The following is a 50,204-nucleotide window of genomic DNA, read 5'->3' as shown; positions in this document are numbered from 1 at the left end:
GTCGCCGAAAGTCCAAGGGTTCCTGCGCAAGGTTAATCCACGCAGGGTGAGCCGGCCCCTAAGGCGAGGGCGAAAGCCGTAGTCGATGGGAACCAGTTGAATATTACTGGGCCTGCCAGAAGTGACGAATGCGATATGTTGTCTGGTCTTATTGGATTGACCAGGCTTTTGGAGCATTCCAGGAAATAGCTCTGGCGTATAGACCGTACCCGAAACCGACACAGGTGGACTGGTAGAGAATACCAAGGCGCTTGAGAGAACGATGCTGAAGGAACTAGGCAAATTGCTCGTGTAACTTCGGGATAAGCGAGACCCGTCCGTGGGCAACCATAGGCGGGTGGCACAGACCAGGGGGTAGCGACTGTTTAGTAAAAACACAGGGCTGTGCGAAGTCGAGAGACGACGTATACGGCCTGACGCCTGCCCGGTGCCGGAAGGTTAAGAGGAGATGTGCAAGCATTGAATTGAAGCCCCGGTAAACGGCGGCCGTAACTATAACGGTCCTAAGGTAGCGAAATTCCTTGTCGGGTAAGTTCCGACCTGCACGAATGGCGTAACGACTTCCCCACTGTCTCCAGCATCGACTCAGCGAAATTGAATTCCCCGTGAAGATGCGGGGTACCCGCGGTCAGACGGAAAGACCCTATGAACCTTTACTGCAGCTTTGCAGTGGCATCAGAGACATCCTGTGTAGGATAGGTGGGAGGCTACGAACCCGGGACGCCAGTACCGGTGGAGCCGTCCTTGAAATACCACCCTGAATTTTTCTGATGTCTAACCGAGACCAGTCTAGCCTGGTCCGGGACCCTGCATGGTGGGCAGTTTGACTGGGGCGGTCGCCTCCCAAAGTGTAACGGAGGCGCGCGATGGTGGGCTCAGGTCGGTCGGAAACCGACTGTCGAGTGCAATGGCATAAGCCCGCCTGACTGTGAGAGTGACAGCTCGAACAGAGACGAAAGTCGGCCATAGTGATCCGGTGGTCCCACGTGGACGGGCCATCGCTCAACGGATAAAAGGTACTCTAGGGATAACAGGCTGATCTCCCCCAAGAGTCCACATCGACGGGGAGGTTTGGCACCTCGATGTCGGCTCATCACATCCTGGGGCTGGAGCAGGTCCCAAGGGTTCGGCTGTTCGCCGATTAAAGTGGTACGTGAGCTGGGTTTAGAACGTCGTGAGACAGTTCGGTCCCTATCTGCCGTGGGTGTATGAGACTTGAGAGGATTTGTCCCTAGTACGAGAGGACCGGGATGAACATACCTCTGGTGTACCGGTTGTCGCGCCAGCGGCACAGCCGGGTAGCTAAGTATGGACGGGATAACCGCTGAAAGCATCTAAGCGGGAAACCCACCTCAAAACTAGGTCTCACAGGGCCGTGAAAGACCATCACGTCAATAGGCCGGGTGTGGAAGCGTGGTAACACGTGAAGCTAACCGGTCCTAATCGCCCATATCGCTCACACAACGCTCTCCAAAAGAGAGCATACACATGCATAGCAATCATCCACGCAATCACACTCATCATACACAAACACCAACCTCCACACCGACACACAGTTGTCGGGTGGATCAGAAGACCTGGTGGCTATGGCGGGAGACTTCCACCCGATCCCATCCCGAACTCGGCCGTGAAACGCCCCAGCGCCTATGATACTGCATCTCAAGATGCGGAAAAGTCGGTCGCCGCCAGGTCCCCTGATCCACCCCACAAAACACACCACCACCCCCGCGGGGTGGAGCAGCCCGGTAGCTCGTCAGGCTCATAACCTGAAGGCCGCAGGTTCAAATCCTGCCCCCGCAACCAAAATACCCACACAATACACAATCCAGGCACAGCGCAGCTCTCGCCCAGAAGAATACGCGTCTATACGCGCGCGCGTAGGGCTCGCTCAGATCGCAGCCCAGATAACCCCTGGATCCTGCGTCGAAAACATCCCCTGCCTCACACCAGGCACAAACACCGCCATCAGCGCAACCCACGCACAGAATAATCACATCCTCGGCAGGAATGGCCTCTGGTCGTTATGAATTCTCAAGGCGTAGCGGCCTCATGAAGGAGGATCGTTCTTGCTTGTAGACATCAGAGGGCTCTACGGCAGACCCTCTCCCGAGCAAGGGCTGTATGAACCATTTGCGGAACATATGCGAAATCCGAGATAAGTCCCTCTAGCATTCATAGACTCCAGCTGGAGCCCCTTATCTGTGCCTGATTTGAGAGATTATCAGGTTAGGCCTCAGAAGCCGCCATAGAGATAGAACGGAATCAGGGCGAAGATAAACCAGGCGATGAGAAAGACCAGTGGCGCCTGATGGGCGAACATGCGACCGCGGCGCGCACGGTGATTCATCGCGCGAGCATCCTCGTCGCTCCGGGCGAGAGTGAACTCTGAAAGGTTGGGGCATTGCTTATGCAGGTGTTGCTCCTTTTCGTTCCATTTGCTGATTGCTGCATAGCCAGCGCGAATACCCGGCAAAGCCATCAAGGTCAGCATGAACCCCAAAAGCGAAAGAAGCGGTGGGATAAGGATCGCCATGCGATCGCCCCATCGCGTCGTTGAACCTGTCATGGCTGTGGCATAGGCGATGACCAGAAAGGCTTGCGAACTCAGAAGCGCCTGCAGGCGGCCATTGACCGTCTCCGTCTCGAACCGGATTTCGGAGCGGTAATAGGCGAGCAGTTCATTGTCCGTCGGTTTGCCATGGGCAATGACCTCTTCGGCCTCTGGCGGTGGAAAAGCTGGAATGACCATGATGCGTCCTCTCCCTGAGTTATGCTTGACAGGACGCGTTCTTCTTATCGTTTGGCCCGGAAGGCGACCGCGCTGAGCGCATGATCGCCGGGCCTGCCGCGTGAAGGATCAAAGCGCACGAGGCGCTTATCGGTTCGTCTTGTTGTTGATCGCTCGGATATGTTGCCATGAGCTTGCTTGTCGGGAGGCAAGCGCTGGGAGGTATAGATATCGGTTCAGGCATAATGCTGGACCGTGCGCGCTTCAGATAGGAAGGAGGCGAGCTGATAACACCCGACGTCTTCATCTGGATGTCTCCACACGGTGCGGGCAGTGAACAGGCTCTAACGTCAGCCAACATGGCGGCCTGCAAATGGCAGCATTAGTGCTCGGAGCGCTGCCGCTTCGTGAGAGACCAGCGTGTCACGACGGCGAAAGGCCCCCGCTCACTCAGCGAGAGATGATTTCGCGTCCTGCGCCATAGATATGATAGAGTGAGCTTGCCGGCATGTAGTCGACCAGTGCGCCACTCCGCGCGTCGATATGGTCGACCCAGCCTCCGCCAAGCTGCGAGGGGGCAAAAATACGCAGGAAGGCAGCAGCATATGGCCCTGCGTCGTCGGTCTTGGGTGTCAGTCCCGGAGTGTAGAGCAGTCTCAACAGCTCGGTCTGCGCCCAGATCCGCGCCGAGTGCTCCTGGACCACATGCCTGTCGCTCATGCTGTCCAACACGACGCGGCGTTGATGATCACAGCCATGCGTAAAGCCAGCCTCGAAAAGTGAAGCGGCTGTCTGTTCGCGCCACTCAGCCCCGTTTTCAGCGTCAATTGCCAGACGACCGAAATCGCGCAACAGCCAGGACCATTCAAACAGATGCCCTGCCTGTACCTGATTGGCACCATACGGGGCGAGGGGTGACCAGTCCGGGGCGAAGAATTCTAGGAGCAGCCCCGACCGTGTGTCGATCAGATGGGTGCGGGCCAGGTCGACAAGGCTTCGTGCCTTGTCGAGGTAGAACGAATCGCCCGTTGCCTCGAAGACGACCAGATAGGCCTCAAGCAGATGCATGTGTGGGTTTTGGCTGCGTCGTGTCCCGTCATCAGGTATCGCGTCGAGATAGCCACCGTTGTCTGCCGAAAAGATCAGATCGATTTCATCAGCGATGCAGCGCGCCAAAGCCCGGTCTTTTGGGCGGTTTGCGTAACGTATGGCCCAGCCGCAGGCGAAAAGGATGAAGGCATGGGCGTAGAGATCGCGTTTCGTGCTGGCAGGGCGATTATCCGGGTCGATCGAGAATACCCAACCCGGCTGGGCATCGGTGCGGTGATAGAGCCTTTCGACCCGGTCCAGGCAATCGAGCGCCTGATCCCCCGCGGCATACACGCCATCCAGAGCAGCGCGGCAATAGGTCGCAATCTGCCGCGCCTGGACCATGAGTCTTGATGCATCGAGCCGGATGGGGCGCGCCTGCCAGTCAAGACGTTCGTGATACAGTACGCGTGACGGATCGAACCCGGCCTCGCTCCACAGGGGGAGGGCTTGCCCGACAAGCCAGTCGCGCCACTGATCCCGAATGGCGGGGGCCGTTTCTTGCTTGGCGTGGGTCATGTCACTCAGGTTTCAAACTCACTGGTTCCGGGCTCGTCGTCGTTGAAGGACCAGCCTTCATCTTGCGAACGATCGATGTTGTCGAACGCCCTGATACCAGATCGGCCAGAACGACGCGACCGCCCCAGGATTTCACCTCTTCGCCGCCCACAACCTGATCTTCAGTGTAATCAGCACCCTTGACCACAATATCCGGCCTGAGGGCGCAGATCGTCTCAAGGGGCGTGTCCTCGTCAAAGATGACGACCAGATCGACATCGCGCAGCGCACCCATGACGGTTGCGCGGGCCCGCTCGTCCTGCAATGGGCGCTCTGCTCCCTTGAGACGACGTACCGAGGCGTCACTGTTCAGCGCGACGATCAGCTTGTCGCCCTCCCTGGCCGCAGCATGAATCAGCGCGATATGCCCGGGGTGGAGCAGATCGAAACAGCCATTGGTAAAGACCACGCGCGCACCATGCCGACGCCAGGCTTCGATAATTCCCTGGGCCTGGGGCAAAGTGGCAATAACACCATCACGGTCGATCTTGGATTTGAGGGCGGCGCTGAGTTCCGCGCGTGAAACGGTCGCAGTGCCCAGCTTGCCCACCACGATTGCCGCCGCATTGGTGGCAATGACCATGGCCGTGCGCAGATCGGCCCCGGCCGACATCATAGCTGCTACCGTAGCCACAACCGTGTCGCCGGCCCCCGAGACATCGAATACCTCGGATTGCGGGACATGGGCATGCGTCATGCGGCCGTTGCGCTCAAGAAGGGTCATGCCCTCCTCCGAGCGTGTTACAAGAACATCGCCGCCGAACTGCTCCTGTGCGGCAAGGGCTGCAAAATGGATTTCGGTGTCGCTGTTGACCGGTAGCCCTGTGGCTGCTGCCAACTCCTTGCGATTGGGCGTGATAAGCTGCGCGCCTTTATAGACCGAAAGATCCCGGCGCTTGGGGTCGACCACAACAGGGATGCCGCGCTGATTGGCTGCCTGAATGATGGCCTGAAGCACCTCGTTGCTCAGCACGCCTTTGGCGTAGTCGGAGCAGATCACAACATCCGCCTGGTCCATGGCAGCGAGTGATGCGGCGATCAGACGCTCCTGAACCGGCGGAGGAACGAGCACCGAGGGTTCTTCATCGATCCGCACGATCTGCTGGCGGCCGCTCAGCACACGTGTCTTGGTGATGGTGACCCAGTCGGGATCCTCAACCAGATGGCCCAGATCGATGCCGGGTTCGCGCCCCACGGCCCGATGGAATTCCCTTGCCGAACCATCCTGTCCCACCAGCCCGACGAGCGTGACCGCACAGCCAAGCGCTGCGGCATTCATGGCCACGTTGGCAGCCCCTCCCGGCACGCTGCTGTGTTTGGCGCGCAGCAGCACCGGCACCGGTGCCTCGGGTGAGATACGATCGACCGAGCCGTGGATATAGCAGTCGAGCAGCAGGTCTCCGATGATCAGGACGCGCCCGAATATGAAGTCGCTAATCATCTGTAATCCTCGATAAAACCCGCCTCATGGCGCCACAGCATAGTCAATCTGTCGTCCTGCCAAAGGCGCGGGAGAATGACAATCCTGCTTCCCGTTCTGGAAGTGTCGGTCCCACACCTTCGGGTGATGGCGCCTTGTCGCGGGTAAAGATGCAAGAGAGATGGAATCATTTCATTTCTGCGCTATCGTGCCGCCATGACCCTGAATATTGCCCTGCCTGTGGTTTGTTGATGCGCAAAGCTCTCCTCCTTCTCGTTTTGGCCGGGTTTGGCATTGACAGGGCCTATGCCTTGCCGGCGTTCCTGGAAAAATTCCTGCCACACCCGCCGCCGCAGCCCAGCCATCCGGCTATTCCCGCTGTGCCCCCTGCCAGCGCGGTGAAGATTCCGGCCCAGGCGGCGGTACCGGACGGAACGCCTGCCTTGCCCCCCGTGCTGGTACAGTCGGGGCCACTCTCGTTTGCGCCGCTGGTGCAGCGTGTCATTCCGGCAGTCGTCAACATTGCCATCACACAGATAAGCTCGGAAGGCGGGGGCAAGGTGCCCGCCCAGATCAAGGGCACACCGCTCGAAAAGCGGTATCGCGAGAAAATGCAGCGCCATCAGGAGGAGATTCTTGGCGCTGGTTCAGGGTTTATCATTGATCCGTCCGGTATCATCGTGACGAATGATCACGTGGTCGGTGATGCCGATAACGTGACTGTCTCGCTTTCCAACGGGCAGGAACTGCCTGCCAAGCTCGTGGGGGTTGATGCCCTCACCGATATCGCAGTCATCAAGGTCGAATCACCCAAGCCTCTGCCCTATGTGACCTGGGGAGACAGCCACAAGGTGAATGTGGGTGACTGGATCCTGGTTGCGGGCAACCCGTTCGGGTTCGGCTCGTCTGTGAGTGCCGGTATCGTCTCGGCGCGCGGGCGTGATCTGGGGGCAGGTTCCCTCGATGATTTCCTTCAGCTCGATGCGCCGATCAATCCGGGAAATTCCGGTGGCCCTGCTTTCAATATGAGAGGCCAGGTCGTCGCCGTTAATGCGGCCATGGTTTCGCCTGCCGGGGGATCGGTCGGGATCGGCTTTGGTATTCCCTCGGAAATCGTGGCCCCTATCGTGGAAGAGATACGCCGCACAGGCCATGTCGATCATGGCTGGCTGGGTGTCACACTCGATGACGGTGACGGTTCGGTCGTGCTCGTGGATGTCGATCGCAATGGTCCGGCGCAGAAGGGCGGCCTGATGAAGGGCGATAAGATTACCGCCATCAATAACGCTCCAGTCGAAAACGGTCGTGCATTGCTGCGTATCGTCGCCGCAGGAAAGCCGGGAAATGCCGTGACTTTCACGGTAATACGCAAGGGCAAGACCGTGACAGTGACACTTCCAATCGGGAAACGCCCGGCAGATGCCGATGAATGAGCGGACATTGCGTTCTTCGCCCTTTCTTCTGGCGCGTAACTGAAAGATAATAAGGTCACTGCAAAGTGAGGGGCGGGCGATCCTGCCCGTCACGGCCCCCGCCAAAGCCAAGGACTGATCATGCGTATTCTGCTTGTCGAGGATGATCCTACCGTCAGGAGCTTCATCGTGAAGGGACTGAAGGAAACCGGGCATCTCGTCGAGGAGGCCGATAACGGCAAGGACGGTCTCTTTCTGGCGGTCAGTGAGAATTTCGATATCGTTATTCTCGACCGGATGCTGCCCGGAGGCATTGACGGTCTGCGTATCCTGGAAACGCTTCGTGCCCAGAATAACGCAACGCCCGTGCTGCTTCTCTCGGCACTCGCCGATGTGGATGAGCGCGTTGCCGGCCTGAAGGCTGGTGGTGACGACTACATGACCAAGCCGTTCGCCTTTTCTGAGCTTCTGGCTCGCGTCGAGGCCCTGGCCCGTCGCGGAAGTGCCGAACAGGCACCGCAGACCAAACTTGTTGTGGCCGATCTGGAAATGGATCTTCTTTCGCGCACCGTTAAGCGCGGTGAAGAGAAGATCGATCTGCAGCCGCGTGAATTCCGTCTGCTCGAATTCCTGATGCGTCATGCCGGTCAGGTCGTAACACGCACCATGCTGCTCGAGCGCGTGTGGGACTATCACTTCGACCCGCAGACGAACGTGATCGACGTGCATGTGTCACGCCTGCGCCAGAAAGTTGACAAGCCTTTTGAAACCGCGCTGATCCATACGATCCGCAATGCAGGTTACATCCTGCGCGCCAATTAAGCAGGATGATATAGCTCCATGAGGTTCAGCCTGTCGCGCTTTCCCCTGCTTCGCGTCTGGTGGAAGCGCGCCTGGCGGTTTCGTTCAGCCGGGCTGGGCTTCTCATTGGGCTATGGGCTGGTTTTTGCCCTTTCCGCCACACTCTTCCTGACCTTTCTGTGGTGGCACACCATCGGCGCGCTCGAGCGCGAGGTGGGACAGGCAGTCGATGCCGACGCGCATGGTCTGGCAGAACGCTGGATGCAGGGGGGTCTTTCCAGCCTGCAACGGGCCATTCAGGACAGGCTCGATCAGGATGTCGAGGATCAGGATCTCTATCTGCTGATCACACCGGGTGGCCAGAGGCTGGCTGGCAACATGCCCTCATGGCCCGAAGCGGTACAACGGGCCGACCGCTTTTATACGCTCAAGATCAGTCGGGCCGGCAACACGACTTCAGCCGCCATGCATGCCTATGTCCTGCCGGGTGGCCTGCAATTGCTGGTGGGGCGCGATATCAGGGGGCGGGATATCCTCCGCCGGGTGCTGACAGAAACCTTCCTGTGGTCATGGCTCATGGTGACTGCGCTTGCCATTGGTGGTGCCTGGGTTGTGCGCGGTATCTTCAGCCGCATCCTGAGCTCCATAGCCCGTACCACCACGGCGCTCGCCAATGGTGACATGCGTCAGCGCATGCCTCTGGTGGGTAACGATGTCGATCTCGTTGCCCATTCCATCAATCGTATGCTCGACCGCATTTCCAAGCTCATGGAAGGCGTGAAGCAGGTTTCCAACTCCATCGCTCATGATCTGCGCACGCCGATCACGCGTGCACGTAATCGTCTGGAAGATGCTGCCCTTCATGCGCGCTCGACCGAAGAGATGCACGACGCCATCTATCGCGCCGTGGCTGATCTGGATCATGTCACGGCGGTCTTTGATGCGCTGATGCGCATTGCCCAGATCGAGGCTGGTGCACGCCGCGCGGCTTTCGAGACGACCGATCTCATCAGGCCGCTGCAGGATATTGCCGAGCTCTATGAGGCGACAGCCGAGGATGCCGGGCTGCAGATTGCGTGCGATCTGCCGCCGCGCCTGCTCTTTCATGGTGACGCCCGCCTGATCCAGCAGGCCGTGGCCAATATGATCGACAATGCCATAAAGTTTTCGCCTGCCGAAACGACGGTCACGCTACGGGCCAGCGTCTCCGGTAATCTGGTCCGTATCAGCGTGACTGATGAAGGCCCGGGCATGTCTGCAGAAGATCTGCTGCGCGCCTCCGAGCGGTTTTTCCGTGCCGATCAGGCGCGCAATACACCGGGTGCCGGTCTGGGTCTGTCGCTGGTGCAGGCTGTCGCGCAGCTACACGGCGGCGCATTGGCGCTCGAGCCCCTGCAGCGGGGGCTTCGTGTCGTGCTCAGCCTGCCAGTAGAGGAAAACGGGCTGGGCTGAAAGGCCGACAGAGCGGGCGTTGTGGGCTGTTTTGACACGCCGGGTCCAAAAACTGACTACATAAACAAGTCTTCATTCGCAGCCCATGAGAGCGCAATACGGACTGAATTAGTGCCGGTTCTATGACCCACACAGCCTTTGCGCTTTTTTGCCTGACCTGCGCGGTCGGGTTGCCTGGCGCTGCCAGAGCCGATGCCATACCGGGCGCCAGCACGGCGCCCGTGCATGAGGCCGTGCCTATGGCTGTCACCAGCGATACGCTGGATTATTGCCGTACTTTGGCCCGCAAGGTGCATCGCACGCTGCGGCAGACTGCGGCGGCTTCGGCGCCGATCATCAATCAGGCGATGTATCTGGAGCATGAAGGCGAGGCGCTCTGTGCTCACGGGCATCTGCGCTCAGGGATCGCGCAGGAAAGGCGGGCGCTGGTGGTTCTGACACGGTCCTGAGCAGGGCGTCATCGGTGGCGGGTCCGTTCTGGCAGCCATCGGTGATGAAGGTAGCGTCACTATCGTTCCAAGGTGGTTCAGGCTAATCCAGTGCCAGCGCGTGCCCTCGTGATGGATGACCGGCCATGACCATGATTGCTGTTCTCGACAAGACCCCAGGCAATGCGGCGGATCATGCCGCTTTCCTCACGGCACTGCGTCAGCAGGGATTCGAGGGCGAGATCGGCACGACGCATGACACGCGTCTGGTCCACGCGACCGATAATTCCATCTATCAGCGTCACCCCGAGGCCGTGGTCTTTCCGAGGCACAGGCAGGATCTGATCGTACTGGCCCGGCTTGCGGGCGAGCCCGTCTGGCGCGGTATCACCATTGCACCGCGTGGCGGCGGAACGGGCACGAATGGCCAATCCCTCACCGATGGCATCGTGGTCGACCTGTCCCGACACATGAACGCTATCCTCGAAATCAATGTCGAGGAGAAATGGGTGAGGGTGCAGCCCGGCGTGGTGAAGGACCAGCTCAATGCGGCCATTGCCCGTCATGGGCTGTTCTTCGCCCCCGAACTCTCGACATCCAACCGTGCCACGATCGGCGGCATGATCAGTACCGATGCCAGTGGGCAGGGAAGCTGCACCTATGGCAAGACACGCGACCATGTGCTCGGTGTTACGGCCGTGCTCGTGGGTGGCGACGTGCTTGATACCTCACCGCTTGATGAGAGCGAACTGGCGGTCCGCCGTCAGGGTCGTTCCCGCGTGGCGCAGATCCATGATTGCGTGGCGTCGATCCATGATCGTGAGCGCGACACGATCGAGGAGATGTTCCCCAAACTCAACCGCTGTCTGACCGGCTATGATCTGCGTCATCTGCGCAATGAAGCCGGACAGTTCGATCTGACCAGCCTGCTCTGTGGATCGGAAGGGACACTCGGATTTCTGGCCGAGGCGAAACTCAATCTGCTGGCCATTCCGCCGTATAGTATCCTGGTCAATATCCGCTACGACAGTTTCATGGATGCACTGCGCGACGCGCGCGCGCTGATCGGGCTCAAGCCGCTCTCGATCGAGACCATCGATTCAAAAGTGCTTGGCCTTGCCATGCAGGATTTCGTCTGGAGCTCGGTCGAGAGCTATTTCCCGCAGGATGAGGCCGGCCCTGCGAAGGGGCTCAATCTGGTCGAGTTTGCCGGTCATGATGAGGCCGAACTCGAATGGCAGGTCGAGGGCTTTCTGGAGCATCTGCGGCAGGATCAGACGGTACGTCGCCGTGGCCATACGCTGGCCGTAGGCCGCGCGGCAGTTTCGCAGGTCTATGCCATGCGCAAGCGCGCTGTGGGTTTGCTCGGCAATGTGCAGGGGGAGGCGCGGCCCCAGCCCTTCGTTGAGGATACCGCTGTGCCGCCGGAAAAACTGGCGGATTTCATTGCCGAGTTCCGGGCGCTTCTCGATGGGCATGGGCTGGATTACGGCATGTTCGGCCATGTGGATGCCGGCGTGCTGCATGTCCGCCCCCTGCTCGACATGCGCAACCCCGATGATGCTGCGCTGATTCGCCCCCTGAGTGACGCCGTGCATCGTCTGACACGCCGTTATGGCGGGTTGCTGTGGGGAGAGCATGGCAAGGGGGTGCGGTCGGAATATGTGCCGGATGTGTTCGGCCCGCTTTATCCCTGCCTTGAACAGATCAAGGGAGTGTTCGACCCGCATAACCAGCTCAATCCCGGCAAGATCGCAGCCCCTCCGGGCGCTTCAGCACCGCTTTTGCGTGTTGATGACGTGCCGATGCGCGGGGCGCAGGATCGACAGATTCCCGATCCGGTCTGGCAGGGTTATGGCACGGCGCTGCACTGCAACGGCAATGGCGCATGCTTCAATTACGATCAGGACGATCCGATGTGCCCGTCCTGGAAGGCAACGCGTGACCGGCGTTTCTCCCCCAAGGGGCGCGCCTCGCTCATGCGCGAGTGGCTACGCCTGCAGGCTGGCGCGGGTGTGGATACGGCGGCGCTGGAGGCGCATACGCCAAGTCTGCTCAGTCGCGTCTCGGCGCAGTTCCGACGCAGGCAGAACACACCGGTCGATTTTTCGCATCAGCTCTATGACAGTCTCGCCACCTGTCTGGCCTGCAAATCCTGCACCAGCCAGTGCCCGGTCAAGGTCGATGTGCCTGATTTCCGCTCCCGCTTTCTCAATCTGTACCACCAGCGCTATGCCCGCCCGCTGCGCGATTATGTCGTGGGGCTGATCGAATATACCCTGCCACTCATGGCGCGTATGAGGCGTCTCTATAATGCCGTGGTCAGCCTGAAGCCGATGGCCGCGCTGGGTAAAACCCTGCTTGGCCTTGTCGATATGCCGTCTCTGTCACGCAGCGGACTGGCAGAAACCTGCCGTCGCTGGCACGTGCAGCCTGCCACACCAGAGCGCCTGGTGGCCCTGACCGAGGCAGAGAGGGCAGGGTCTGTCATTCTGATGCCGGACCTGTTCACCCGTCATTTCGAGGCCCACCTTGTCGAGGCGTTTATCGAGCTGGCGGCGCGCTGCGGTTACAGGGTCTATCTTGCCGAGAGCCTGGCCTGCGGCAAGCCGCTGCATGTGCATGGCTTTCTTGGGTTGTTTGCCCGACAGGCGCGTCGCAATGCCGCATGGCTGCGCATACTGGCCTCGTTCGGGGTGCCGATTGTCGGGCTCGATCCTGCCATGACGCTGATCTACCGGCAGGAATACCGCAAGATTGCCGGGCTTGAGGCTCTGCCTGAGGTGCAACTGCCTCAGGAGTTTCTGTTGCATGCCTTGCCCCGGATGCAGGACGCTCCGCAAGCAGCGGCCAGTTTCGTGTTTCTTGGGCACTGCACGGAAAAGACAGCCCTGACGGGTTCGGGAGCAGACTGGCAGGCCCTGTTTGCGCGGCTTGGCCTTGGTTTGCAGCTGGAAAAGACGGGGTGCTGCGGTATGTCCGGCACCTTCGGTCATGAAGCGCGCAATGTGGAAACGTCCCGCGTGATTTTCGAGCAGTCCTGGGGGCCGCATCTGGACAGACAGGGTGAGAAAATTGTGCTGGCCAGCGGTTATTCGTGCCGTAGTCAGGTCAAGCGCTTCCGCGGGGCACGGCTCGATCATCCGCTCGTAGCCCTGCTGGATCGTCTGCGTGACATTGCACCGGAGTCCACGCGTCCGGTCTGATTGCGTGAGGCGCCAGAATGTGAAACGCGCCGTCATCACGGAGCCGGATCATGCGGCCGTCTCATGGCGAGATGCGTCAGGCCTTTCCATGACCAATGGGATAGGCAACGCCGCTTAGTCAAAGGCAGCCAGTTCCCCGCTCAACCCGCTCGTAGCGAAGGCTGGATACACAGACATGGACACGAACTGAGGTCGAAACGTGTCGTGACGGCCACAAGGGCGGTTGGACCCTGATCGCCTTGATTGACAGGCAGGCTAGCGGTTTCTAAGGGAACCTCAATGCAAATGAGAAACGTTCTCATTTGTTCCCCTGTTTGTCTGTTTCGGTAGATTGATGTCCGTTTCCCTGCGTGCCGCCTTGTGTCTGTCCTCACTCCTTTCGGCGGCAATGGTGCCGGGTGCGCTCGCTCAGGAACGCCAAACCCTGCCGGAGAAGGCGTCGCCCCTTCATGAAGGGGCGGGGCAGAACAGGATCACACTTGCACAGCCAGCCGCGCCATCTCGGGCAGGAAAAGCTCAGTCCGCTAAAGGAGCTCATGAGGGAGATCATCAGGGCGTTCACGAGACCATTCGTGTGGCGGGCACGCGCGGGGGCTTTCTTCCCGCTGCCGCAAGCAGCGCCACAAAGACTTCAACGCCGCTGGAGCTGACGCCACAGAATATCACGGTCATCACACAGGAACGTATGAGCGTGCTCAACGCCCGCAGCCTGTCCGAGGCTGTGCGCTACGCAGCAGGCGTTTCGGATTACGGGTCGAAGGACGACCCGCGCGGCTATTTTGGCACGATCCGCGGGTTCACGCCCGATATCTATCTCGATGGCACACGTGCCCCTGATGCCAGCACATCGCAGAGTTTCAGCATCGAGCCCTGGGGGCTTGAGGAGATGGATGTCTTGCGCGGGGCATCTTCGGCCCTCTACGGGTCGGGGCAGCTTGGGGGTATCATCAATGCTGTCAGCAAGCGTCCGCATCCGGATCAGGTCAATGAGATCGACTTCCAGACCGGTTCCTACGGGCGTGTTCAGGGTGCGGTCGATGTCGGCGGCGCGCTCAATGCCCGCAAGACCCTGCTCTGGCGATTCAACGGGCTGATACGCAAGTCGGACACCTACGCACGCAATATCAAGAACAACGAGATATATGTGGCGCCCTCACTGAGCTGGCGCCCTGATGAGAAAACCACGCTCACCCTGCTCACAAGTTTCGAGCAGCTCGATGCCGGGTCGACGGCGCAATTCCTGCCGGCTGTCGGGACCGTTCTGCCCTCGCGCTGGGGCCAGATCGCCCGCAACTTCCTGAGCAGCGATGCGGACTATGATGTCTACTCAAAGCGTCAGGTGGCGGTTGGCTATAATTTTGTCCGGCACATCCTGCCCAACTGGACCATCACGCAAAACATGCGTTACGCGCATCTCGACGTGCTCTACCGTTTCGTGACCACCTCGTCACTTTCAGCGGATAAACAGAGCATCAATCGCACCGCGCTCAACCAGCAGGGCAATTACAACAACGTCACCCTCGATACGCGGTCGGCAGTGACCTTCCATACGGGGGGCATTCATCATGAAATCCTGACAGGCGTTGATTTCCGTAGTGATTTTCTGGCCAATCGCCGCGGCCAGCGCGCAGCCCCCGCGCTTAATCTCTACAAGCCGGTTTATCGCGCCATCACCTGGCCAGGCTATGGCACCACCACGAGCACAAACGAGACGGAAACAGATACCGGGATCTATGCGCAGGAGCAGGCCAACTGGCAGCGCTGGTATCTTACCCTGTCGGGCCGCGGTGATTTCACCCAGAGCATGACGGTCAATAATCTCAATGGCGGGCGGACACCGCAAAACAACAACGCTTTCACGGGGCGGGTCGGGCTGGTCTATCAGTCTTCCATAGGGCTCAACCCCTATGTTTCCTACGCGACGTCATTCCAGCCCCAGGTCGGGACGACATTCGGTGGTTCGGCCTTCGTGCCGACCACGGGCAAGCAGATCGAGGCGGGTGTCAAATACAAGCCGGTCAAACCCCTGCGTGGTGTGGACAATTTCATGCTCACGGCTGATTTCTTCAATCTGGTGCAGGATAATGTCCTGACAGCCGATCCGGCCAATTCGTCTTTCAGCGTGCAGACCGGGCGGCAGAGAACACGCGGCTTCGAGTTCGAGGGCGTGGGCCGTCTGCCCTACAGGATCGATTTCATCGCAAGCTTCACCTATCAGGATCCGCGTGTGATGCGCTCGACAGTGGCAGCGCAGGTTGGGCAGCGGCCTGTGGCAATTCCCTCCCATATGGCGTCGCTGTTTCTCAAGCGTGACGTTGCCTTTTCGGCGCTCTGGCAGGCCGGTCTGGGGGCGGGCATGCGCTACACGGGTAATACCGCGGGCTCCATTCCCCTCACGTTTTCCGTGCCTTCGCAGCTCGTATGGGATTTGCAGGCCCATATCGACCGGGGGCGCACGCGTGTGCAGTTCAACGGCACCAATATCGCCAATCGCAAATATGTAGCCATGTGCACCCGCGATGTTGCCTGCGCCTGGGCGCCCGGGCGCGCGGTATTCGTGACCCTGTCGCAGCGCTGGTAAGGCGGCGCGACGGTAACATCCCGACGGGTCGCCTTCGTACCTCTCGCTCAGTGGGTCGTCTTTTGTGAGAGGAAGTCACCCTCATTCAGACTGCGTTCAATGGCTTCAAGCGAGCGGCCCTTTGTTTCGGGAATACGGCGCTCGATGAAGATCCAGGCCAGAGTGGTCAGGGCTGCGAAGAGAAGGAAGGTGCCCGATACGCTGATCATCGAGATAATGGACAGGGTCACCATCGAGATCAGCAGATCGAAAGACCAGTGCGAGACGGTGACAAGGCCCATGCCCTTGCCGCGCACGGCGAGCGGAAAGACCTCGGCACCTACCAGCCAGAGCGAGGCATTGATGCTCCCCAGCGTGCAAAGCACATACAGGATCAGGCCAGCCACCGCGAAAAACCGCCCCATACCCTGCGGGTCGCCGCCGAAGAACACGACGGCCAGAACGATCAGGGCGAGGATCGATCCGGGCAGCACGCGCAGCATGAGGCGACGACGCCCCCAGTGATCCACGGCCCAGAACCCGAACACCGTCGCAACGGTGATGGCCACGCCAATGGCCAGCGAAATGAGCAAGGCAGAATTGCGGTCGAACCCCGCGCCGGAAAGGATGGTCGGGGCATAGGTCAGGACGGCATTTGTGCCGGTTACCTGACTGAACATGGCCAGGCCGGTCCCGGCAATCAGGGCCGGGCGGAGCCGGGGCGAGAAAAGCAGGCGCCAGCTCCCCTGTTCCTGCGCAGCACCCTCAATGTCACGCATTTCGGCCTCGGGGTCCTCACCGGGACCCCGGAGGCTGCGCAAAATCGCAATGGCCTCGTCCCGTCGGCCCTTAGCGGCAAGAAAGCGCGGGCTTTCGGGCAGGAAAACCAGCCCGACAAGCAGCATCAGCGCGGGAATGGCACCGATGAGCACCATCATGCGCCAGTCTCCTCCCCGGTCGAGCAGTCGGATGAGCAAGGGGCTGCCGCTCAGCCACCAGCCGATCAGCGAACTGATAAGGACGCCGCTAACGATGGCCAGCTGAAACAGCAGGACGAGCCGCCCCCGTCGTGAAGCTGGCGCCAGTTCAGCGATATAGACGGGCACGATCTGGCTGGCGGCACCGACGGCCAGACCAAGCAGCAGCCGCATCAGCGTCAGTTCCGTAGGGGACATGGCCATTGCCGAGCCGATAGAGCCAAGCAGGAACAGCGCCCCCGATAGCCCGACCACCATGCGACGTCCCAGTCGGTCCGACAGAGGCCCTGCGGCCATGCATCCCAGCAAGGCGCCGGCAACCATGCCTGCGGCAATAGCCTGTTTGCCCAGCGTGCCGAGAGTGAAGCTGTCCCCCAGTGTCAGGAGTGCCGCGGAGATGATGCCCTGATCATAGCCGAAGAGAATACCCGCCAGACCTGCCACGCAGGACGCGATGAACACGCGTCGGTGCCCCGCCTGCCCTGAGTGGGTGTTGTTTTCAAGGGCTGTGCCGGACGTGCCTGCCGGGTAAGTCGAACGCATGATGGCCTCTCAGACGCGGATCATCCAGGCGATCCGTGCCCAAGTGGTGTGAGAGATATTTTCGATGCGAAAGACAAGATTTCGTTACGAAAGGGTCTCGACGTGTGATTTCAACCGGCCCGGTGCGGATAAATTTCAGGATTCGTCAGGTGGATCGGGTATCACAGCGTCACGCGTAACATTTTCGTGGTTCGATAGTCACGTTCTGTGTGACGAATCGCGTGAGGCGGTCAGGTGTCGCGTCGACGTCTGGGCGGGGGCGGGCTGGCTGTCGCGGGGTTTTCCGGCCAGTCATGTTTCGGGTAACGGCCGCGCATGTCGCGTCGCATGTCGGCCCAGCCCGTGGTCCAGAAGGCGGCGATATCGGCAGTGATGGCCTGCGGGCGACCGGCAGGTGACAACAGGGCAAATTGCAGCTTGATGCGCCCATTGGCGATGCGTGGTGTCTCCTTCAGCCCGTAGAAAGCCTGAGCACGGGCCGAGATCGTGGGTGTGGCATCGCGATAATCGATAGCGGGTTGTGCCCCGGGCAGGATGAGGCTCGTCGGTAAAGCCTGATCGAGCTGTTTGAGCTGGGTGTAGTCGAGGCGTTGCCGCAGGAGGGGCAGCAGGTCCAGCGCCTGTATCTGGCTGAGTTTCGTCATGCCATCGATATAGGGGAGCAGCCACTCATCGAGAGTGGCGGCAAGGGTTTCGTCATCGGCGGCAGGCAGGGTCTCATCGAGATGGGCCCGCGCCAGGGCGAGCCGGGCACGAAATTGCTGGCATGACTCGGACCAGGCGAGGCTGCCAGCCAGATCGGCGCGTATGCGTGACAGCAACAGCGCCTGCACCTCCTCCGGCTTTGCCGGGGCAGAACGGTCGCGCAGCACCAGATTGCCAAGGCGAAGCCTTCTGCGGGCAATGACATTGCCGGTTGTCGTATCAAGCGCGGTCTCGACCTGGTCTTCCGTACGGGCCAGCAAGGTTGCAGGCAGGTTATCGAGATCGAGCGGGGCGGCGAGGCAGATTTCGGTTGCCGTACGCACATGAAGGGCAGGGGCTACGATCAGGGTTTCGCGCGCCAGCGGGTCGATGGCGCTCAGCCGGGCCGATCCTCCTCCCGACAGGCGATATCGTCCCGTTTCGCCCGCGGCCATGGCTACGCGATCCGGAAAGCCTGCGGCAAGCAGGGCCGCCGCGCTGGCGGGGTCGGGCGCAAGACGCTGGCTCAGCCCGAGGCGCTTCTGATAGCGCTGGGCGGATTGCCGGATGCGGGCAAGGCTCGCCCGGTCGGCATGGGGGTGATGCTCGGCGCCCTCGATCAGGCCAAGACGCGTCTGGATATCGGCGGGTACCGAGGGGCTGCGCTGACCGGGGACGATACGCGGGCGCAGCGGGTCGCGTTCCTCCAGAAGGGCGGCGAGGGCGGCGGCGGTGGCCTTTTCGGGTGGGGTACGGGCTGCGCACATCATTGCAGCCAGACGGGGCTGTGCGCCGAGCCGTGCCATAGCGGCGCCTAGCGGCGTGATCTTTTCTGCCTCATCCAATGCCCCGAGCGCCGTAAGCAGGGCGCAGCCGGCCTGAAAGGCACCGGCAGGCGGTGTATCGAGCAAAGGCACAGCGGCTGGGGGCGTGCCCATGACTTCGTGCCATGCAGCAAGGTCAAGGCAATGGCCGGTCAGGTCGCTGGTCTGGATTTCGGGCAGATCATGGGCAATCAGGGCGCGGCCAGTGGCTTCTGTCCACAGACGTACCGCAATGCCTGGCGCCTCGCGTCCGGCGCGCCCGGCACGCTGTGTCGCCGTGGCCCGCGAGATGCGCATGGTCTCGAGCCGTGACAGGCCGGACCCGGCATCGAGACGCGGCGCACGGGCAAATCCGCCATCCACCACGATACGGACGCCGGGTACGGTGAGCGAGGTTTCTGCAATCGAGGTGGACAGCACCACCTTGCGCCTTTCGGCAGGTTTGAGGGCCAGATCCTGCTCGCGGGTATCGAGTTCACCATAGAGGGGGACGATCAGTGCCGGGGCATCAGCCAGTGCTGCGGCACAGCGCCTGATTTCGCCGACACCGGGCAGGAAGGCCAGAATATCGCCTTCCTCCTCAGCCAGCAGGCTGCGTATGGTGCGCGCCATGACATCGGGCAGTTCGCGCAGGGCTGCGATGTCCCGTCTGGCGTGACGTATGTCCAGCGCAAAGGCGCGGCCTTCGCTCTCGACCAGGACGCCATCGAGCAGAGAGGTAAAGGCTCGCCCATCCGTTGTGGCCGACATGGCCACGAGACGGAGTTCGGGGCGCATGGTGCGTTGCAGATCGAGCGCGAAACCAAGCGCTGTATCGAGATCGAGCGAGCGTTCATGCACCTCGTCGAACAGAATGGCCGACACGCCCTCGAGCAGCGGGTCGGTCAGCAGGCGTCGCAGCAGCAGCCCTTCTGTCACCACCTCGATTCTGGTGGCCGCGCTCACAGCCGAATCCGTGCGCGTGCGATAACCGACTGTCTGGCCTGTGGCTTCGCCCAGCAGGGCGGCCATGCGATGGGCGGCCCCACGCACGGCAACACGCCGGGGCTCGACGACGATCAGGCGTCCTTCCTCGCGCCAGGGGGCTTGTAAAAGATGAAGCGGCACCAAAGTGGTCTTGCCTGCGCCGGGCGGCGCAACCAGTACGGCATTGCGTCCGGCATCGAGCACGGCCTGAAGCTCGGGCAGGGCAGCACAGACAGGAAGAACGGGAAGCGAAATGAGATTGGCGGGCAATAGGGGACCGGTCATAATGACTTCTATGGCGCGTCCGCGGGGCGGTCGGCAATTCTCTTCCTTCACAGCGATTGGTCTCATGCTGCGCAAGCTGTCTCCTCTTGTCCTCACCCTGCTCGCTTTCGGTTCTACTCCTGCCTTTGCCGCCGAGAGTGCCCCCGTCACCTCGGCCCATGACACTGCCACCCTGGTGACTGACCGCGACAGCGTCACGGCCGGGGGGGATCTGCATGTCGGGCTGCGTCTTCAGCTCAAGCCGGGATGGCATACCTACTGGCTCAATGCCGGTGATGCGGGCGAACCCCCGACGCTGAAAACCACGGCCAGCGGAGCCATGACCGGCCAGAGCGAGTCGATCAGCTTTCCCACCCCAGTACGCATCAGCGAAGGGGGGCTGATGTCCTACGCCTATACGGGTGACGTGCTTTTGCCCCAGACCCTGAAGCTGGAGGGCAAGGCGGGTGAGGTGACACTCAAGGCCCATGCGGAATGGCTGGTATGCGCAGCAACCTGTGTGCCTGAATCGGGTGACTTCAGCCTGACCCTGCCTTCAGGCAATGCCGCGCCCAACAGTGCCGCCGAGGGGCCGCTATTCGTCAAGGCGGCGCAGGCAAGCCCCATGCCGTCACCTTTTGCAGCGACAACGACATCAGACGCCACGTTGACCCTGAGTGGTCAGGGGCTGTCGGGCGAGAGCGTCAGCCGGGCCTGGTTCATGCCTTCCGTTACCGGCGTGATCGATCAGGTTGCTCCGCAGAAGCTGGAAGTCAGTCAGGGCAAGGTGTCGCTTGGCCTTCACTGGATCGACGCAGCGCATAAACCCGCGACGCTTGATGGTATCGTGGTGCTTCAGGATCAGGCGGGGCAGCAGACAGCTCTGTGGGTCAGCACCAGCCCCGGCACAGAGGCGGCCGGACAACGTGCGGGTGCGGGTGTGACCCTTCCCGTCGCGGGAGTGGCCTCGTCTGCGACGGCTCCCTCGCATACGGCGCTTTGGCAACTGGTGATCTTTGCCTTTCTGGGTGGGCTGATTCTCAATCTGATGCCGTGCGTCTTCCCGGTTCTGGCCATGAAGGCGTTCTCGCTTGCCCGTCTGGGCGGGTCGCATCGCCATGAGCAGATCAGCAGTGCGCTTGCGTATATGACCGGCGTGATGGGCAGTTTTGCCGCGCTGGGTGTCGCCATGATCGTGCTGCGCAGCGTGGGCTCGGCGGCAGGGTGGGGCTTTCAGTTCCAGTCGCCCGTTTTTGTGCTCGGTGTAGCCTGGCTGCTTGTCATGATGGCCCTGAACCTGCTGGGTGTTTTCGAGGTAACGGCAGGACGTCTCGGTCAGGATGTTACGCCACGCCACGGCATATGGGGCGACATGCTGACGGGGCTGCTGGCTGTGGTCGTGGCCACGCCCTGCACGGCGCCGTTCATGGGGGCTGCCATTGCGGCGGCTCTGGGTGGACCGGCATGGGCAGGACTCATGCTGTTCCTCGCCATGGGGTTCGGTCTGGCATCGCCCTATGTCGCGATTGCCACCATTCCGTTCCTGGCCCGGCATATGCCAAAGCCCGGTGCCTGGATGGCCATTCTCAAGCAGGTTCTTGCCTTCCCGCTTCTGGGAACGGCAGTCTGGCTTTTCTGGGTTGCCTGTGTGCAGCGTGGCGCCATGATCCTGCCAGTCGGGCTGGGCGGCGCGGTTGCGCTGGGGCTGGCAGCCTGGCTGTTCGGCCTGACGCAACGCGAGGCGATGATCAGGGGTGCAACCCCCTGGGTCGTTATCGGTCGGGCTGTGGCCGTTGTTGTCGTGCTGCTGGCAGGCGCCAGTCTTGTGCGCGTTGCCGATAGCGAGGCAGCTTCGCCCAGCTTTGTCGCCCATAGCGAAAATGGCGTCGTGGCCTATTCACCCGATCGGCTCGCCTCGCTGCGCGATGCTGGCAAGCCTGTCTTTATCGACATGACGGCGGCGTGGTGCATCACCTGCATGGTCAATGAGCGCGTTGCCCTGCAGGCGGCGCCCGTGCAGAAGGCCTTCGCTGCGCGGGGCGTAACATACATGAAGGGGGACTGGACCAATCGTGACGAGACCATAAGCGCCTATCTTCGTGCGCATGAGCGCGATGGCGTGCCGCTCTATGTCTATTATGCCCCCCACAAGGAGGGTGTGATCCTGCCGCAGATCCTGACTGTTTCCGAGGTGCTGGACGTTCTCAAATAGGATCGCCAGCCCGGGTCATCCATGCGTCAGGGCGTGGAAGCACCAAAGCCCGAGCCCATATACATGTGACCATGCGGACCATGGCCGGATGGTCCCTTCATGCTGACGGATGTACCGCCTGACCCGGTTCCCGTCCCCGTCACTGGACGCAGGAGCCCGGCGCGGGTGTCGTCCTCTGGTGGGTGGGGATGGGTGCAGCAGGCCAGCAGCAGCATGGCAGCGAGCAGGGGAAGAATTCTCATGAGACACCTTGGCTGTTCTCGTGTCGCACCGTGGGACTGTCAGGGCCCCTGCGCGATCTTGCCGATTCTAGGGGCTGAGCCGATAACGGCAAGCCCGCAAGCGGTTTACACCCAGACAGCCTCATTCAGCTCCCGATATCGCTCGATGCCGATGGCGCGTATGCGCGACACATCCTGATGGGGTGGCATACCGAAAATCGACCGGTATTCGCGGGTGAACTGCGAGGGGCTTTCATAGCCCACAGCAAAACCGGCATCGGCAGCAAGGCGGTTTTCATACAGCATCAGGCGTCGTGCTTCCTGGAGGCGCAGGCGCTTGCGATATTGCACGGGCGATAGCCCCGTTACCTCCTGAAACTTGCGATAGAACGTTGATCGCCCCATCCCTGCAAGACCGGGAAGGGTCGAGGCCTCGGTCTCTTCCATGAAATGGGCGCGCATATGGGCGAGCGCCCGGTTGATGCGTGATGCATCGCTTTTCTGGTCGGCAATCTCGTGCAGGACGTGGCGTTGATCACCCTGCAGGGCGCGATAGATGATCTCCCGCTTGAGCATGGGTGCCAGAAAGGTAAGGTCGTCATCATTGCCGAGGGCGATGAGCAGACGGCGCAGGGCGTCGAGCAGATCGGGGGTCACGGCACTCAGGCCAAGACTGGTGTGCAGGGGGGATCTGAGGCCCGGGTCAGCCCGTGTTTCGGCAATCACGCTGGCGATTTCCTCAGGCGTGAAGGCGATACAGGCGGCGAGATAAGGCGCCTCGGGCGTAGCGCGTGTGATGTGCCCTGAAAGAGGCAGATCCACCGTCGCAACGAGATAATGGTTCTGGTCGTAGTCGAAGCTGCTCTTGTGAATCCTGATCCTTTTTGCCCCCTGAATGATGATGTACAGGCGCGGCTCATAGACGACCAGCAGAGGGTCGGTCGTGGTTTCCGAGCGATACAGCGTCAGGAAATCGACAGCCGTGCGGGTGCTTTTGCGCGGACAATGGGCGCGCACGAGGGACTGCACGTCGCCCAGCATGGTTGCGTCAGCTTGTTGGCTCATCACGTCAGTATAGGACTTCGAGACGATAAGGCAAGTTTTGCGGATTCGAGAGATAACGGTTCTGCGGTGTGGACGCGCATGGTCTGCCTGTTCCGCAAGGACGGGAGTTTCACTGCATCAGGAGCCTGCCATGCCAGATCACGCCATGTCACCCGCAAAGGGGCTCATGACCATCCGCGCCCAGTCACGGCAGATGAGGCAATTATATCGTGTCTGGCGGGAGCAGATCAGAAAGCTCGAGCGACGCAGGATCTGTCTCTCGGCTGGGCAGAAACGCCTTATTCTGCGTGACCTATGCCGGCATTACAGGACGCTCGAACGCTCCTGCCGATTGCTCCAGGCCTGAAAGATGATGGATCTCATCTTCGTTGCGGACGCCCTCAGATATGTCGGCCTGAATGTCTATCTGGCCTTTTTTCAAAATGGGAGAACTGATCAATGACGGCAAAACTTGCTTTGGTGACAGGCGCAAGCCGTGGAATTGGTGCCGGAATTGCCTGCCAGCTTGCAGGCGAAGGCTATGACATCGCCTTTTCCTATCCCGGTGAAATGGCCGGGGCGCAGGAGACAATCAGGCAGGTCGAGGCGCTGGGTCGCAGGGCGCTGGCTATTCAGGCCGATGGCAGCACCGTTGCCGGCAATGAAAAAGTCGTGGCTGAAGCTGTGCGTGTTTTCGGCCGCCTGGATGTGCTGGTGTGCAATGCGGGCATGTACCCCAAAGGGACGATTGACGAGATCACGACCGGCGATATCGAGAAGGTGCTCAACCTCAATGTCCGTGGCCCGATGATCGAAACCATGTGCGCGGTGCGTCATATGCAGCCCGGCGGTCGTATTGTGTTGATGGGATCGGCTTTTGGCGGTCGTGCGCCGCTGCCGGGTCTGTCGCTCTATTCCGGCACCAAGGCCGCCCTTCGCGGTTTTGCCCAGGGTGTGGCGCGCGATCTGGGTGATCGGGGGATCACGATCAATGTGGTGGAACCGGGGCCGGTGAATACAGCCATGAACCCGTCAGACACCGAGGCGGCGAAAATCCTGGCCCGTTTCGTAGCAACCGGAGCCTATGGCGCGATCGAGGATATCGCTCATGTCGTGTCATTTCTGGTCAATGAGCGTTCGAGCTACATCACCGGATCGTCTCTTGCGGTCGATGGCGGGTTGCTCGCCTGACCAGAAGCGTTGCCTTCTGCCCTTTTCGGAGCAGAAGGCAACGCGACAGCCTGTTATCCGGCCTCGGCCAGAAGGGCCTCGTACTCGGCAGGGACCCCACAGAAGGTGATCGCCTCAGGCGGGATCACTTCATAATGGATTTTCATCCCGTCCCTGATCAGGTGGTTATAAAGCGGTGCCACGTAAAGCTCAGGAGATGACGGGGTGAGACGCTCCTGTTCGAGCGCCTTCAGGAAATCGCCGCTGCGGGCGAAATGGTAGAGTCCGTCACAGCACAGATCGGAAATCGGCTGTTTTTCGGTTGTGCGAATGGCCAGCGGCTCATCGCTGTTTTCCGCCGCGCCAACATAGGACCAGTTGGCACCCGACCCACGGAACACTTCGAGATAACCCTCCGACTTCCCGAACCATGCCCCTTGGGGAAAGCGGAAATTGGGGCGGAACGTGTCGATATTGAAAATGGTCAGTGGCGACTCGGCAGACATACCAGCCTGCTTGACGCCAAATTCCACCGTCTCGGCCTGGCCTGCAGTTTCATGGTCGAGAATGACAATGCGCGCATCACGAATGCCAAGCGCCTCGATTTCGCGACGAATGAAAGCTTCCGTGTCGGCCACCGTGCGGGCGATGAACACGAAAGGGTGGCTTTCGAAATAGGCTGAAAAGCTCTCGATCGAATGGGCGAACACGCTCTTGCCATGCAGGGGAAGCATGTATTTGGGCACCGGATAGCCGGCTTTGGTGAAGCGGCTGGAGAGGCCAGCCATGGGGATGACGATCATCACGCAAGTCCTTCAAGCGTGGCATACAGACGAAGGGCATTGGCGATGAATGCCTTTTGCCTGTCCGGCCGGTCGGAATGGAGCGGCAACATGGAAACGAAAAGCGATGTCATGATGGCGCGCGTTTCTCGGCTTGCCGTAGACAGACCTGCAATCTTCATTTCGGCAAAGGAATTCTGCAGCCAGTCACGCTGGGGCGAGGCATCGAACTCCAGATCGAAATCGTACTCTGACTGCTGCGTCAGGGTGTAACGACCCGCCAGAATGAAATCGTAAAGCCCATCGACGGAATGGGAGAATTTCGCGATGTCGTAACGGAAATCGCCCCAGATTTCGAGCTTGTCCGCAAACACGTAACCACGCGGATCGATGACCGAAATACGGCTGTTGCGCGAATTATAGAGAATATTGCTGAAGCAGAAATCACCATGCATCAGCGTTGCGCGCGCCGACGGGTCATGCGTGATGAGGGCCTCGATCTCCTGGGCAATGGTCATAAGCGACGGCATTGCACGACCCTTGAACGTCAGCGGGCGCGTGACATCGAACCCTGTCTCTCTGGCATAGCGCTCAAGGCGTTCGACAGTCTTGCCACCCATGAGCTGACGCGAATAGGCCTCACGCGGTGCATCGCTATGGGTGGTGGCGCAGAGCTCAAGGAATTCCGAGCAGCTCGTCAGGATCTTCTTCCAGGTGACGCGGCCGATGGAGGAAAACACGTAGAGCTCGGAGAGGTTGGGCGCGTACTGGTATTCCGTGGTGTAGAATGCCTGGCTGTCATTCTCGCCCTTGTCGAGCAGACGGGCCGCATAGGGCTGCACCGCTGCGGGAATGGACTCGAACCAGTTGGCCTCGCCCTTCATCTTGAAGCGGTCTTCAGAAAGCTTGCGAACCGTGCTTTGCGTGATTTGCAGCGAATTGAAGGCGCGGGCGGTGGTAACAAGGCGGCGCGACCGGAAATAGGTCTGGATATGGCCGAAATCATACCAGCCATCGACCTGCTTGAGGGTCAGAGGGCGGCGCTTGATATAGAGATTGAGGCCCGTGATGAAATTGCCACGCGCCTGGCTGATGGCACGTACAAGCTCGACCCCGTTCGAAAACGAGAAGAACCCGCACGCAATCGGGCGCTCGAGGTCTTCCTCGCTGGTGGCCTCGATCGTCTCGAGGCTGCTGATCGCGCCGTCATCGTGATTGATCACCGCCCAGGAGTAGTCATCACCCTCCCGGTGGCTTGCGACAACATTGAGGCCGGTTGGAATCGTGCCGAGCACCGTGTCGCCGTGAAGGATCTGGATGCCGACCGAATAGGCATTCAGAACGTTGATCGCATAGACAACAGCTTCACCCAGGGACATGCCGTCAGGCAAGGGGAGCAACGATACCCCCTTCTGTTCCAGCCTGTGCAAATCATAGGCCGGAACTTCATAGCTCTCGGGAACAGCCAGATAGATCTGGCTGATATTGAGGTCCTGCGCCTTCAGGCTGTCCGCCTGAATGTCATAGAGACGTCCTACGCCAAGCGGCAGAAAGGATGGTGGCAGTTGCCCGAACTCTGCAACGAGTTCCTGCGTGACATAGGCCCCGGACATGATCAGGGCGATGGAGGAAGAGGGGTTCATTTGCCTGATTCGATCAATGCATTGATTTCAGCGAGCGAGAGCGTGACAAATTCCCTGGGGCGGATGGCACGGTCATCGACATAAAACCCTTCGGTGCCGCACCACGGCTTGCCGACATAGATCTCGTCATAGGGAACGTCGTGCTTCTTCAGCCACTCAAGAATGACGGGAAGCGTATTCGCATTGATCTTGCCAACAGCGCCCTGATAGGTGCGCATATTGCGCGCTGTCTGAATCAGGATTTCAAATCCCTGCGCCTTGTATTCGCGCAGCTTGGCAATGAGCGGAAGGTTGGGTTCCTTCTCGCTATATGACAGATCAGGATTACTGATGGTGAGGGTGTCGTCGAGATCAATAACGAGACGCTTCATAGCCAGGGTCGAGCTCCGAAAATTATTGATTCAGCTATCTATGATTCTCTCGCTGGAATTACCATAGGATCAGATGAAATGAAAAACTTTGTATCTGCGGAGTCAGGATAAGTTCATGTAATATTGTGTAGTGGCTCGAGGATACACGACAATTTGTGTGGTTGAATTGACATCCTATGTTAGGATCGTATCCCGTCCGCTTTACGGAGCAGGCGTGTATCCCGCCTTGTAGTCATCGGAAATTTGAAGCTGCGAGAGCTTATCATGCTAAGTTCTACTATAAATATTTCATATTACTCATAATAATATAATATTATCATGTGGTGTCTGAAGGCGGCACACACATTTATCAAGTCCGATAATGCATCATGCCTGGTGACAACGCAGTTCCCCGTTTTCCTGGCTCCGCTTGATCGTTCCTACAAAGCCGTTCTTGTCGTCCTGCGCTTGGCGGCTATCGGGAGTGGACGGGCCCAGCTTCTGGCGTCATCTGCCGACGAGCGTCCCTGCGTTCTCGTCGCTTCAGGGCGGTTGATCGGGCTCTTATAAAAAGAACAGCAGGTGTACCCAGCCAGGCGGCGGGTTTCACGTGGGCCTCGATTGTCCGCCGGCTGCGTCGAGTCATCTACCAGAATCTTCAGGATCCGAGACTGGTTGAACGACGCGCGCGCCATATCTCATGGGAGACAGATCATCTGTGGCGATCTGGGATATCAGATCAGAACACGAGTTCGAATTTTCTGGGAAAAAATGGTGCCCAAGACCGGGATCGAACCAGTGACACTGCGATTTTCAGTCGCATGCTCTACCAACTGAGCTACTTGGGCACCGTCACCTGACGGTGTGAAAGGGGGTTTACTCCAAGCCGTCACGGTGATCAAGCGGGGGAAAGCCGTTTTTTTCGGCTTCATCCTCATCCACGGCCGGAACGCTGTAGCTTTCATTGAACCAACGCCCCAGATCCACATCGGCACAGCGCTTGCTGCAAAATGGCCTGAAGGCGTGGAGCGTCGGTTTCTGGCAGATGGGACACAGGCTCATGGGGTGAAACTCCAGTAGCTGTCAGGGTAATCAGGCATCATGTGCAGGGTGAGCGGTGCCCCCCATTCAAGCGAGAACTGTGCCACAGCCTGATTGTCCGCCTCCAACGCGCGTGTGACAGCCAGCGATGCCTGCAGAACCGGTGTTGGGTTGGGCCTCTGTTCCGTCGGCCTCGCTGGCCGGTCGCGCAGGATTTGCCTCAGCGCCTGCAGGCCACGGCCACCGGGGCTGGAAAGGCACTCATGCAAGGGCGCGCGTCCCCTGGTGCGAACGATCTCCAGCAGACCCAGCGCAGTCGCGCCCAGCATGCGCGGTTGCATCGGATCGCCTTCGAGCGCCTCGGCCATAAACCTGCCCAGCGCCGGACGTTTGCGCAGGGGGACACCCGCCGGATCAACCAGGATCGCCCCGCTGAGATTGCGCATGCGTATCTGCTGCGCCAAAGCCGCAAAGGCATGACGATTGGCCGTGAACCCGTCCATCTGCCGACGCTGGTCGGGGTGGGGGTCATCCAGATCGATGGCGGTCAGTGCCGGGGTCGGGCTGAAACTTGCCCTGATGCCATGGGGCAATGCTGCCTGCGACGTCATCAGGTCATCGCATTCAGCATCGAGCACAGCGTCGAAGGCGTGGCTGACACGGGTGATGCGTGGCCTGAGGGCAGCAGGGATCAGGGCCATGAGGGTTGGGGAGTCACACAGCAATGCGGCGTCCGGGTAACGCGCTGCGATGTCCTCCAGCGGTGAGGGGCCTCGTGCAACAAGGCCGGGGCGCTCGGTCGCCGTGGGTGTGTGGCTGACGGGCTTGAGGCGTAGCCCCTTGCCATTCTGGGCACTGCGCGTCACCCGAGCGGTGACCAGAGCTCCTTCGGCATGGGTGCCGGTGAGAAAGCCGGAGCTGTTGTCACCAAGGAGCACGAAAGCGCCGCCCAGGGCGGGCGCGGATTTTTGCACGCGTACGGCGTGGAGGTCGCCATAGCCATCGGGCATGCCCGGCCGCCACAGGGAAAAATCGACAAGTCTTTCCTCATCGCAAATTGCGATGCGTGCCTCGCCCGGTGACCAGGCGATGCGACATTCCATCATGCGATGAAGCGACAGGGCTGGCCGCGCAGCATCTGGGCCGTCTCGAAAAGGGGAAGGCCAATCACGGCTGAGGGACTTCCGCCCACATAACGTATGACAGAGGCTGCGGCACCCTGAAGCGCATAGCCGCCAGCCTTGCCCTGCCAGTCTCCCTGATCGAGCAGCGCCGCTATCTGCGCCTCTGTCAGGCGGGAGAACGTCACATCGGTCTCGACCAGACGTTCGACCACACGTCCGGCAGCCCAGCCACCGGCAGGTAGCACGCAGACGGCAGTCAGGACTGTATGACGACGACCGGAAAGCAGGCGAAGGCAGCGTTCCGCCGTTGCGCGGTCTTCGGCCTTGGGCAGGATGCGGCGCCCGACGGCGACCAGCGTGTCAGCAGCCAGAACAAGGGCTTCCTGCTGGCAGCGCATGGCGACAAGTTCGGCCTTCATGCGGGCCAGACGCGCCACGCAGGCGCGGGGCGTCTCGTTCTGTCGTGGCGATTCGTCAAGATCGGCCGCGTCGATGCGGTCCGGGGTCAGCCCGATCTGTCGCAGCAGGTCCACCCGTCGCGGCGATGCCGAGGCAAGAACCAGCTCCGGCCTTGTGCCGTCTGTCACGCGAACGCTCTTACTTGAAGCGGAAGGTGATGCGGCCCTTGGACAGGTCGTAGGGGGTCATTTCGACATTGACGCGGTCACCGGCCAGAACGCGGATACGGTTCTTGCGCATCTTGCCGCTGGTATGGGCCAGAATGGTGTGCTCGTTGTCGAGTGTGACGCGGAACATGGCATTTGGCAGCAGCTCGGTCACCGTGCCGCTGAATTCGATCATGTCTTCTTTTGACATCTGAGTCCTTGAAACTGTGCTCTGATACAGGCCGGAAAATCCCCGGCAGGATGAAATTATGCCGCGTATGTGCTGGCTCGACGTCGTTACGTCAAGTTTCTTGGTGATTCTGGCCCCGAAAAGAGGCGTTTTGGCCTCTGCGCGCTAGCCTCGTCACCCCGGGTTAAGGACTTGCTGACCTGCCGCTATGAATGGCCGGATCAGGGATCCATGACCGGGGGCAGTTCCGTCGGCGGGCTTCAGCCCAGAGCGTCGAGTCGTGCTGACAGGCTCAGCGCATGGGCATCGAGCCCCTCGGCTTTGGCCAGCCTGACGCCTGCAGGACCGACAGCGCGCAGACCATCGGCCCCGGCTGATATCGTGGTGGTGCGCTTGAGAAAATCAAACACCGACAGGCCCGAGGCAAAACGTGCCGTGCGGCTTGTGGGCAGAACGTGGTTCGGCCCGCCAACATAATCGCCTACAGCCTCGGGGCAGTTGCGACCAAGGAACATGGCACCGGCATGACGGATCAGCGTGGAAAACTGCTCGGCATCATCCAGCATGACTTCAAGATGCTCAGAGGCAAAGCGGTTGGCAATTTCAGCGGCCTCATTCCAGTCGCGCACAATCACCACCGCGCCATGATCGGTCCAGGACTTTCCGGCAATGGCAGCACGGGGGAGGGTCTTGAGTTCGGTCTCGACGGCTTCCACCACAGATCGGGCAAAGCCGGCATCGTCTGTGATGAGAACCGCCTGTGCCAGTTCGTCATGTTCTGCCTGGGCCAGCAGATCGAGCGCCACGAAGCGCGGGTTGTTGCGGTTATCGGCCACAATCACGACCTCGGACGGACCGGCAATCGAGTCGATCCCTACGTGACCGAACACCTGACGCTTGGCCTCGGCGACATAGGCATTGCCCGGGCCGACGATGCGATCGACAGGGCGAATGCTGTTCGTGCCATAGGCGAGCGCGGCCACAGCCTGCGCACCGCCAACCCGATAGATCTCGCTCACGCCGCAGACACGCGCAGCCGCCAGAACGAGCGGGTTCAGTACGCCATCGGGGCAGGGTACACACATGGCGATGCGGCCAACGCCTGCCACACGGGCTGGCAGGGCGTTCATGAGCACAGAGGACGGATATGCCGCCTTGCCGCCCGGCACATAGAGCCCAACGGCATCGAGCGGCGTCCAGCGCATGCCCAGGGTCAGCCCGGCCTCATCCTGATAGGCGAGGTTCGAAGGCATCTGTGCCCGATGAAAGGATTCGATGCGTGAGGCAGCGAGATTGAGCGCTTCCATCAGATCGGCATCGACCTTGTCGGCCTCACGTGCAATTTCGTCTGCGGTGATGGCCAGCCCTTCCGGGGCGAGGCTCAACCGGTCGAAACGCGCCGTGTAGTCGCACAGAGCCGTGTCACCCTGCTCACGAATGGTGGCGATGATATCGCGCACCGGCGTGCTCACACTGGTTTCAACAGCGCTCCGGTCAGAGAGCAGCGTTGCGAGACGGGATTCGAAATCCGTATCGGTGCTTTGCAGCCATTTCATGCTGTTTTCTCCTGAAGGGCGTCGCGAAAGCGTTCGATCAGGGCACGAATGGCGTCGGGTCGGGTTTTCAGGGCAACGCGATTGACGATGAGGCGGCTCGTGACATGCGCGATGACATCAGTCTCGCGCAGGCCATTGGCCTTGAGGGTCGAGCCGGTATCCACCAGATCGACAATCACGCTGGCCATGTCGAGTGTAGGGGCGAGTTCCATGGCGCCGTGCAGATGCACGATTTCGGCATTGATGCCTTTGGCCGCGAAATGACGCCGCGTGATGGTCGGATATTTGGTCGCAACACGCAGATGCGAACTGGCTGCGGTCTTGTCATGATCGTCGTTCTGACCGGCCATCCCGACCGGGCGGGCGATGGAAATGCGGCAGCCGCCGATTCCGAGATCGAGCGGCGCATAGATGTCGGGATAGTCAAATTCCATCAGCACATCGGCACCGCAAACGCCGATCTGCGCGCCTCCATGCGCTACAAAAGTCGCGACATCGAAAGAGCGCACGCGCACCACATCGACCTTGGGGTCGAGCGTTGGAAAACGCAGGCTGCGTGTCCCTTCGCCAATGGCGCTGCCATCCTGAAAAAGCCCTGTGCGTTCAAGCACGGGGCCCAGCGCCTTGAGGATACGCCCCTTTGGTAGTGCCAGAACAAGCGGCGCATCGTTCAGAGGCGCGTGCTGGGCATTGTCACGGGATTCGGAGGCAGGTTCGGATACGGCATTCATCACGACATTCCTGTAGCACAATCTCGCTCAGGCAAGAACCGGGCGGGCACAAGGTTTTTGTCCGGGATGCAGGCCGTCTGCCCTCGGGCCGCAGGGCCTTGCGTGCTGGCGACAGGAGGTATGGCTCACGCAGTGATGACCATCTCGATGGCCAGGAAGGCGGGCGGGCCTGCAACCCAGAGCGCCGCAATCCGCTAGATTGGGCAAGAACCGTCTTTTCGGGAATGACAGGAGCCCTGAATGTCTCGCAGCGAATTTACCCCTGACCTCGCCACCGCCACACCGCGTGCCGATGAAGAACAGGTCCATCTGCAACTTAATGACGGGGCACGCATCCCGCAATTCGGCCTTGGTGTTTACAAGACCCCGGCTGACGAAACGGCTGAAATCGTGCGCTATGCTGCCAAGGCAGGTTACCGCATGGTCGATACGGCGGCGTTTTACGGCAATGAAAGTGGCGTTGGCGATGCGCTGCAGGATTATCCGGATCTGTATGTCTCGACCAAGCTCTGGGCCAGCGACATGGGTTACGATGCCGCCCTGCGTGCCTTTGATGTCAGCGCGAAAAAGCTGCGCCGCGATGTGGTCGACCTCTATCTGATCCACTGGCCCATGCCGAAGAAGGATCTGTATGTTGAAAGCTGGAAAGCGCTCATTGAGCTCAAGAAGCAGGGGCGTATCCGGTCGATTGGTGTCTGCAATTTCGAGCCTGAACATCTGACGCGTCTGATCGAGGAAACCGGGGTCAAGCCCGTGCTCAACCAGATTGAACTGCACCCGGCTTTCCAGCAGAAGAAGCTGCGGGCTTTCAATGAGTCGCTCGATATTCGCACCGAGGCCTGGAGCCCGCTGGGACGCGGTACGGGGCTGGATGGCGAGATCATCACCAGCATCGCGAAGAAGCACGGCAAGACGCCGGGTCAGGTGACGATCCGCTGGCATCTCGATCAGGGCAATGTCGTCATTCCCAAATCAGCGCATCAGAAGCGCATCGATGAGAATTTCGACGTATTCGATTTCCGCCTTGATGAGGACGATATGAGCCGCATCGCCACCCTCGACCGGGAGGACGGGCGCACGGGCCCCAACCCGTTCACGGCAGATTTCTGAGACTGGTCTTGTCTGACGGGCACTCCGCGGGACGAGGCGCTTGCGTCACATAGGGGCGCGAATACGGGCCTCGTATCGAGAGGGCGAGCAGCTGCTTTCGGTCAAGGCAGACGGCTTCTCTGACAGTACGGGGTTCGCGTGCCCCGCGAGCCTTTGCTGGGTTCGCTCTATCACGATTGGGAGACCACGTGTCCGCCTCCGCAAGGCGATGCGGCGTTACGTAACGCCTCTCTGGCGGCAGCCCATCTTCGCCGGTGAACAATAAGCGTCTGGGTTCTGGTGCAGAGGACTTGGTGCCGTTCGGCATCCTGAGCCCTGGCGCAGTGCACTCCATTCCGGCTCGATATCCGTCGAGTAAAAAGCGGCCCGTTTGCCAGGTCCAAGCCTAAGGCGACAGGCGAGCGAGTTCGGGTAGTGACAGGGATGGGGCTTAGGACGCGCTTTTAAGGCAGACATCCCGTTACCTGTCTCGTTAAGTCATCCGGTCAGGCGGCCAAGACGATAGGGGCCGCGCTCCGCTGATGGAGCACGGCCGCCTGTCGCGTCCTGCCTACTCCCTCAGACGTCGTGTACCGTATCCAGATCGCCAAACCGGGTGAATTCGCCCTCGAAATACAGCGGGATGGTGCCGGTTGGTCCGTGACGCTGTTTTTCCAGAATCAGTTCGGCCTTGTTATGCACGAGCGCCATCTTGCGCTGCCATTCCTCCATCGCGACCTGATATTTGTCCATGCTCTCATAAGCGCTGTCTTTGGGCATGCGCTGCTGGAGATAATATTCATCGCGATAAACGAACATCACGGCGTCGGCGTCCTGCTCGATCGAGCCTGATTCGCGCAGATCCGAAAGCATCGGGCGCTTGTCTTCTCGCGATTCTACCTGACGCGAAAGCTGGGACAAGGCGATGACCGGCACCGAGAGCTCCTTGGCGATGGCCTTGAGTCCCTGGGTGATCATCGAGATTTCGAGCACGCGGCTCTCGGGTTTGGTCCCGATGGCAGGGCGCATAAGCTGAAGGTAGTCAACCACCACAAGGCTGAGCCCCTTGGTGCGTGCCAGACGGCGGCACCGTGTCCGCATGGCGGAAAGCGAAATGGCTGGAGTATCGTCAATATGCAGGGGCAGTTCCGACAATTCGCGCGAGACACGCACGAAGCGATCGAACTCGCGCTGGCCGATATCGCCACGACGAATCTTCTCACCCGACACTTCGGACTGCTCGGAGAGGATACGTGTCGCCAGCTGTTCCGATGACATTTCGAGCGAGAAAATGGCGACAGCGCCGCGCGGCTTGATGCCCTTGTCTTCAGCCTCGCGCAAAAGCGCCTGTGCGGCCGAGAAGGCGATCTTGGTGGCCAGGGCGGTTTTGCCCATGGCCGGCCGTCCGGCCAGAATGAGCAGATCCGACGGATGCAGGCCGCCGGTTTTCTTGTCAAAATCGCGCAGCCCCGATGTCAGGCCACTCACATCGCCTGTGCGCTGAAAGGCCTGCTCGGCGACCTGCAATGCGCCGGTCAGGGCCCGCTCGAAGGTGACGAAACCGCCATCCTGCCCCTTGTCGGTGGCAAGCTTGAACAGGGTTTCTTCCGCCGCCGCGATCTGGTCGCCGCCCTCAAGATCGGCACGTGCCCCATAGGCGTTGTTGACGACCGTCTCGCCAATATCGATCAGCTGGCGGCGTATCCAGGCGTCGTGAATGGCGCGCCCGTAATCACCGGCGTTCACGATACCGACCATCGCCATCAGCAACTGGCCCAGATATTGCGGTCCGCCTACCTCATCCAGCAGGCCCGAATGTTCGAATTCGGCGCGCATGGTGATCGGATCGGCCAGCATGCCGCGATCAATGCGTCGGGCGATGGCCTCGAAAATCCGCCCATGCAGAGGGTCGGCGAAATGGGCTGCCTCAAGGAAATCCGAGACGCGCTCATAGGCCTTGTTATTGGTCAGTAACGCACCCAGCAGGGCGCGCTCTGCCTCCGGATTGGCAGGAGGGGTGCGCCGAAGCAGCGCAGTCAGGCCGTCATCGGCCAGAGCTCGGACAGGGGTATCGGTCATGGTCACAGCGCCCCTCTACCACGCTCGATGGCGATTCGATCAAGTTAAGAGGATGGGGTGTTGCCACCCAGGGGCAATAAGTCGATTCTTCCCTCCCTGCCCGGCTAATGGGGGGAGGCGGGTGTATGGGGTTCGTTCGCGGCCCTTGCCCGCCGGTATCTGTCTCTGGCCTTGCCGGTCGGGCACCGGGCCTTGGAGGTGTATCCCTCTGGCATCATCGTTTTGTGAGACCAAGCCATGACCCATCCCGCCCTTTTTGCCCATATCCCCGGAGAGGGGTTGCTGCAGGTGCAGGAACTCGGTCTGGCCTTTCTGCTCTCGGCGCTGATCGGGCTTGAGCGTGAGTATCGACAGAAGGCAGCGGGGTTTCGTACCTATACGCTGGTTGGGGTCTCCGCCGCGCTGTTCATGCTGATCTCCAAATACGGTTTCGATGATGTGCTCACCCCGGACCGTGTGGTGGTCGATCCCTCGCGTGTTGCGGCCCAGATCGTGTCCGGCCTCGGCTTTATCGGTGGCGGTGTCATTTTCATGCGGCGCGATACGGTGCGTGGCCTGACCACTGCCGCCTCTGTGTGGTTGACAGCGGCTATCGGCATGGCGTGCGGCGCGGGAATGACGATCGTCGCCGTGCTGACGACAATCGGTTATCTGCTGATCATGTTCCTGACACCCGGCTGGCTTCTGCATTTCCCGCGTGCCCCGCGTCACGGGTTCAAGGTCAGTGTACGCGGTGCCGCTGATATCGATTTTGTCGATCCTGTCTGTGCGGCGCTCAGGAAACTCGGCTTCACGCTGGGTCATATGGCGCAGGAGCGTCACGATGAGAGCGACCGGCTGATCATGACGGTGCATGTACACGGCCTCAAAGCCCCGGATGACGTCGTGACAGCCTTGATGCACCTCCCCGGCGTGCAAGCGGTGTGGAGCGAAAAGCAGGACGAGGCTCCGGACTAGGCGTCCGTCATTGCGTATGGCGGCGGAGTTCGCGCCGTACGCCCAACAGACATGAACTTATTGCGTTGATCGAGGGCGCTGCGGCAGCGCTCTGGAAAGTTCCCGACGCGTTTAGGGAGCGCCTGCGCAAGTCAGAAGAGGTCAATCCCACCCTGGGAAATCAAGGCTTCTTCCAGACGGCAGATCAGGGGCATCCAAAGGGCGACTGCCCTTTGGCGGGTTTCAGGGCAGAGCCCTGAGAGAACTGTCTGTGGAAGCACTGCCTAGAAGCTGTGCAGATGGCAAAGCCCCTCCGGGGAGAGAATACGGGTCAGGGTTTCCTCGGGAACGAGCTGGCGCTCACGGACAATTTCGATCACGCCGCGTCCGGTACGATGGGCTTCGAGCGCGATGGCAGTGGCGGTCTCGTAGCCGATAAAGGGGTTGAGCACCGTAACCAGCCCGATCGAATGGGTGACCATCGCCTCAAGCTGGGCGGCATTGGCGGTGATGCCACGAATACAGCGCGATTCGAGTGTCAGACAGGCAGCGTGCAGATGGGTCAGGCTTTTGAACAGACTATGGGCAATGATGGGCTCGAAAGCGTTGAGCTGTAGCTGTCCGGCTTCGGCGGCCATGGTGACGGTTAAGTCATTGCCGATGACCTCAAAAGCCACCTGATTGACCACCTCCGGAATGACGGGATTGATCTTGCCCGGCATGATCGACGAGCCCGATTGCATGGGCGGCAGGTTGATCTCATTCAGCCCGGCGCGAGGGCCGGAGGATAGAAGCCGCAAATCGTTGCAGATCTTGGAAATCTTGACCGCAAAACGCTTGAGAACGCCCGATACCTGAACGAAAGCACCGCAATCCTGTGTCGCCTCGATCAGATCCGAGGCCGTCAGCAGATGCAGGTTGGTGATCATGTTCAGATGGCCGCAGACGGTTCTGGCAAAGGCGGGATGGCCCGCAATGCCGGTGCCGATGGCCGTGCCGCCCAGATTGATCTCGCTGATCAGAAGAATGGCCTCCTGCAGGCGCTTCTGATCCTCGTCCAGCATGACGGCATAGGTGTGAAATTCCTGCCCGAGCGTCATGGGAACGGCATCCTGGAGCTGGGTGCGGCCCATCTTCAGAATGTCATGAAATTCCGTCGCCTTGGCCATGAAGGCCTTGCGGAGCACGGTCATGGCATCGGTCAGATGGTTCACGCCATGAATGGCGGCAATACGCAGCGCCGTGGGATAAACATCATTGGTGCTCTGGCCCATATTGACGTGATCGATGGGGTGAAGCGCTGCGTAATCCCCTTTTGCCCGTCCCAGATGATCGAGGGCGCGATTGGCGATGACCTCGTTGGCATTCATGTTGGTCGAGGTGCCGGCCCCGCCCTGTATGACATCAACCACGAACTGGTCATGCAGCATGCCAGCGCGCACATCCTCGCAGGCAGCAATAATGGCGCGCGTGCGAGAGGCATCGAGCAGGCCAAGGTCATGATTGCTCTGGGCAGCCGCCTGCTTGATGGCGGCGAGGGCATTGATCAGCTCGGGATAGGCGCTGATCTGTCGTCCGGTAATGGGAAAGTTCTCGACAGCGCGCAGCGTGTGGATACCGTAATACGCCTCTGCCGGCACCTCGCGTGTGCCGAGAAGGTCGTGTTCCGTTCTGGTGGCTGGCATGATCGTCTCCTCAGTCCTGTCACCAGAGGAAATGATCATGCCGTGCATGACAAGCCAGACGGGGGGCTTGGGGCATGTCCATTGGATGCATGAGCTATGCGATCATTGCAGGCGATGTTGCGCAGCCCCGCGATGTGCGCTCCCCGTGCCTCTGGAAATGCAGGCGGATGCACCGCGGAGGCGATGGCGTCAGGCTGTAAAGAACCGGCTCAACCCCAGATCACGCAGCCCCTTGCGATAGGCGATCGAACTGCGATCGGCCATGACATGGGCCTCGAGCGTCGGGTCGAGGGGCAGACATTCGGGCTTTTGGGCCTCCACGAGCAAACGATCCTCCTCAAAGACGCGGCGATTGAAGTCATAGACGGCTTCGACGGGGATATCGGTATCGAAGTTGCGGCAGATCGGCGCGAACATGCGTGTCTTGCGGGCAGAGACGGGTGAGGCGGCATTCATGATCACCAGACGGCCATCCTCCGGAAAGTGGATCTCCAGCGTTGCCGTGAAGGGCAGGGAGGTTCGGAAGTGTCGCAACCATTCAAAGCCCGCAGGGGCACGCCCTTCTACGCCAATGGGATAATTGCCGACCGAACTGCGATATTCGACCTCGAAACCCTCCTCTGTCCGCCGCGGCATATAGGGGGGAACGACCGGGTTTTCAGGGTCGGCAAAGGTATCGGCGTGCACAAAGGCAAAATGTGCGACATCCAGAAACCCCTCGACCTGCCGACCGGCAAACCCGGCGATGTCGATCGAGGGACAGGTGATCTGTTGATAGGCCGGGTCATGCCAGTGGGGCATGGTCGGCACGTCATGGGGCGCCTCGCCAGCGAGACACGTCCAGACCAGACCATAGCACTCGCGCACGGGGAAGGTTTTCAGGTGCAGCTTGCCCGGTATGGCAGCACTGGGATGGGCAGGAACACGCACGCAGCGCCCTGACCCGCCAAAGCGAAAACCGTGATAGGCGCAGGCAATGGTCTCGCCATCACCCGTGCCGAGGCTGAGCGGCACACCGCGATGCGGGCAGATATCCTGTGCCACCACGATATTGTCACCCGCACGATAGATGACCAGCGTTTCATCCAGCAATGTGGCCGCTACAGGAGCGGTGCCGATGTCGCGGCTCAGCGCGACGGGATACCAGAAGCGCGAGAGAATGGCCCAGTCGGCTGTGTCAAAGCTGCACTGGCGCGGAAGCTGTACCGGGCGGTCGAGTGTTTCGGACATGAAAGCCCCCGCAGAAGGAGTGGATCGTCACAAAGACATGTCACGCGCACCCCGTTCGAGGATATATCCAAATTCCTGACAGGGCGTTTCGAAAAAGAGAGCACTCGACCATGCCGGTATTCTCCCGTTTCTCGCGTTATTTTCTGGCCGTGGCGCAGCATGGGTCGATCCGGCGCGCGGCCGAGGCAACCGGAATTTCGGCCTCATCCATCGACCGGCAGATCCTGCAGGGTGAGGCCCGTCTGGGTGCTGCCTTGTTCGAACGTTTGCCGTCAGGCCTTCGGCTGACGGCAGCAGGCGAGATGCTGCTGGTTCAGGTCAGACGCTGGGATCGTGAATTTGGGGATTGCCGCACACGCATGGAGGATCTCAAGGGGCTCAAGCGCGGCCATGTGACGCTGCTTATTCCGGAGGCAATGGCGAGGGGGCTGGTCCCGCGTATCGTGGCCTCCATACGCGAGCATCATCCCGGGGTGACGCTGGGCGTCCGTGTCATGACCAATCACGAGATTTCGCCGGCCCTGCTCGAAGGGCAGGGAGATCTGGCGCTGGTTTTCGATCCTGTGGTGTCACATCGCCTTGCGGTGCGGGCCTCGGTGGCCTTTCCCGTCGGGTTTGTCACCACGCCCGGCCATCCGCTGACGAACGGACAGACGGCGCGGTTCAGCCAATGCAGCCTCTACCCTGTGATCGCGCCACGACCGCCGCTGGCACTGGGCGAGAAGATCGCCTGGCTGGCCGAGGAAACCGGATTGGCACTGAATCCGGTCTGTGACTCAGATGATATCGAGGCGATCAGGGCGCTGGTCCGTCATGGGGTCGGGGTCAGCCTGCTCAGCTATATCGATGTCCTGCCAGAGATCGAGGCCGGGACACTCGCCTTTGTACCGCTCGAGCACAGCCGGATACGCCCTCTGACGCTCGGATTCTGCGTCGATCAGGCGCGATCCTTGCCTGTCGCAGCGCGGCTCGTGGCGCAGGCGCTCGAGCAGGGCCTACCGGGACTAGCCTATTCCGCTCCGGCTGTCTGAGCGGTCAGGTCTCAGCCTTCGTGGTGATTGACCAGGGGCTGATGGCCGACGCTGGCCGAGGAAATGGCCTGAACGGCATCGGCTGAATCGACGACAACCAGTGCATCGCCCGCGATCGGCGTAGGCGTGCGATCCTTGGGCAGCAGGGCGCGAAAACGCGTATCGTAGCTGGCGGCCTGCTCATATTGCACATCCAGCAGGCCATTCTTGTCCATGAACACGTTCATGGTGGCGGGGATGCGTATGCAACCCTCGGAGGCAGGATGACCGAGGCGCTGTTCCAGAAAATCAGGGTCGGTCGCGTGGATTTCGAGCCGGATATCACCTGTCTCATGGGTGGGCAGCCAGCCTTTGACGGCGTTGTGCCAGCCCATATCCCAGACGCGCATGCCTTTGGCACCAATGCCACGTATGCCGTTCTCGTTTTTCGTGCCTAAGGCACGGTAACCGAGACGGTCCGGGGAATTGATGAATACGCCTGTGGGGGTGATGTAATAGAACTTGCGGCCTGCGCGACCGGTCGAGACGGGGGTCCCCCCCAGAGTCTCCCAGTCTGCATTGCCCGGCATGGCCAGCACAAAGCACAGGCGCTGCACCTTGGGGTTGCGATCGACCACCATCAGGATCTGGGGGCGGTCGATGGGCGTGTTCGTGCTGGCAATGGCGGCACGGGCAAGGCGGATAAAGCGCTGGCGCTGCTCAGGGGTATAGGTTGTAAAGCGCGAAACCGATTTCTTCATGCTCAGCGTCAGACGGCTGGCTTCCAGACGGGCATCGTGCTCCGACAGGACAGGCAGGGGCGGAATGACGATGGGCGGTGTCGTCGCATGATCCGGCACGGAAGAGACCGCTCCCGCCTGGGTGGGGAGTGGTGGCTGGGCCGCCGGGGCAGCCAGAGCCGTCGTCGGGTTTTTGGTCTGGGCCTGGGCGCAGCCCGAGAGCGCGCTGGCAGAGAGAATGCACCCCAGGAACAGGCCTGGCAGGGCCTGCCTTGTCTGGGTCAGAAAGCCCGGCATCACCGTCCTGTTTCTCGTCTGCATCTCAACTCCAGTGCTTCATGGCGGCAACGTTCAGGGCTGCGCTCAGTTTGCTCCGTTCTTGCCGGAAGCGCCTTCATTCAGATAGCGGCTGAACCATGCCAGCATGCGTTTTTGTGCATCGCTCGCATGGTCGTGACCGCGCATCCCGTGTCCTTCACCGGGGTAGATCACAAGGCTGGTCGGAATTCCGAGCGCGCGCAAGGCATGGTAGAACTCGAGACTTTGTGCAGGCGGACATTCCACATCATTGGCTCCGACGTAAATAAAGGTCGGCGTCCTGACTTGCTTGATGAAAGTCATGGGTGAGGAATGGGCGTAGATGGCCGGGTCATCATAGACCGTGGCCCCGAAAAAGGGCGGCATCCAGGCATCGATACCGTTCTGGCCATAATAGGACTGCCAGTTGGCAATGCCGCCACCCGCTGCTGCGGCCTTGAAGCGGTTTGTCTGTGTCACGATCCACATGGTCATGTAACCGCCATAGGAATAGCCAGTCACGCCCAGACGGTTTTCGTCGATTGGGGCGGTCTTTTCCAGCGCATCGATGCCGCGCTGGATGTCGCGCAGATCGCCGTGACCGAAATCGCGGCGGTTGGCCATGGTGAAGGTTTCGCCCTGGCCATAACTGCCGCGCGGGTTGGGCAGGAACAGATCGTAGCCAGCATCGAGCAGCACGGCCGCATCGCCGGTGGGACGCAGGAAGCGGGGCGTGACGGCCGATGAAGGGCCACCATGAATGATGGTGATCATCGGCACCTTGCCGTTGCGGGTCATGGCGGCGGGGCGTGACCGGGGTGCAAGGTGCCAGCCCTGTACCTTGAAGCCGTCACTCACCCAGCTGACGCTGGAGGCAGTGTAGGGTACGGTCTGGCCGTCATTGGAATGGGTGAATTGCTGCCATGCGCCAAGGCGACCGGCCCAGATTTCAGGCGGGCTCGTGAAGCTCTGGCGTATCACGACACTCTGGTCGCCTGCGCAGGTCAGACGGGGTTCGCCACCCCCATCGGAGAGCAGGCCGTCTGCGCTTGCCATGAGGGGAGGCTTGTCATCGATGGACCGCATGACGGTCATGGGGCCTGCAATGGTCGAGGCGATCAGGCGCCCCTGACACCAGCTCAGCCCGGTGACCGTAGCCTTGAGGGTGCGCGTCAGATTGACCGGCGCGGCCTTGGACTGTGACAGATCGAGCTGCAAGGCATCACCGCCAAAGAACCCGAAATCACTCATCAGCCCTGCGACGAAACTGACACTCCCGCCATCGGGTGAGACGAGCGGCAGGCCGATCTGCTGCGAAAGCGGGTGGGTGTACAGCACCTGCTCTTTTGAATCGGCAAAGCGCGACAGATGTGCCGACCACCAATGGGCATCACCATTGCCCGGCGCTGCCGTGCCGATGAAGGCGGGGGTGCTGTTGGGCAGCCAGTCATATTCATAGACATACAAACCATCAGGCGACTGCCAGTGAAGACCGTCCTTCTCGATGGTTGCGATACGCTGCTCGTCTTCCGTTGCGTCGATCTCACCCGTCTCGGGCGCGCCGGCCTGCAGGGCACCGGGGTCACGACGGGCATTGGCAATGGCCAGAACGGCAAGGCCGCCTTTGGGGCCATAGCGCAGATCCTGAAGCGAGCCCGTGAATTTCAACAGGCTGGTTACGGTCTTGCCATCGGCTGTAACGCTCAGGATTTCACGGTTCTGGGTGTTCTTGTGGCGGATGATGAAAGCCAGACGGGTTCCATCGGGGCTCCAGCTGGGGCTGGAGGGCGCACAATCCTTGCAGGGCAGCGCAACGGTCGTGGTGTGACCATCGGGCAGGGTGCGGATCACAAGGCTTGCCGGTGCCGCCTCGGCAGTTCCCACAGCTTCCATGCTGTCGAGTGAGGCCAGAGAATGGCCATCAGGTGAAAGCGCTGGCGCAGTGTAGAAATGCAGCGGTGCCGCCTGTGCGCTTGCCAGGGTTACGCCGCCGAGGGTCGCGCTCCCCATCCCGAGAGAGAGCAGCGATGTGCCGAGCAGGCGGACCCGCGACAAGGAAAGGAGCGACATGATCGGCTTCAGCTTTCGGATGAGAGGGGGGTGGAAACGGGGCGCCCTGCCGGGCGGGACGGGAAAATGCGATGCCATGTTCTCGTGCCGAAGCGGCCGATGGCATCCATGTAAAGATAGACCACCGGGGTGGTGTAAAGCGTGAGCAGCTGGCTGATGAGCATGCCGCCCACAATCGCAATCCCCAGCGGGCGACGCATTTCCGACCCATAGCCGTGACCTGTCATCAACGGCACCGCGCCAAGCGCGGCAGCAAGGGTGGTCATGAGAATGGGCCTGAAACGCGTAAGGCAGGCTTCATAGATGGCTTCGCGCGGGGTGTGCCCCAGTTCCTTCTCGGCATAGAGCGCGAAATCGATCATCAGGATCGCATTCTTTTTCACGATGCCGGTCAGCAGGATCATGCCGATCATGGCGATGAGGCTGAACGACTCCCCGCCGATCCAGAGCCCCAGAATGGCCCCGATACCGGCAGAAGGCAGCGTGGAGAGAATGGTAAACGGGTGAATCAGGCTCTCATAGAGAATCCCGAGCACGATATACATGGCAAAGAGCGCGGCCATGAAGGCCAGCAACTCATTGACCAGCATCTCCTTTGTTTCACCGGCAAGCCCCGAGAACTCGCCTGTCAGACCCGCAGGTGCACCCATATTCCTGAGTGTATCCTCGATCAGCTTGCGGGCATCCTCATAGGTCTTGCCATCGATCAGGTCGAAGCTGATGGCGGTTGAGGTCATGCCATCCTGATGATCGATTTCCATCGGTGTCGGCTCCATGACCAGATCCGCCACGTTGATGAGCGGAATCATGGTCTCGACCGATGAGGCAACGGCCGAACCGTTGGAATTGTTACCGGTAATCTGGTTGGCAATCGCGTTGCGCAGTGAGGCCTGGCTGAGCTGTGTTGCGGTCGAGGCCGTGCTGCCACCCGCTGTGCGTACACGGATCTGGTTGGAGCGCACGGCACCGGCAGGCGTGCCAGAGGCGGTGGAGATCCACGTGCTGCGAAGCTGCTCGGGTGATTCACGATAGGCGCGCGCCACCTCCATCACCACAGAATGGGTGGTGAGTTCGGTATGGATGCGAGATGCCACGGTCTGGCCATAGGCATCATAGAGCACATTGCCCACGAGCTGCGGTGTCACCAGATAACGCGCTTCGGTATCGCGCCGGAGTTTGACATGAACCGATGCGCCATGACCCTCGATATTGGTCATGACGGAAGACATCATCTTCTCCTTGCGCAGCCTGGCCACAAGGCGCGGTACCCAGAGCTTCAGCTCGGCCACATCCTGATCGCGCAGCACATAGCGGAAGGCACCGCTGCGATGCTGACCGCCGCCGCCATTGGGGTCACCCGCCGAGAAGAACGAGGTGCGCAGGCCCGGCATGTCACCCAGCTTCTTGCGTATGCTTTCCACGATCTGCGTATCGGTGCGCGTACGGGTGTGCTTGTCGCTCAGCCGGGCGAAAAGCTGCCCGTCACTGCTGCTGTTGTTCCAGCTCGTGACAGACAGCACATCGGGGTCATCCTTCATCACCGCACCGACATAATGGATGCGCTTGGTGATCTCGCTGAACGACATGGTGTCGTCACCGCTGATCGACCCACCCACCAGCGCGATATCCTGCGCAGGAATGCCTGTCTTGGGCATGAGAACAATGGAGGCCACCAGGGCGATAAAGCTCAGCGGCAGGGTGAGAAAGGTCAGGACGTGATGGCGCAGGGCGACACGCAATGTCCGGCCATAGAGGCTGATGATTCCTTCCAGCGCCCAGTCGATCGCCCGCAACACCCGGTCTCGCAGCGTTTTTCCTGTGGGTTGTTCATGCTCCACATCCAGCCAGTAGGCGCACATCATGGGCGTGAGGGTGAGGGACAGGATGAGGGAGATGAGAAGCGCCGAGACGATGGTCATGGCGAACTCGAAAAAGATCGCGCCGACCTGACCGGGGATGAACAGGAGCGGGATGAACACCGCAATGAGCGAGGCCGTGATCGACAGGACCGTAAAGCCGATTTCTGACGAACCGCGCAGGCTGGCACTCATGCGATCCATGCCCGCCTCCATATGGCGGGCGATGTTTTCCAGCACGACGATCGCATCATCCACCACAAAACCGACCGCAATGGTAAGCGCCATAAGCGACATGATATCGAGGGTGAAGTGCTCCCACTTCATGACAGCAATCGTGCCGACAAGGGCAATCGGCACGGTAACGGCAGGGATGATGGTCGAGCGCAGGCGACGCAGAAAGACCAGAATCACCCCGATCACGAGAATGATGGACACGCCAAGAGTCAGTTGTGTGTCGTCCATCGAGGCGCGTATGCTCGATGAGAGGTCAATGGCCGTATCCATCTGGACACCGGGAGGCAGGACCGAACGCAGCATGGTCATGCGTTCCTTCACGGCATCGACAATCTTGACCGTATTGGCCTTGGGCTGCCCGCGCACGATAAGCGTGATGGCGCGCTTGTTGTTGAAATACCCGGCCTGATAGAGGTCCTGAACGCTGTCCGTCACCTCGGCGACAGAGGACAGCTTGATGGGATTGAGATTGTTGCGATAGCCGATGATCAGGTCACGGTACTGCGCCGCATGTTCAGCCTGGTCATTCGTCTCCAGCATCATGCGCTGGCCGCCCGAGTCAAGAAATCCCTTGGGCGTATTGGCGTTGGCCGATGCAAGCGCCTGACGCACGTCCTCGAAACCAACACCCCATTTATAGAGGGCATAAGGGTTCACATCGACGCGTACGGCAGGATCGGCGGAGCCCACGGCCTGCACATGGCCCACGCCCTTGATCTGCGCCAGCAGGGGTTTGACGCGTATCTGCGCGAGATCATACAGCTTCGGCAGCGTCATCACGTCAGATGTCAGGGAAAGCAGATAGACCGGCTGAGAGGTCGGATCTTCCTTGTAGGCAAAGGGATCACGGTCGAGCGTGCCCTGCGGCAGGTCGGCCCGTGCGGCACGCAGGGCGGCCTGCACATCGCGCAGGGCACCGTCGATATTGCGTGATTCCACGAAATCGACCCGGATATAGGCAAAGCTGTTTTCGCTGTCGGACTCGATCTGCTTCACCCCGGCAATCTGGCCGAGATAGCGCTCAAGCGGGGTCGTGACGGAACTGACCATCTGCTCCGGGCTGGCGCCGGGCTGCTCGATCTCGATATTGATCGTCGAGGAGCCGATATCGGGCAGGTTGGCAACCGGCATCAGCGGGTAGCAGATGGCTCCGGCTGCGAGCAGCGACAGGGCGAGCAGAATCGTCGCCACGGGGCGCATGATAAAGAGACGACACAAATTCATTTCGCCTCCATAGCAAAAAATCCGGGGGAATACTTCGTATCAGCGTGTAACCTGGTTATCTTTTCGTCATCTTGTCACATCAGCTGCCCTGAAGGCCTTCTTGCCATGCGGTCACCTGTGTGGGCTACTGGCAAGCAAAGCTGTTTTCTGTTTGTCAGACCTTGCGATTGTCGAGGCAACGGGCAAAGGCGTCAGGGTACTCGGCTTTTATGGCAAGGAGGCATCCTTGCAGGCCGGGTTCTCAATGCCCGGCATGGAGCCCGGCCGGCCTGTTGGCTGATGCAGATAATAAAGCTCGGCCAGACGCACGGGCAGCAAATCCATAAGGCGTGATCCAAGAACCAGCCAGGAGGGGAAGATGATCCGCCTTTTGCGTCTGGCAAGGCCATGCAGGATATGGGCAGTTGCGTTTTCAACGCGCATCAGGCCGGGCATGGGGAAACGGTTCTGCGCGACCATGGGGGTTGCTACAAAGCTGCAGCACACACTTGAGAGATAGATACCGGCACGGCGGCTATAGGCCCCGCTGGCAACAAGGAAACGGTCGAGCGCGGCTTTCGAGGCCGAGTAGGAAGGGGTGCCGGGATAGGAGACCAATCCGGCCACCGAGGCGATGGCACAGATCTGTCCACGCTGTTTGCGAAACCGTCCCCATTTGCGCAAGGGCTGTTCACGCATCCGCGCCATCATGGGCAGGATGGCATTGAGTGCGCCATCCATATTGACCGCCATCATGCGCCTGATCTGGTCGCCTGTTTCAAAAGCTGCGCCGTCCTGGTCCATTGTGCTTACGCCGCCAGTAACCCCGGCGCAGACCAGAACCAGATCGACATCGTGTTCTGCACCCTGCGCGCACCATCGCGTCATCGCCTCGCGATCCGTCACGTCGAGACAGGTGATGTGGGCGGTTGCTCCTTTCTCCATGCAACCCTGCCGGGTGGCTTGCAGCCCCGTCGCGTTGCAATCGGCGAGATAGAGAAGGCGATCGGGGGCGGACAGGGCGAGAGCGAGGGCGCGGCCGATACCCGAGGCCGCGCCGGTAATGAAGATCGTACGATAATCCATGCGCCTCAGCCTATACGCTGTGTCGTGTCGCGCCAAATGAGGCGGCCATGTCGGCCAGATGGGCGTGATGGGTCAGGAACAGGATCTGGTTGCGCTGCGATTGCGCGGCGAGCGTTCTGAAACCGGCCTCGGCGCGGGCCTCATCGAAGGTGATGAACAGGTCATCGGCAATGAAAGGCAGGGTGATGCCGCGCGCCTGCGCCTGATCGAGGGCCGCAAGGCGCAGGCTCAGAAAGAGCTGGTCGCGTGTGCCTTCGCTCATGGCACCGGGGCGGATCAGTTTTTCATCTTCCAGCATCGCAGCCAGCTCAGGCGCCTTGCCATCCTCGGCGATGGTAAGCCTGCGATATCGCCCGCAGGTCAGCGCGGCAAATATGGATTCTGCCGATTTCAACAGGGGGTTGGTGTTCTCGTCGCGCTGAAGGCGCGCCACATGGCTCAGAATCATCGACTGGATACGCGCGCTGGCCCAGGTCTCGGCGACATTCGCCATTTCGGTGCGGCAGGTCTCGATATCCAGGGCAGCATCACGGGCATTATGAGCCTGTTCGATCTGGCGCATGTCATTGGCGATTTCACCCTGACGTTTGAGGTTCTCCTCACGGCGGCGCTCGATGGCTTCATAGTCACTCGTGAGTTCAGAGAGGCGAAGGCTTACGAGATCGGGCGGCAGGGTTCTGGCCTGTTCCTGAAGCTGATCGAGACCAGGGGCATCGCGCTCCAGAGCGATACGGCGCTCAAGGGCTGTTTTTTCATCCAGCGCTGCCTGCCGGGCTTTTTCATGCGCGATCCGCACGCGGAGCTTTTCGATCATGGCCGCATCCACGCTCGCTGTTGCGGGTTCGTAATCCGGCATCCTGCGCGCGAAAGCGAGGAAGGCCTGTCGCAGCACGTCGCAAGCGTTCTGTGCCTCTTTGAGGGCTGCAAGGTTTCGTGCCAGATCGGCATCATGAGCAGCAGCCTTGTCACGATCCGTCCGGGCATTGCGCAGCAGGGTGGCAAGACGGTCGAGACAGGCTGCGCTATCGAGATGGCTGAGGGCCTCATGCCCCGGCAGGTTTTTTGCGAAGGCGGCAATGGCACGGCCGAGCGCGTTATCCGCCTCTTTTTGGGCCTTCAGGGCCTGATGCAGTCGGGCGGCTTCGCTTGCAGCACCATGCAGGGCCGAAAGACGGTCGATGGCTTCTGCCGATTGCAGCGGGATGATTGCCGTTGTGCTGCTGTCGGTACCGGCCTGCAATGACCATTCCTCTTTCAGCGCGGCCTGTTCGTCGTGCAGGGATTGGGCTTTTCTGAGTTCGCTCTCCAGGTTGCGCTGTTCCTGCTCGATATCGGTCCGGATGCGGGCCAGACGATCGGCTTCATGCTGCCATGTCTGGCGGCGCGCCTGAGCCCAGACCAGCGCATCGCTGACAAGGGTGAAGTCCGGCATGTCAGGCAGGACATTGCGCAGGATGTCGAGCGCAGTGCTGTGTTGGGCGGCACGTTCGCTTCGGCGCATGATCACCTGCTGCACGGCGTCATGGTTCCTGAGTGCCGTGGCACGCAGGGCCAGCCAGCCGCGCAACCGTTCCGGCTCAAGCGCCGGCAGGGCGCGATTTGCGCATTCCTCATGCCAGGATGCGGTCGTCTTTTCGGTTTCTGCCCCAAGGGCATCGCGCTGTATGACGAGATGCGCATGATCGAGGGAAAGACGCTCGATTTCCTGTTCGATCTGGGTAAGTTTAGCCGATTCCTCGGCCTCGTCGAAGCGTTTGTCGGCCAGATGATCGGCATGGTCGCGTGCCTCGATGAAGGTGCTGCGTGCTGATCTGTCACGGGAATCATGGGCGAAGGCCTCGAACAGGGTGTCGCGCTGGGCTCTGGCTTCTTTCAGAGCGCCGAGCGAGACGATCTGCCGTTGCTCCAGATGGGTTCTAGCGAGATTTTGTCGCGCCAGAGCATGACCAACAGTGTCAAGCGCTTCATCCAGAGCCGCATCGCGGCTCTGCAAATCACGCCACAGGAGGCTCTGGGCTCCCAGTGAGGGGGCATCAGGAACAGCCATACCCTGCAGCGCGTCGATCGTGCCCTGCCAGGGGGCGAGGTCGCGCCATGACTGGGCG

36 protein-coding genes, 2 tRNA genes and 2 rRNA genes (2 of these 40 running past the window's edge) are annotated in these 50,204 nt (G+C 60.6%); 15 read left to right on the top strand and 25 right to left on the bottom strand.

The window, feature by feature from the left end:
* From Asbog_RS13455 to Asbog_RS13445, 3 genes are all read left to right on the top strand, one after another.
* A 23S ribosomal RNA gene (locus Asbog_RS13455) occupies nt 1-1,463 on the top strand (it extends 1,278 nt beyond the left edge of the window).
* 113 nt (nt 1,464-1,576) lie between these two features.
* Nucleotides 1,577-1,691 (top strand): 5S ribosomal RNA (gene rrf / locus Asbog_RS13450).
* 35 nt (nt 1,692-1,726) lie between these two features.
* Nucleotides 1,727-1,803: transfer RNA gene (locus Asbog_RS13445), tRNA-Met, on the top strand.
* Between the two features lie 430 nt (nt 1,804-2,233).
* Here Asbog_RS13445 and Asbog_RS13440 read toward each other — a convergent pair.
* The 3 genes from Asbog_RS13440 to rfaE1 all read right to left on the bottom strand — a co-directional run bounded on the left by Asbog_RS13440 (nt 2,234) and on the right by rfaE1 (nt 5,816).
* Entirely contained in the window at nt 2,234-2,749 is a 516-nt protein-coding gene (locus Asbog_RS13440; RefSeq protein WP_023979952.1) for a hypothetical protein, read from the bottom strand.
* Nucleotides 2,750-3,178: 429 nt separating this feature from the next.
* Nucleotides 3,179-4,336, bottom strand: coding sequence for an AGE family epimerase/isomerase (locus Asbog_RS13435; RefSeq protein WP_062165507.1), 1,158 nt, complete (start codon nt 4,334-4,336; stop codon nt 3,179-3,181).
* Between the two features lies 1 nt (nt 4,337).
* Nucleotides 4,338-5,816, bottom strand: a complete 1,479-nt coding sequence (rfaE1, locus tag Asbog_RS13430) for a D-glycero-beta-D-manno-heptose-7-phosphate kinase (RefSeq protein ID WP_062165506.1) — start codon at nt 5,814-5,816, stop codon at nt 4,338-4,340.
* A 230-nt stretch (nt 5,817-6,046) separates the two neighbouring features.
* Between rfaE1 and Asbog_RS13425 the strand changes: the two genes are divergently transcribed.
* The 6 genes from Asbog_RS13425 to Asbog_RS13400 all read left to right on the top strand — a co-directional run bounded on the left by Asbog_RS13425 (nt 6,047) and on the right by Asbog_RS13400 (nt 15,675).
* Entirely contained in the window at nt 6,047-7,228 is a 1,182-nt protein-coding gene (locus Asbog_RS13425; RefSeq protein ID WP_023979949.1) for a S1C family serine protease, read from the top strand.
* A 120-nt stretch (nt 7,229-7,348) separates the two neighbouring features.
* On the top strand, nt 7,349-8,029 hold the full coding sequence (locus Asbog_RS13420; RefSeq protein WP_023979948.1) for a winged helix-turn-helix domain-containing protein: 681 nt from the start codon (nt 7,349-7,351) through the stop codon (nt 8,027-8,029).
* 18 nt (nt 8,030-8,047) lie between these two features.
* Nucleotides 8,048-9,460 carry a HAMP domain-containing sensor histidine kinase gene (locus Asbog_RS13415; protein ID WP_062165505.1) on the top strand — a complete coding sequence of 471 codons (1,413 nt, stop codon included), beginning with the start codon at nt 8,048-8,050 and terminating at the stop codon, nt 9,458-9,460.
* Nucleotides 9,461-9,582: 122 nt separating this feature from the next.
* Nucleotides 9,583-9,909 (top strand): hypothetical protein, encoded by a 327-nt coding sequence (locus tag Asbog_RS13410; protein ID WP_031241686.1) that lies wholly within the window; start codon nt 9,583-9,585, stop codon nt 9,907-9,909.
* Nucleotides 9,910-10,034: 125 nt separating this feature from the next.
* Entirely contained in the window at nt 10,035-13,094 is a 3,060-nt protein-coding gene (gene ydiJ, locus Asbog_RS13405; protein WP_062165504.1) for a D-2-hydroxyglutarate dehydrogenase YdiJ, read from the top strand.
* A gap of 334 nt (nt 13,095-13,428) precedes the next feature.
* Nucleotides 13,429-15,675 (top strand): TonB-dependent siderophore receptor, encoded by a 2,247-nt coding sequence (locus tag Asbog_RS13400; RefSeq protein ID WP_231944593.1) that lies wholly within the window; start codon nt 13,429-13,431, stop codon nt 15,673-15,675.
* Between the two features lie 47 nt (nt 15,676-15,722).
* Here Asbog_RS13400 and Asbog_RS13395 read toward each other — a convergent pair whose 3' ends face one another.
* Both Asbog_RS13395 and hrpB read right to left on the bottom strand, forming a co-directional pair.
* A complete protein-coding gene (locus Asbog_RS13395) occupies nt 15,723-17,174 on the bottom strand; it encodes a sugar porter family MFS transporter (protein WP_083510890.1) in 1,452 nt (483 codons plus the stop codon).
* A 230-nt stretch (nt 17,175-17,404) separates the two neighbouring features.
* Nucleotides 17,405-19,933: an ATP-dependent helicase HrpB gene (hrpB, locus tag Asbog_RS13390; protein WP_062166041.1), complete on the bottom strand. Its 2,529-nt coding sequence runs from the start codon at nt 19,931-19,933 to the stop codon at nt 17,405-17,407.
* 10 nt (nt 19,934-19,943) lie between these two features.
* On the opposite strand from hrpB, the gene Asbog_RS13385 reads away from it, so the two are divergent.
* Nucleotides 19,944-22,124 carry a protein-disulfide reductase DsbD family protein gene (locus Asbog_RS13385; RefSeq protein ID WP_231944592.1) on the top strand — a complete coding sequence of 727 codons (2,181 nt, stop codon included), beginning with the start codon at nt 19,944-19,946 and terminating at the stop codon, nt 22,122-22,124.
* 26 nt (nt 22,125-22,150) lie between these two features.
* Here the strand turns inward: Asbog_RS13385 and Asbog_RS14435 are convergent, their stop codons facing one another.
* Nucleotides 22,151-22,366: a hypothetical protein gene (locus Asbog_RS14435; RefSeq protein ID WP_146926687.1), complete on the bottom strand. Its 216-nt coding sequence runs from the start codon at nt 22,364-22,366 to the stop codon at nt 22,151-22,153.
* 105 nt (nt 22,367-22,471) lie between these two features.
* Nucleotides 22,472-23,410 carry an AraC family transcriptional regulator gene (locus Asbog_RS13380; protein WP_231944591.1) on the bottom strand — a complete coding sequence of 313 codons (939 nt, stop codon included), beginning with the start codon at nt 23,408-23,410 and terminating at the stop codon, nt 22,472-22,474.
* Nucleotides 23,411-23,540: 130 nt separating this feature from the next.
* Between Asbog_RS13380 and Asbog_RS13375 the strand changes: the two genes are divergently transcribed.
* Nucleotides 23,541-23,756, top strand: coding sequence for a hypothetical protein (locus tag Asbog_RS13375; RefSeq protein WP_062165502.1), 216 nt, complete (start codon nt 23,541-23,543; stop codon nt 23,754-23,756).
* A gap of 92 nt (nt 23,757-23,848) precedes the next feature.
* A complete protein-coding gene (locus tag Asbog_RS13370; RefSeq protein WP_062165501.1) occupies nt 23,849-24,580 on the top strand; it encodes an SDR family NAD(P)-dependent oxidoreductase in 732 nt (243 codons plus the stop codon).
* Between the two features lie 53 nt (nt 24,581-24,633).
* On the opposite strand, the gene Asbog_RS13365 is transcribed toward Asbog_RS13370, so the two are convergent.
* The 10 genes from Asbog_RS13365 to hisG all read right to left on the bottom strand — a co-directional run bounded on the left by Asbog_RS13365 (nt 24,634) and on the right by hisG (nt 32,581).
* Nucleotides 24,634-25,362 carry a glycosyltransferase family 2 protein gene (locus Asbog_RS13365; RefSeq protein WP_062165500.1) on the bottom strand — a complete coding sequence of 243 codons (729 nt, stop codon included), beginning with the start codon at nt 25,360-25,362 and terminating at the stop codon, nt 24,634-24,636.
* On the bottom strand, nt 25,362-26,984 hold the full coding sequence (locus tag Asbog_RS13360; RefSeq protein ID WP_062165499.1) for a hypothetical protein: 1,623 nt from the start codon (nt 26,982-26,984) through the stop codon (nt 25,362-25,364). The genes Asbog_RS13365 and Asbog_RS13360 overlap by 1 nt, the downstream gene beginning before the upstream one ends.
* Nucleotides 26,981-27,355 carry an HAD family hydrolase gene (locus Asbog_RS13355; RefSeq protein WP_062165498.1) on the bottom strand — a complete coding sequence of 125 codons (375 nt, stop codon included), beginning with the start codon at nt 27,353-27,355 and terminating at the stop codon, nt 26,981-26,983. Before Asbog_RS13355 ends, Asbog_RS13360 begins: the two co-directional genes overlap by 4 nt.
* 751 nt (nt 27,356-28,106) lie before the next feature.
* A tRNA-Phe gene (locus Asbog_RS13345) sits at nt 28,107-28,182 on the bottom strand.
* Between the two features lie 28 nt (nt 28,183-28,210).
* Nucleotides 28,211-28,396 carry a DNA gyrase inhibitor YacG gene (locus tag Asbog_RS13340; protein WP_062165496.1) on the bottom strand — a complete coding sequence of 62 codons (186 nt, stop codon included), beginning with the start codon at nt 28,394-28,396 and terminating at the stop codon, nt 28,211-28,213.
* Nucleotides 28,393-29,481, bottom strand: coding sequence for a ribonuclease E/G (locus Asbog_RS13335; RefSeq protein WP_062165495.1), 1,089 nt, complete (start codon nt 29,479-29,481; stop codon nt 28,393-28,395). Before Asbog_RS13335 ends, Asbog_RS13340 begins: the two co-directional genes overlap by 4 nt.
* A complete protein-coding gene (locus Asbog_RS13330) occupies nt 29,478-30,086 on the bottom strand; it encodes a Maf family protein (protein ID WP_062165494.1) in 609 nt (202 codons plus the stop codon). Before Asbog_RS13330 ends, Asbog_RS13335 begins: the two co-directional genes overlap by 4 nt.
* 10 nt (nt 30,087-30,096) lie before the next feature.
* Complete coding sequence (gene infA / locus Asbog_RS13325; protein ID WP_023979930.1) at nt 30,097-30,315, bottom strand: translation initiation factor IF-1; 219 nt, start codon at nt 30,313-30,315, stop codon at nt 30,097-30,099.
* Nucleotides 30,316-30,554: 239 nt separating this feature from the next.
* On the bottom strand, nt 30,555-31,850 hold the full coding sequence (hisD, locus tag Asbog_RS13320; RefSeq protein ID WP_062165493.1) for a histidinol dehydrogenase: 1,296 nt from the start codon (nt 31,848-31,850) through the stop codon (nt 30,555-30,557).
* Nucleotides 31,847-32,581 (bottom strand): ATP phosphoribosyltransferase, encoded by a 735-nt coding sequence (gene hisG, locus Asbog_RS13315; protein ID WP_062165492.1) that lies wholly within the window; start codon nt 32,579-32,581, stop codon nt 31,847-31,849. Before hisG ends, hisD begins: the two co-directional genes overlap by 4 nt.
* Nucleotides 32,582-32,821: 240 nt before the next feature.
* On the opposite strand from hisG, the gene Asbog_RS13310 reads away from it, so the two are divergent.
* Nucleotides 32,822-33,691: an aldo/keto reductase gene (locus tag Asbog_RS13310; RefSeq protein ID WP_083510889.1), complete on the top strand. Its 870-nt coding sequence runs from the start codon at nt 32,822-32,824 to the stop codon at nt 33,689-33,691.
* Nucleotides 33,692-34,249: 558 nt separating this feature from the next.
* On the opposite strand, the gene Asbog_RS13305 is transcribed toward Asbog_RS13310, so the two are convergent.
* A complete protein-coding gene (locus Asbog_RS13305) occupies nt 34,250-35,749 on the bottom strand; it encodes a replicative DNA helicase (protein ID WP_062165491.1) in 1,500 nt (499 codons plus the stop codon).
* A gap of 237 nt (nt 35,750-35,986) precedes the next feature.
* Between Asbog_RS13305 and Asbog_RS13300 the strand changes: the two genes are divergently transcribed.
* Entirely contained in the window at nt 35,987-36,706 is a 720-nt protein-coding gene (locus Asbog_RS13300; RefSeq protein ID WP_023979924.1) for an MgtC/SapB family protein, read from the top strand.
* A gap of 263 nt (nt 36,707-36,969) precedes the next feature.
* Here Asbog_RS13300 and Asbog_RS13295 read toward each other — a convergent pair whose 3' ends face one another.
* A complete protein-coding gene (locus Asbog_RS13295) occupies nt 36,970-38,370 on the bottom strand; it encodes an aspartate ammonia-lyase (protein ID WP_062166035.1) in 1,401 nt (466 codons plus the stop codon).
* 189 nt (nt 38,371-38,559) lie between these two features.
* Nucleotides 38,560-39,600 (bottom strand): aromatic ring-hydroxylating oxygenase subunit alpha, encoded by a 1,041-nt coding sequence (locus Asbog_RS13290; protein ID WP_062165490.1) that lies wholly within the window; start codon nt 39,598-39,600, stop codon nt 38,560-38,562.
* Nucleotides 39,601-39,710: 110 nt separating this feature from the next.
* Here Asbog_RS13290 and Asbog_RS13285 point away from each other — a divergent pair, with 110 nt between their 5' ends.
* On the top strand, nt 39,711-40,631 hold the full coding sequence (locus Asbog_RS13285; RefSeq protein WP_062165489.1) for a LysR family transcriptional regulator: 921 nt from the start codon (nt 39,711-39,713) through the stop codon (nt 40,629-40,631).
* A gap of 11 nt (nt 40,632-40,642) precedes the next feature.
* On the opposite strand, the gene Asbog_RS13280 is transcribed toward Asbog_RS13285, so the two are convergent.
* The 5 genes from Asbog_RS13280 to Asbog_RS13260 all read right to left on the bottom strand — a co-directional run.
* The gene (locus tag Asbog_RS13280; RefSeq protein ID WP_371861693.1) at nt 40,643-41,647 is read right to left on the bottom strand and encodes a L,D-transpeptidase; all 1,005 of its coding nucleotides are present in this window, start codon (nt 41,645-41,647) and stop codon (nt 40,643-40,645) included.
* A 66-nt stretch (nt 41,648-41,713) separates the two neighbouring features.
* A complete protein-coding gene (locus tag Asbog_RS13275) occupies nt 41,714-43,717 on the bottom strand; it encodes a S9 family peptidase (RefSeq protein WP_062165488.1) in 2,004 nt (667 codons plus the stop codon).
* Between the two features lie 8 nt (nt 43,718-43,725).
* Nucleotides 43,726-47,034 carry an efflux RND transporter permease subunit gene (locus Asbog_RS13270; protein WP_062165487.1) on the bottom strand — a complete coding sequence of 1,103 codons (3,309 nt, stop codon included), beginning with the start codon at nt 47,032-47,034 and terminating at the stop codon, nt 43,726-43,728.
* A gap of 207 nt (nt 47,035-47,241) precedes the next feature.
* Nucleotides 47,242-48,099 carry an SDR family NAD(P)-dependent oxidoreductase gene (locus Asbog_RS13265; protein ID WP_062165486.1) on the bottom strand — a complete coding sequence of 286 codons (858 nt, stop codon included), beginning with the start codon at nt 48,097-48,099 and terminating at the stop codon, nt 47,242-47,244.
* 10 nt (nt 48,100-48,109) lie between these two features.
* Nucleotides 48,110-50,204, bottom strand: the 3' portion of a protein-coding gene (locus tag Asbog_RS13260) for an ATP-binding protein (RefSeq protein ID WP_062165485.1). The gene runs 1,349 nt beyond the window's last position; only the last 2,095 of its 3,444 coding nucleotides appear in the window; its start codon lies off the right edge, out of view — the gene reads right to left on this strand; it ends in the stop codon at nt 48,110-48,112.

Source organism: Asaia bogorensis NBRC 16594, from assembly GCF_001547995.1.
GTDB classification, from domain to species: Bacteria; Pseudomonadota; Alphaproteobacteria; order Acetobacterales; family Acetobacteraceae; genus Asaia; species Asaia bogorensis.
Note: the sequence above shows the minus strand (reverse complement) of the source record. Positions and strands in the feature narration are given on the sequence as shown.

Bases quoted from the DNA above. Each gene is read 5' to 3' on its own strand.
- Asbog_RS13440 (WP_023979952.1), bottom strand. From the start codon at position 2,749: ATGGTCATTCCAGCTTTTCCACCGCCAGAGGCCGAAGAGGTCATTGCC.
- Asbog_RS13435 (WP_062165507.1), bottom strand. From the start codon at position 4,336: ATGACCCACGCCAAGCAAGAAACGGCCCCCGCCATTCGGGATCAGTGG.
- rfaE1 (WP_062165506.1), bottom strand. From the start codon at position 5,816: ATGATTAGCGACTTCATATTCGGGCGCGTCCTGATCATCGGAGACCTG.
- Asbog_RS13425 (WP_023979949.1), top strand. From the start codon at position 6,047: ATGCGCAAAGCTCTCCTCCTTCTCGTTTTGGCCGGGTTTGGCATTGAC.
- Asbog_RS13420 (WP_023979948.1), top strand. From the start codon at position 7,349: ATGCGTATTCTGCTTGTCGAGGATGATCCTACCGTCAGGAGCTTCATC.
- Asbog_RS13415 (WP_062165505.1), top strand. From the start codon at position 8,048: ATGAGGTTCAGCCTGTCGCGCTTTCCCCTGCTTCGCGTCTGGTGGAAG.
- Asbog_RS13410 (WP_031241686.1), top strand. From the start codon at position 9,583: ATGACCCACACAGCCTTTGCGCTTTTTTGCCTGACCTGCGCGGTCGGG.
- ydiJ (WP_062165504.1), top strand. From the start codon at position 10,035: ATGACCATGATTGCTGTTCTCGACAAGACCCCAGGCAATGCGGCGGAT.
- Asbog_RS13400 (WP_231944593.1), top strand. From the start codon at position 13,429: ATGTCCGTTTCCCTGCGTGCCGCCTTGTGTCTGTCCTCACTCCTTTCG.
- Asbog_RS13395 (WP_083510890.1), bottom strand. From the start codon at position 17,174: ATGCGTTCGACTTACCCGGCAGGCACGTCCGGCACAGCCCTTGAAAAC.
- hrpB (WP_062166041.1), bottom strand. From the start codon at position 19,933: ATGACCGGTCCCCTATTGCCCGCCAATCTCATTTCGCTTCCCGTTCTT.
- Asbog_RS13385 (WP_231944592.1), top strand. From the start codon at position 19,944: ATGGCGCGTCCGCGGGGCGGTCGGCAATTCTCTTCCTTCACAGCGATT.
- Asbog_RS14435 (WP_146926687.1), bottom strand. From the start codon at position 22,366: ATGAGAATTCTTCCCCTGCTCGCTGCCATGCTGCTGCTGGCCTGCTGC.
- Asbog_RS13380 (WP_231944591.1), bottom strand. From the start codon at position 23,410: ATGAGCCAACAAGCTGACGCAACCATGCTGGGCGACGTGCAGTCCCTC.
- Asbog_RS13375 (WP_062165502.1), top strand. From the start codon at position 23,541: ATGCCAGATCACGCCATGTCACCCGCAAAGGGGCTCATGACCATCCGC.
- Asbog_RS13370 (WP_062165501.1), top strand. From the start codon at position 23,849: ATGACGGCAAAACTTGCTTTGGTGACAGGCGCAAGCCGTGGAATTGGT.
- Asbog_RS13365 (WP_062165500.1), bottom strand. From the start codon at position 25,362: ATGATCGTCATCCCCATGGCTGGCCTCTCCAGCCGCTTCACCAAAGCC.
- Asbog_RS13360 (WP_062165499.1), bottom strand. From the start codon at position 26,984: ATGAACCCCTCTTCCTCCATCGCCCTGATCATGTCCGGGGCCTATGTC.
- Asbog_RS13355 (WP_062165498.1), bottom strand. From the start codon at position 27,355: ATGAAGCGTCTCGTTATTGATCTCGACGACACCCTCACCATCAGTAAT.
- Asbog_RS13340 (WP_062165496.1), bottom strand. From the start codon at position 28,396: ATGAGCCTGTGTCCCATCTGCCAGAAACCGACGCTCCACGCCTTCAGG.
- Asbog_RS13335 (WP_062165495.1), bottom strand. From the start codon at position 29,481: ATGATGGAATGTCGCATCGCCTGGTCACCGGGCGAGGCACGCATCGCA.
- infA (WP_023979930.1), bottom strand. From the start codon at position 30,315: ATGTCAAAAGAAGACATGATCGAATTCAGCGGCACGGTGACCGAGCTG.
- hisD (WP_062165493.1), bottom strand. From the start codon at position 31,850: ATGAAATGGCTGCAAAGCACCGATACGGATTTCGAATCCCGTCTCGCA.
- hisG (WP_062165492.1), bottom strand. From the start codon at position 32,581: ATGAATGCCGTATCCGAACCTGCCTCCGAATCCCGTGACAATGCCCAG.
- Asbog_RS13310 (WP_083510889.1), top strand. From the start codon at position 32,822: ATGTCTCGCAGCGAATTTACCCCTGACCTCGCCACCGCCACACCGCGT.
- Asbog_RS13305 (WP_062165491.1), bottom strand. From the start codon at position 35,749: ATGACCGATACCCCTGTCCGAGCTCTGGCCGATGACGGCCTGACTGCG.
- Asbog_RS13300 (WP_023979924.1), top strand. From the start codon at position 35,987: ATGACCCATCCCGCCCTTTTTGCCCATATCCCCGGAGAGGGGTTGCTG.
- Asbog_RS13295 (WP_062166035.1), bottom strand. From the start codon at position 38,370: ATGCCAGCCACCAGAACGGAACACGACCTTCTCGGCACACGCGAGGTG.
- Asbog_RS13290 (WP_062165490.1), bottom strand. From the start codon at position 39,600: ATGTCCGAAACACTCGACCGCCCGGTACAGCTTCCGCGCCAGTGCAGC.
- Asbog_RS13285 (WP_062165489.1), top strand. From the start codon at position 39,711: ATGCCGGTATTCTCCCGTTTCTCGCGTTATTTTCTGGCCGTGGCGCAG.
- Asbog_RS13280 (WP_371861693.1), bottom strand. From the start codon at position 41,647: ATGCCGGGCTTTCTGACCCAGACAAGGCAGGCCCTGCCAGGCCTGTTC.
- Asbog_RS13275 (WP_062165488.1), bottom strand. From the start codon at position 43,717: ATGTCGCTCCTTTCCTTGTCGCGGGTCCGCCTGCTCGGCACATCGCTG.
- Asbog_RS13270 (WP_062165487.1), bottom strand. From the start codon at position 47,034: ATGAATTTGTGTCGTCTCTTTATCATGCGCCCCGTGGCGACGATTCTG.
- Asbog_RS13265 (WP_062165486.1), bottom strand. From the start codon at position 48,099: ATGGATTATCGTACGATCTTCATTACCGGCGCGGCCTCGGGTATCGGC.